We start from the raw sequence: 57,671 nt of genomic DNA, 5'->3' as shown, positions 1-57,671 counted from the left end.
AGGTCACTTACCACTTATAAAGATTGATTATAAATATATAATCAATTTTACCTTTAAACCAGCCCGCCGTACCCTTTTCTCCATTGAAAGGAGAAGGTTATGACAGAAATCACATTACACACTGCTCGCCATCCTGCATGGCGTTTCGCCCCCGGGCTGCTACTCAGTATGCTTATCACCGGTGCGGCTCTCTGGCTCGGTAATTTTCCGTCTATTGCCGGCATCGGTTTCAGTGCACTGACGCTGGCAATCCTGATCGGTATGGTCGTGGGCAATACGGTTTACCCGCACCTGCATCGTTCATGCGATAGCGGAGTGTTGTTCGCCAAACAGCATCTACTGCGGCTGGGTATTATTCTTTATGGCTTCCGTTTGACCTTTTCGCAAATCGCAGAGGTCGGCGTCAGCGGGATCGTCATCGATGTGCTGACGCTGTCCGGCACCTTCTTGCTGGCCTGCGTACTGGGGCAACGTCTCTTCGGGCTGGATAAAAAAACCAGTTGGCTTATTGGCGCGGGCAGCAGTATCTGTGGCGCAGCAGCTGTGCTTGCCACAGAGCCGGTGGTGAAGGCTGAGTCCAGCAAAGTGACGGTTGCCGTCGCCACGGTGGTGATATTCGGGACGCTGGCGATCTTTATCTATCCTGCGCTTTATCCCCTGCTGACGCACTGGTTCAGCCCGGAAACCTACGGGATCTGGATGGGCTCCACGGTGCACGAAGTCGCGCAGGTCGTTGCCGCCGGGCATGCTATCAGCCCGGAAACGGAAAATGCGGCGGTGATTGCAAAAATGCTGCGGGTAATGATGCTGGCCCCCTTTTTATTGCTGCTGGCAGCCCGCGTTAAACAACTCAGCCCGGATACTGACGACGCGAAAAGTAAACTCACGATCCCGTGGTTTGCGCTGGGCTTTATTGCTGTGGCCTGCTTCAACTCATTTCACCTGCTACCTTCAGCGTTGCTCCAGGCGCTGAATACACTGGATACCTTACTGTTGGCGATGGCGATGGCGGCACTGGGTCTGACTACCCATATCAGTGCACTGAAAAACGCCGGAGCGAAACCACTGGCATTGGGACTGGTGCTGTTTATCTGGTTGATCGTTGGCGGCGGTGCGATAAACCTGGTGGTTCACCATCTGATGGCATAAACCACTACATCCCTTTCCTGCAGACCCGCTATGATGGTTTCTTTCCCCTGGCGGGTTTTAAGGAGTTGTTATGAAATACATTGGTGCGCATGTGAGCGCCTCAGGTGGAGTGGCGAACGCCGCCATCCGCGCCGCCGAAATCGACGCGACCGCGTTTGCGCTCTTTACCAAGAATCAGCGTCAGTGGCGCGCTGCGCCGCTGAGTACAGAAACCATAGATGAGTTCAAAGCCGCCTGCGAAAAATACCATTTCCAACCCGGGCAGATCCTGCCGCACGACAGCTACCTGATAAACCTTGGGCACCCGGTCGCCGATGCGCTGGAAAAATCCCGCGACGCGTTTATTGACGAGCTGACGCGCTGCCAGCAACTGGGGCTGACGTTGCTGAACTTCCACCCCGGCAGCCACCTGATGCAGATTCCGGAAGAGGCCTGTCTGGCGCGGATTGCCGAGTCGATCAATATCGCGCTGGCGCAAACCGAAGGTGTCACCGCTGTGATCGAAAACACCGCAGGCCAGGGCAGCAATCTGGGCTTCCGCTTTGAACATCTGGCGGCCATTATTGATGGTGTGGAAGACAAGTCCCGCGTTGGCGTCTGCATTGATACCTGCCATGCTTTTGCCGCCGGGTATGATTTACGCACCGCGAAAGCCACCGCCGAGACGTTTGCTGAATTCGACCGCGTGGTGGGTTTCAACTATCTGCGTGGAATGCATCTGAATGATGCGAAAAGCACCTTCGGCAGCCGTGTCGACCGCCACCACTCGCTCGGCGAGGGCAACATCGGCCACGATGCGTTTCGCTGGATTATGCAAGACAGCCGTTTTGATGGCATTCCCCTGATTCTGGAGACCATTAATCCTGATATCTGGGCAGAAGAGATCGCCTGGCTGAAAGCGCAACAAACCGCCGACGCCGCAGCATAAAAAAGGGCCGCAAACGCGGCCCTTCTGATATCCCTGGTACTGACACTGTATTACGCAGCTTTTGCAACCACTGCTTCTGTTTCCGGACGTTTCAGGAAGGCATACACCAGACCGGCCAGCAACGTACCTGCAACGATAGAGAGCAGGTAGCCCACCACCGGGGTAATTGCTCCCGGGATCAGCAGGACAAACAGACCACCGTGCGGTGCCATCAGTTTCGCGCCAATCGCCATGGAGATAGCGCCAGTCAGCGCGCCACCGGCGATACAGCACGGGATAACACGCATCGGGTCACGGGCAGCAAACGGAATCGCACCTTCAGAGATAAAGCACAGACCGAGAACCAGGGCGGCTTTACCACCTTCACGCTGGCCTTTATCGAACTTGTTGCGTGCAACCAGTGTCGCCAGACCCATTGCCAGCGGCGGCACCATACCGGCAGCCATAATCGCCGCCATCGGTGCGTAAGTCTGGGTACTCAGCAGGCCCACACCAAATGCGTACGCCGCTTTGTTCACCGGGCCACCCATATCGGTACACATCATGCCACCGAGGATTGCGCCCAGCAGAACCGCGTTAGCCGTGCCCATGGTTTGCAGCCAGGAGGTCAAACCCGCAAGGATTTTCGCAACCGGCGTACCAATCAGGTAGATCATCGCCAGGCCGACAATCAGGCTGGAGAACAACGGAATGATCAGAATCGGTTTCAGCGCTTCCATACTTGGCGGCAGCTTGACGTTTTTGCTGATCGCTTTCGCAAGGTAACCTGCAAGGAAGCCGGCAATAATACCGCCGATAAAGCCGGAACCAGTGCTGACGGCCAGCATACCGCCGATAAGACCCGGCGTCAGACCCGGACGGTCAGCAATGGAGAAGGCGATGTAACCTGCCAGCACCGGCACCATCAGTGCGAATGCAGAACCCCCACCGATCTTCATCAGCGCGGCCGCCAGCGTACCTTCTTCTTTAAACGCCGTGATACCAAAGGCAAACGAGAGAGCAATCAACAAACCACCCGCGACGACCATCGGCAGCATGTAGGAGACGCCCGTCAGCAGATGGCGATATGCGCCAGCGCTCTCTTGCTTAGTTTCTGTTGCTTCCGACTGTGCTTTGCCGGACGGTTGGTACGTTTTGGCTTCCGCTACGGCTTTATCCAGTTCCTGGGCTGTTTTCTTCAGCGCCAGGCCGGTAGTGGTGCGGTACATCGGTTTGCCAGCGAATTTCGCCAGGTCCACTTCGATATCCGCCGCCACCATCACCAGATCGGCTTGCGCCACTTCTTCCGGCGTGATGGCATTGCCCGCGCCTACGGAACCACGGGTTTCCACTTTCACCCACCAGCCGCGTTTTTTCGCTTCGGTTTCGATCGCTTCCGCCGCCATAAAGGTGTGCGCTACCCCTGTCGGACAGGCAGTAACAGCAACAATGCGTTTTGGACCACTGGTCGCCGCCACAGTAGCGGCCACCGGTGCTGTGTAGGGCTTCGCGTGATTTTTCGCTTCGCTCAGGAACAGCTCAGGGTGCGCCACTGCGCGATTAATATCGCCCAGCCAGACTTTTTTCCCACTCAGTGCACTGTCATTCGGCACCTGGCTGCCCAAAACGATAGCCAGTTCCGCTTCGCCAGGGTTATCGATGAATTGCAGATTTGCACTCTGTGCAGCCGCGCCCAGCAAGGTCTTCGCCATATAAGCGCGGGCCTGCCCGAGTTCGGAATCTATTATCAGCAGCGTTTTCATTATGCCTCTCCTGCTGTTAGTTGAAGGGTTTTAAGTCAACTCGCGCCATCATCGCGGCTAACTGGGTACGATCGGTAATACCTACGTTACTCTGACTGACCGCCAGTGCAGCAACAGCAGTGGCCAGGCGTAACGTATGTTCACTGGATTCACGCATCAGCAGACCATAAATCAGACCACCGACCATTGAATCCCCTGCGCCAACGGTGCTTACCACTTCCATTGACGGCGGTTTGGCGATCCATTCGCCCGAAGCGTTAACCCACAACGCCCCTTCTGCTCCCAGAGAGATCACCACATGGGCGATACCCTGTTCGCGAAGCCCATGAGCGGCTTCAATGACATCCTTCAATTCCGGCAACTTACGACCCGCCCAGATTTCCAGTTCACGGCGGTTCGGTTTCACCAGCCACGGCGCGGCTTTCAAACCGGCCACCAGCGCTTCGCGGCTGCTGTCAAAAATAATGCATGGACACTGGCTACGCAGGCGCGTCATCCAGTCGGTAAAGGCTTCCGGGCTAACGCCTGAGGGCAGACTGCCGCTCACGCAGACCATATCGAACTGACCCAGCCAGGTCAGCGAGTCGGCAACAAAACGCTCCCAGTCGGTCGGTGTCACTTCAAAACCTGAGAAATTCAGATCGGTGACTTCACCATCTTTTTCCGTCAGCTTGACGTTGATGCGGGTACGCCCTTGCACCACCTGGAAACGGTTAGCAATGCCCAGCTCGCTGAACAACTGCTGGAATCCGTCCTGGTTATCTTTGCCAAGGAAACCGCCAACGGTCACGTCGATGCCAAGGTCTTTCAACACTTTCGCAACGTTGATGCCTTTACCCGCGGCGTGCAGGCCCGTCGTACGAACCAGGTTCACTTCACCGCGTTCAATTTCAGGGGTATACCCCACCAGATCATAGGCCGGATTAAGCGTAATGGTGGCAACACGTCTGCTCATTTATGCGCCCTCTCCCAAACCTGCGGCAATCGCTTCGCCGATTGCTTTCAGCGCTTGTTCAGCATCATCCCCTTGCGCTGTGAAACGCAGGCGGTGACCTTTCTTCACGCCCAGCGCAACCACTTTCATCAGGCTGCGGCCATTGGCCGGTTTTCCGGTACCGTCCAGGTTTGCAACGGTGATTTCACTGTTAAATTGTTTGATGGTGTTCACCAGCATCGTGCCCGGGCGGGCATGCAGACCGTGCTCATTGCGGACAACAAACTCTGCACTCAGCAGATCGTCGGCCATCGCATCGTCGCTGGTCAGCAGCGCCAGCAGCGTTGCGGTATCGGCATTCAACAGATGTTCAGCTTTGTTGCTCAGCAGCAGATCGCTCAGGCGCTTCAGCACCGTGACCGGCTGTTCGTCCACCATCGCAACGCTGACCAGCAGCGCAGCCTGCTCGCCATTCACGTCAAACGGCGTGGCAGCGCGGCTTACGGCAACAGCGCTCAGCAGGTTGCCTTCAGCACTGTCATTCAGCCAGATGCCCTGACCAAGGTTCAGCGGTTGTTCATTGATAGCGCGGGTAACATAAGTTGCATCAACCGCACCGACTTCTTTCAGACGTGCAGCGTTCAGCGCTTGCAGGGTCACCAGATCGCTGGCAACTACATCGAGGGTCAGTGTTTCACTATCCAGCTTCAGTGACGCGCCCTGTTTTTCACCCATCAGCAGCGCACGCAGCTCTTCCGCTGTGGTTGCGGATTGCAGCTCTGCAGCCACGGAGTCATCACTCAGCACATGAGTCAGCTGACGCAGCAGGCCAAGGTGTTCATCAGAACTGGCGGCAATACCAATAGCAACATACGCGACCTGTCCTTCGCTCCACAGGATGCCCTGCGGGAACTGGAACACTTTTACACCGGTTTTCAGCACCTGATCACGGGTATCCGTGGTGCCGTGTGGGATCGCGATGCCGTTGCCTAAATAGGTGGAGGTTTGCTGCTCGCGCGCCAGCATGCCGTTGACGTAGCCGTCAGCAACGTTGCCTGCTTCTACCAGCGCAGCCGCGATCTGGCGGATGGCCTCTTCTTTATTGCCGGCCTGCTGACCGGGATGGATGTCCTGAACGGATAACTGGAACATGTGACCCTCTCCTGCTGAAATTGAATCGTTTCAGCTAACTTGAGAAATGATGCGTCACCGCCCTGGTTCAGACATTACACGATGACGCTGAAACGTTTCAATGAGTCTTCACCTTTTTACTTCAGCAATCAAGAAATCTCTGAATTTTCGTTGCGAAATTTAGAGGTACAGCACATTTCATCATTAGCTGATGCAAATTTGCTGAACTTATTTTTACCTTCAGCAAGCAAACGTCAGCAGCGGTCAGCTTTAATAACGCGGGGTAAAATAGCCGTCTGCATTTTCACGGCGATCGCACCGCAGGATCTGTGTTTTTCTCCCGCCGCGGCGTACACTCCGCGTCTGCCAATTGGATCTCAGAGTAAAATGCAAAACTCCCCCGCCACCACCCGACCCGGCGCGTTTGATTTCACGTCGACAGCGTTTTTGATTGTCGCCTTCCTGACCGGTATTGCCGGTGCTTTGCAAACGCCAACACTCAGCCTGTTTTTAACCAATGAAGTGCATGTCCGTCCGGCTATGGTGGGGTTCTTTTTCACCGGCAGCGCGGTGATTGGCATTCTGGTCAGTCAGTTTCTTGCCGGGCGCTCCGACCGCAAAGGCGATCGCAAGACACTGATCGTTTTCTGCTGCCTGCTCGGCGTGCTGGCCTGCGGATTGTTCGCCTGGAATCGCAATTACTTTATCCTGCTGTTTGTGGGCGTCTTTCTGAGCAGCTTTGGTTCCACGGCTAACCCGCAGATGTTCGCCCTGGCGCGGGAACATGCGGATAACACCGGGCGGGAAGCGGTAATGTTCAGCTCCATTTTGCGCGCGCAGGTATCGCTGGCGTGGGTGATTGGCCCACCGCTGGCTTACGCACTGGCCATGGGATTTGGTTTTACGGTGATGTACTTATGCGCCGCCGTCGCATTCATGGCCTGTGCGGCGATGGTGAGGCTGTTCCTGCCCAGTATGCGCAAAGTTCCTCAGCCAACGTCAACGGTGCTGGAAGCGCCGCGGACGCATCGTCGCGACGCGCTACTGCTGTTTGTGATTTGTACCCTGATGTGGGGCACCAATAGCCTTTACATCATCAATATGCCGTTGTTTATCATTGATGAATTGCATCTCCCGGAGAAGCTGGCTGGGGTAATGATGGGCACTGCAGCCGGGCTGGAAATCCCCACCATGCTGATTGCCGGTTATTACGCTAAACGCTATGGCAAGCGCTTTTTGATGCGCGTCAGTGCAGTAGCGGGCACCTGTTTCTATCTCGGGATGTTGACGGTGCATACCCCGGCTATCCTGCTAGCCTTACAGTTGCTGAACGCCATCTATATTGGCATTCTCGCCGGGATTGGCATGCTCTATTTCCAGGATTTAATGCCCGGTCAGGCCGGTTCTGCGACGACCCTTTACACCAATACCACGCGCGTGGGCTGGATCATCGCCGGTTCACTGGCGGGCGTGGTGGCCGAAATCTGGAGTTATCATGCTGTGTTCTGGATTGCGCTGGCGATGGCCCTGTTGACACAGGCAGGTCTGACGCGAATCAAAGACGTTTAAGGCGCGGTCTGGCGTTCCAGATCGAGTAGATAAATCATGGCATCAGCACGGCTCTGCCCGCACATCTCACGGCCAGGTTGCAGGCCAGCGCACACTTTCGGGCGCAGCGACGAGCCAAAGATTTTACAGCGCTGTTGCGCGTCGAGTTGCACGCATGGGGTGTTGGCCGGTTTGCCGTTAGGCATGCCGGGGATCGGGCTACTGATGGACGGGGCAGTACAGCAAGCTCCGCAGTCCGGACGGCATTCCATATGGCTCTCTTTCATTTATTACGCGTCGGAGTGGCGCGAACAGGCGCACGCTACCATCTTTTACTGATGGAATGCAAAACTCGCCAATTCCACTTGCCTGAAAAGGCCCTCGCGAGTACTTTGTCGCGATATTTTCGTGATTTTCATTTTTACAGGACCCTTGCAATGCCAAGAGCGAACGAAATTAAAAAAGGTATGGTGCTGAATTACAATGGCAAGCTGCTGATTGTAAAAGATATTGATATTCAGTCACCCAGCGCCCGCGGCGCAGCAACGCTGTACAAAATGCGCTTCTCTGATGTCCGTACCGGGCTGAAAGTCGAAGAGCGTTTTAAAGGCGACGATATCCTTGATACCGTGACCCTGAACCGTCGTTTCGTCGACTTCTCCTATGTTGACGGCAACGAATACGTGTTTATGGATAAAGAAGACTATACCCCGTATACCTTCAACAAAGATCAGATTGAAGAAGAGCTGCAGTTTATTCCGGAAGGCGGCATGCCGGATATGCAGGTTCTGCTGTGGGATGGTCAGTTGCTGGCGCTGGAACTGCCGCAAACTGTCGATCTGGAAATCGTTGAAACGGCTCCGGGTATCAAAGGCGCATCCGCCAGCTCCCGTACCAAACCCGCCACGCTGAATACAGGCCTGGTGGTGCAGGTTCCGGAATACCTGACCACCGGTGAGAAAATCCGTATCCATATCGAAGAGCGCCGCTACATGGGGCGCGCCGACTGATAAGCGATGCAGTAAAAAAGCCACTTCAATGAAGTGGCTTTTTCTTTTGTCTGCTGGCGGTACTTACCCGCCCGTGACGCTTACAGCAAATCGCGGAACAGGGTTTTCTTCAGTGCCAGTTCAACACCGCGCACTTCCGCCATTCCTTTCAGACGACCAATTGCCGAGTAACCCGGATTCGTTTTCTTACGCAGGTCGTCCAGCATTTGGTGACCGTGGTCCGGACGGAACGGAATAGGACGCAGATCGCCCGCTTTCTTGCGACGCTGTTCTTCGCTCAGGATCGCCGCAACGACCGACACCATATCCACATCGCCCTGCAAATGTGCCGCTTCATGGAAGGTTTTCGGGTTCTCTTCACGGCAGGTCGAACGCAGATGCGTAAAGTGAATGCGATCGCCAAATGTCTCGATCATCTGCACCAGGTCGTTATCCGCACGCACGCCGTAAGAGCCTGTGCACATGGTAAAGCCGTTATTGATGCTGTTAACCGCGTCTTTCAGCCACTGCATATCTTCAATCGTGGAAACAATGCGTGGCAGGCCGAGGATCGGACGCGGCGGATCGTCCGGGTGCACCGCCATGCGGACACCCACTTCCTGGGCGACCGGTACGATAGCGCGCAGGAAATAAGCCATATTTTCGCGCAGTTGCGCTTTATCTATACCGTCGTATTCCGCCAGACGTGCGTGGAACTGCTCCAGCGTGTAGCCCTCTTCCGCCCCCGGCAAACCCGCGATAATGTTACGCGTCAGTTTTTCCACTTCCGCTTCGCTCATCGCGTTAAAGTAGGCCAGCGCCTGGCGCTGCTCTTCGTCGCTGTAATCCGCTTCTGCACCTTTACGCTTCAGGATATGCATTTCAAACGCGGCAAACGCAATCTGGTCAAAACGTAACGCTTTAGAGCCATCCGGCAGTTGATATTCCAGATCGGTCCGCGTCCAGTCGAGGATCGGCATAAAGTTGTAGCACACGGTATCAATACCGCAGGCCGCCAGGTTACGAATGCTCTGCTGATAGTTAGCAATCCAGGTGTCGTACTGCCCGGTATGGGTTTTAATATCTTCATGCACCGGGATACTTTCCACGACCGACCAGACCAGCCCTTTCTCCGCCAGCAGCGCCTGACGCGCTTTAATCTCCTCCACCGGCCAGACCTGGCCGTTAGGGATATGGTGCAGCGCAGTGACTACGCCTGTCGCGCCCGCCTGACGCACGTCATCAAGAGATACCGGATCGTTCGGTCCATACCAACGCCAGGTTTGTTCCATCGCCTTACCCTCTAAAGTTGTTATACCAATGCACGTAACTTGATGACGACTACCATACATGTTTACGCAAAAGGATCAAACCCTCCCGCAGCAATGATTGATCCAGCTCACATTCCCCGGATAATTACGGCATACCAATTCTTTTTGCTGTCATATAACTTTACACTACCTGTTGTTAATTATTGGTTAATCAGGTGTGTATAGATGAAAACAATTGCCTCGATAACGCTTCCCGCCGCTGTTCAGCAACCTCAGTATGATCGCACGAAGCTGCGTTCGCGTATTGTTCACTTCGGTTTTGGCGCGTTTCACCGCGCGCATCAGGCGCTGTTAACCAACCGGGTGCTGAATGCGCGAGGCGGAGATTGGGGCATCTGTGAAATCAGCTTGTTTAGCGGTGATGCGTTGATGACGCAGCTGCGCGCGCAGGATCACCTGTATACGGTGCTGGAAAAAGGCGCTGACGGTAACCAGCCGATCATTGTTGGCGCGGTGAGCGAATGCCTGAATGCAAAACTCGATTCGCTGGCGGCAATTATTGAGAAGTTTTGTGAACCGCAGGTCGCCATTGTGTCACTGACGATCACCGAAAAAGGCTATTGCATCGACCCTGCCAGCGGCAAGCTGGATTTACACCAGCCGCGCATTGAACATGATCTGCAATACCCCGACGAACCACACTCTGCACCGGGCATTCTGGTTGAGGCCCTGTACCGTCGCCGCCTGCGTGGGCTCGGGCCGTTTACCGTCCTCTCTTGCGACAATATTCCGGACAATGGTCACGTGGTGAAAAATGCCGTGCTGGGGATGGCGCAGGCCCGTTCGCCAGAACTGGCGCAGTGGATTGCCGAACACGTGAGTTTCCCCGCAACTATGGTTGACCGAATTGTACCGGCGGCAACCGAGGAATCGCTGGCGGAAATCAGTGCAATACTGGGCGTTGAGGATCCCTGCGCGATCGGTTGTGAACCCTTTATTCAGTGGGTTATTGAAGATAACTTCGTGGCCGGGCGACCGGAGTGGGAAGCGGCGGGTGCGCAGTTAGTCCAGGATGTACGCCCCTGGGAACAGATGAAATTACGCATGCTTAATGGCACTCATTCATTCCTGGCGTATCTTGGCTATCTTGCCGGTTTCGCCCATATTAACGAGTGCATGCAGGACAGCGCATTTCGCAGCGCTGCGCGTCAGTTGATGCTTGAGGAGCAGGCGCCGACGCTGCAAATATCCGGGGTTGATCTTACCGCTTACGCCGATAGCCTGATTGCGCGTTTCGCCAACCCGGCATTGCAACACCGCACCTGGCAAATCGCCATGGATGGAAGCCAGAAGTTACCGCAACGAATGCTGGACGGCATTCGCGTACATTTACAACGGGAACATCACTGGCCGCTGTTGGCACTGGGCGTTGCAGGCTGGATGCGTTATGTCAGCGGCGTTGATGATGCCGGTAAAGCAATTGATGTTCGCGACCCACTGGTGGATAAAATTCGCGCTATCGTCGACACCAGCAGTGAAGCGGAACGCGTCACCGCCTTGCTCACGCTGCAAGAAATCTTTGGCGCTGACCTGCCGCAAAACCCGGTATTTGTGGATGCCATTACCGACGCATGGCGCAACATTGCCGCCCACGGTGCGCATGGCGCGGTGAAATTCTTGCTCAATACTTAACATTTACTGCTATTACTGCGGGCGATGCGTGCTTTACATCGCCCGTGCCCTTCTCTTTTTCTTTTTTTTTCGCCAGGATCCCTGCCATACGCAATTTTGTTGATCCAGGGAGTTTCCGTGACAAAAACCAACCTCATTACCGGCTTCCTTGGAAGTGGCAAGACCACTTCGATATTGCATTTACTGGCCAACAAAGACCCGCAGGAAAAATGGGCAGTGCTGGTGAATGAATTTGGCGAAGTCGGTATTGATGGCGCTTTGATGGCAGACAGCGGAGCGCTGCTTAAAGAGATCCCCGGCGGCTGCATGTGCTGCGTCAATGGTCTGCCGATGCAGGTCGGGCTGAATACTCTCCTGCGCCAGGGCAAACCCGATCGTTTGCTGATTGAACCTACCGGACTCGGTCACCCGAAACAAATACTCGACATGCTTAATGCTCCGGTTTACGAGCCGTGGATCGACCTTCGTGCGACGTTGTGTCTGCTCGATCCGCGCCAGTTACTGGATGATAAAGCGGTCAACAATGAAAACTTCCGCGATCAGCTGGCTGCAGCTGACATTATTGTCGCGAATAAGCAGGATCGCGCCACGCCACAAAGCCAACGCGCGCTGGAAAGCTGGTGGCAAACGTTCGGCGGCGACCGTTTACAGGTCACCGCTACGCAGGGCGCCATCGACGGTGCATTGCTCGATCTGCCACGCCGTAACTTGCGTGAACTGCCAGCCAGTGCAGCGCATGACCATTCTCATGCGGCAAATAAGGGATTGGCTGCCTTGAGCTTACCGGCACATCAGCGCTGGCGTCGCAACCTGAATAGCGGCCAGGGCCACCATGCCTGCGGCTGGATTTTCGATAGTGATACCGTGTTCGATACCGTTGGTTTGCTGGAATGGGCGCGGCTTGCACCTGTCGAACGCGTTAAAGGCGTGCTGCGCATTCCCGAAGGGCTGTTGCGGGTAAACCGCCAGGGCCAGGATTTGCATATCGAAACCCAACAGGCTGCGCCGCCGGATAGTCGAATCGAGCTGATTACCGCCACTGAAGCTGACTGGAACACGCTTCAGTCTACTCTGTTGAAGCTTCGTTTAAGTTAACAACACTAACGTTGCGCCTGTGTTAATTAAAAATGCTGTGAAGATGAAAACTCGTTACTCCTTGATTGTACTGCTCAACGTCGCCGGTCTGGCGCTCTTTTTTTCCTGGTATTTGCCCGCGAATCATGGTTTCTGGCTCCCGCTGGACTCAACCATTTTCCATTTTTTCAACCGCGGCCTGGCTGAAAATCGCGCCTATTTATGGTTCGTTGCGCTGACCAATAACCGCGCCTTTGATGCCTGCTCACTGCTCGCAATGGGAAGCCTGATGCTGACCTTCTGGCTGCGGGAAGATCGTAACGGCCGTCGTCGGGTCGTGATGATTGGCCTGACCATGTTGCTGATTGCAGTGGTATTAAACCAGCTGGCGCAGTTGCTGATGCCCGTGCAACGGGAAAGCCCGTCGCTCTTCTTTACGGATATTACCCGAGTCAGCGATCTGCTGGACTTCCCAACCAAAGATGCCTCTAAAGACAGTTTTCCGGGCGATCACGGCATGATGTTGCTTATTTTTTCCGCCATTATGTTGCGTTATTTCGGCCAGAAAGCCTTTGGCGTTGCCCTGATTATTGTTGTGGTTTTTGCTTTTCCGCGCGTAATGATCGGCGCTCACTGGTTTACGGATATTGTGGTGGGTTCGCTGTCAGCGGTGCTGATTGGGTTGCCATGGTGTCTGATGACACCCCTTAGCGATAAAATTATTCAATGCTTTGATCGTTATTTGCCCGGAAATAACAAAATTTAAACAAGTAACAAACATTGTTTTGCGTCATTCATTAGGGATCGTTTTCGATCTCTAATGCAAATTCCCGGCTCTTTCCTAATTTTGTCATTTTTACGTCATCGCAATCTGCCTATAAAAGAGCAATTTGTACGCTATTTAAACCAAATTGACGGTTTTGTGACCAATCCTGAATATTCACTTTCTGTATCATAATTTCTTATAAAAAAACGCGGAAAAGCGCTCGCAATGCCGGGAGGGTTAGGGTAATCTCGGGTTCGTCTTGTCGCAAAGAGTGCTTTTATTCTCATTGTGCGTAAATTTGTGCGTTCTTCCACAGATCTGACTATGAGTAATTGTCTCGTTGCTTACAGATAATTAATCTCGCTGCGTTGGCATTTTTTATAACGATATTTATCGTTAAGGACTTCAAGGGAAAATAATCAATATGGTCAAATCTCAGCCGATTGTGAGATATATCTTGCGGGCGATCCCCGCGATAGCGGTAGCGGTACTGCTGTCAGCTTGCTCAACCAATACCGCAAAGAACGTGCATTCTGAGACGCTTGCTGTGGGTGAAGATGCTTCTTCACTGCAAACCTCTCAGGATGAATTTGAAAATATGGTTCGTAATCTGGATGTCAAATCCCGAATTATGGATCAATATGCTGACTGGAAAGGCGTACGCTACCGTCTGGGCGGCGACACCAAAAAAGGTATTGATTGTTCTGGTTTCGTGCAGCGCACGTTCCGTGAACAGTTTGGTTTAGAACTGCCGCGTTCCACCTGGGAACAGCAGGAAACTGGTAAGTCCATTTCGCGCACCAGTTTGCGTACGGGCGATCTGGTTCTGTTCAGAGCAGGTTCTACCGGTCGACATGTCGGCATTTATATTGGTAATAACCAATTTGTTCATGCTTCCACCAGCAACGGTGTGATGATTTCCAGCATGGACGAGCCTTACTGGAAGAAGCGCTACAATGAAGCGCGACGGATCCTGACCCGCAGCTAATCACTTAACGCCGGTTTTCCCTTGGCTGGCGTTAAGCATAAAAAAGCACTGCCCCGGCAGTGTTTTTTTATGTCTGCTATCCTCGTAACGTTTTTCGGGCTATAGTCCAGAAAAGTAAACCGCCAACCGCCCCCCTACTGAATGCGTATAAATGGGTCCAACAGTATGTTCACCCGCTATTTTTTCCACCTGAACCGAAAAATTGTGCTGATCAGTATTCTTACCGGTCTGCTTACAGCGTTTGCGGTCGGCGGGTTCCAGTTCTGGCTTGAGCAAGAGAAGCGTATCACCCGCTACGATGCCTTACTGGACGGCGTTTCGAGTTGGTTTTCAGCGTATCTCGGTGAAATCCGCGCCACGGCGGAGGCATTACAACCCCTCACGCTGAGCGACTGCCACGATGTTGTTAGTGAGCTCACTTCCCGCGCCGCATTTTCGATGAACGTGCGCGCCTTTCTGTTGGTTAAAGGGCAAAACGCCATCTGCTCCTCGGCAACCGGTGTCATGAATGTCCCCATGAAAGATCTGGTGCCCGACATTGACCTGAATAAAGCGACTGATATGGTGATTTTGCCCGGAACCCCGATGATGCCGGACAAACCGGCAATGGCCTTGTGGTTCCGCAGCCCGCTACTCGATGACCGCGGCGTATTTGCCTCGCTGAACATCAACCTGACGCCCTACATGATGTACAGTTCAGAACAGCCAGATCTGACCGGGATCGCGATAGGTATCAATGATCGTGCCATCTCAACCTTCACCACCGGACTGATTGATTTAGCCAATTTTAACCAACGTCCTTTTCGCACAGTGCAGGTGAATGGTTCTCCACTGACGCTATATCTCTACGCGGAAAGATGGCGTCAGGAAGATCTTCAGTTTGCTGCCCTGCTCGGTGCAACGGTGGGTATGTTGATTGCTTTGCTAAGCGCTTACATGCTGTATACGCGCCTGCGACCGGGTAAGGAGATCCTGACCGCCATCAAGCGGGAGCAGTTTTATGTGGTCTACCAGCCCGTGGTGAATGCAAAGAGCCTGAAAGTCAGCGGCGTCGAAGTACTGATGCGCTGGAAACACCCCACCGCTGGCGAGATCCCGCCGGACGCCTTTATTCATTTTGCCGAAGCGCAGCAACTGATTATTCCGCTGACATTGCATTTGTTCCGCCTGATAGCCCGCGATGCGCCGGTGCTGAAAACGTTGCTGCCAGAAGGCTCAAAGCTGGGAATTAATATCGCGCCGGGACATCTGCACGCAGAGAGCTTTGCCGATGATATACATGCGTTCTCGCGTTCACTCCCGCAGCACCATTTCAGCATCGTGCTGGAGATCACCGAGCGGGATATGCTGCGCTATACCGAAGTGACAAAACTGTTTGAGTGGTTACGCACCGAAGGGTATGAAATCGCGATTGATGATTTCGGCACCGGCCATAGCGCACTGATCTACCTGGAGCGCTTTACCCTGGATTATCTGAAAATCGATCGCGGTTTTGTGAATGCAATTGGCACCGAAACCGTGACCTCGCCGGTACTGGATGCTGTGTTAATGCTGGCGAAACGCCTGAATATGCTCACCGTTGCCGAAGGCGTTGAAACGCCCGAGCAGGCGCGATGGCTGCGCGAACATGGTGTGCACTTTATGCAGGGGTACTATTTCAGCCGCCCGATGACGCTGGAGCAATTTGTTAACTGGCAGGTTCCTTCTTTTGATGCCCTGGTGTAGGCGCGAATTATTTCACATCAGGCCAGGGCTCCCTTATTATTCAACAATAAGAGCTTAGCGCGCCTGCCGCGCAGGCGGGGTCAAAGGAACACACAATGAAGTTTGTCCGCATTTCAGCGTTATTGTTGGCGTTTGTCGGTCTGGCCTGTCAGGCGCAAACCATCAAGGAACGTGATTCTTTCGCCGTGATTGGCGAACCGAAATATGCCATCAACTTTTCCCATTTTGACTATGTCAATCCTGCCGCGCCGAAAGGCGGCAATGTCACGCTGTCGGTACTGGGTACGTTTGACAACTTTAACCGCTTTGCCTTACGCGGCAATGCCGCAGTGCGTACCGAATCCCTCTATGATGCGCTGTTTACCACCTCTGACGACGAGCCGGGAAGTTACTATCCGCTTATCGCGGAGATGGCGCGCTATGCCGATGATTACGCCTGGATGGAGATAAGCATTAACCCGCGTGCGATCTTTCACGACGGTTCTCCCATTCGTGCGAGCGATGTCGCCTTCACCTTCAATAAATTCATGACCGAAGGGGTGCCGCAATTCCGCCTGATCTATAAGGGCACTACCGTCAAAGCCATTTCACCGTTAACGGTACGTATTGAACTGGCGAAACCCGGCAAAGAAGATATGCTCAGCCTGCTGACGCTGCCGGTTATGCCAGAAAAATTCTGGAAAGACCATAAACTAAGCGAGCCACTGAGCCGGCCGCCGCTGGGTAGTGGGCCATATCGCATCAGTAGCTGGCGCATGGGGCAATATATTGCCTATACCCGTGTGCGGAATTACTGGGCGGCGGATCTGCCCGTTAATCGGGGACGCTGGAATTTCGACAATATCCGCTATGACTACTATCTGGACGACAATGTCGCCTTCGAAGCCTTCAAAGCGGGAGCATTTGACCTGCGCAGCGAAGGGGATGCCAAAAACTGGGCCACGCGCTATATCGGCACTAACTTCAGCCGTGGCTACATTGTCAAAGATGAGCAGCCTAATACCTCCGCGCAAGACACACTCTGGCTGGCGTTTAACATTACCCGCCCGGTATTCAACGATCGCCGCGTGCGGGAAGCCATCTCGCTGGCGTTTGATTTTGAATGGATGAACAAGGCGCTGTTTTATGGGGCATACAGCCGGGCGGACAGCTATTTCCAGAACACAGAATACGCTGCGCGCAACTATCCGGATGCTGATGAACTCACGCTGCTGGCCCCGCTCAAAGCACAGGTGCCGCCGGAGGTCTTCACCTCTATCTACACACCGGCAAAGTCGAACGGCGATGGCTATGACCGGGAAAATCTCCTGAAAGCAGATGCGCTGTTAAAACAGGCGGGCTGGGTGCTGAAAAATCAGCAACGCGTGGATGAAAAAACCGGCAAACCTTTTACCTTCGAATTACTGCTACCCTCGGGCGGGAATACCCAATGGGTACTGCCGTTCCAGCATAACCTGTCCCGACTGGGCATCACGATGGAGATCCGCCAGGTCGATAACTCGCAGGCCACCAACCGCATGCGCAGCCGTGACTATGACATGATGCCGCGCCTGTGGCGTGCACAACCCTGGCCAAGCGGCGATCTGCAAATTGCATGGAGCTCAGAGTATATCGACTCTTCTTATAACGCGCCCGGCGTGAAGAACCCGGCGATAGACAACCTGATCGCGCAGATTAACCGCTGGCAGGGTAATAAAGAGAAGCTGCTACCGCTCGGTCGCGCATTGGACAGGGTGCTGACCTGGAATTATTACATGCTGCCCATGTGGTACATGGCGGCAGATCGCGTCGCCTATTGGGATAAGTTTTCTATGCCCGGCATTCGCCCGGTCTATTCACTGGGGTTTGACACCTGGTGGTATGACGTAAACAAGGCGGCGAAATTGCCCGCCGCCAGACGTTAAGGAGAAGGGATGGGCGCGTATTTCATTCGGCGTTTATTACTGATAATCCCCACCCTTTGGGCGATCATCACCATTAACTTTTTTATTGTGCAAATCGCGCCGGGTGGCCCGGTCGACCAGGCCATTGCCGCTATTGAGTTTGGCGATAAGGGCACGATGCCGGGCAGTAGCGGCGGCGGAATGGGCGCCACGCATGCCCGCACCGGTGTGGGCGACGCGTTAAGCAATGACAGCCACTATCGTGGCGGGCGCGGCCTGGATCCGCAGGTTATTGAAGAGATAAAACAGCGCTACGGTTTCGATAAACCGTTGCATGAGCGCTATTTCAAAATGTTGTGGGATTATCTGCGCTTCGACTTTGGCAATAGCCTGTTCCGCAGCGCATCGGTACTGCAACTGATCAAAGACAGCATGCCGGTGTCAATCACACTGGGGCTGTGGGGAACACTGATTATCTATCTGGTGTCGATTCCCCTTGGTATTCGCAAAGCGGTGTACAACGGTAGCCGCTTTGATATCTGGAGCAGCGCGCTGATCATTGTAGGTTACGCTATCCCGGCGTTTCTGTTCGCCATCCTGCTGATTGTTTTTTTTGCTGGCGGCAGCTACTACGATCTTTTCCCCTTGCGCGGGCTTACCTCAAGCAATTTCGACGCCCTGCCGTGGTACAAACAGGCGCTGGATTATCTCTGGCATATCACCCTGCCCGTGCTGGCAACGGTGATTGGCGGGTTCGCCGCATTGACCATGCTGACCAAAAACTCGTTTCTTGATGAGATCCGTAAACAGTATGTGGTCACCGCCCGCGCCAAAGGCGTGAGCGAACGCAATATCATGCGTAAGCATGTTTTTCGCAACGCGATGTTGTTGGTGATTGCGGGGTTCCCGGCGACCTTTATCAGCATGTTTTTTACCGGTTCGCTATTGATCGAGGTGATTTTCTCCCTTAACGGTCTTGGCCTGCTGGGCTACGAAGCGACAGTCTCCCGGGATTACCCGGTGATGTTCGGTACGCTCTATATTTTCACTCTGATTGGCCTGCTGCTGAATATTCTCAGTGATATCAGTTATACGCTGGTGGATCCGCGTATCGATTTTGAGGGGCGCTGATGATTCAATTAAGCTACGTCAACCAGGCCCGCTGGCTGCGTTTTCGTCACAATCGCCGTGGTTACTGGTCATTGTGGATCTTTCTGGTGATTTTTATCCTCAGCCTCGGCGCAGAGCTGGTGGCCAATGACAAGCCACTGCTGGTGCGTTACGAAGGTAAATGGTTTGCGCCAGCGCTCATCAATTACAGCGAGAGCGATTTTGGCGGCCCCTTTGCTACTCCGGCGGATTATCAGGATCCGTGGCTACGTAAACAGCTTGATGAGCACGGCTGGACGTTGTGGGCGCCCGTACGTTTTGGCGCGCGCAGTATTAACTATGCCACCACGGAACCCTTTCCCTCTCCTCCTTCAGCAAAAAACTGGCTCGGGACCGACGCTAACGGCGGCGACGTACTGGCGCGTATTCTCTATGGCACCCGGATCTCCTTGCTGTTCGGCTTAATGCTGACCTTCTGTTCCAGCGTGATTGGCGTACTGGCCGGTGCAATACAGGGTTATTACGGTGGCAAAATTGATCTCTGGGGACAGCGTTTTATTGAAGTGTGGTCCGGTATGCCGACGCTGTTTCTGATTATTCTGCTCTCCAGCGTGATCCAACCCGGTTTCTGGTGGTTGTTAGGCATTACTGTATTGTTTGGCTGGATGGCGCTGGTCAGCGTGGTGCGCGCCGAGTTCCTGCGTACACGTAATTTTGATTATATCCGTGCCGCACAGGCGCTGGGTGTAAGCGATCGCGGTATTATACTGCGCCATATGCTCCCCAACGCCATGGTCGCCACCTTAACCCTGTTGCCGTTTATTTTGTGTAGCTCGGTCGCCACCCTGACCTCACTCGATTTTCTGGGCTTCGGTTTGCCGTTGGGCTCTCCGTCGCTAGGGGAACTTCTGCTTCAGGGGAAAAATAACTTACAGGCGCCCTGGCTCGGTATCGCCGCTTTTATTTCCACCGCCCTGCTGCTTTCACTGCTGATTTTTATTGGTGAAGCAGTGCGCGACGCATTCGATCCTAATAAGGCGGTGTAAGATGACGTCTCCCCTGCTGACTGTTGATTCCCTGACCGTTGCTTTTCGCCAGCAGAATACACTGCGGACAGTAGTGAACGATTTATCGCTGCGCATCGACGCGGGCGAAACGCTGGCGCTGGTCGGCGAATCCGGCTCCGGTAAAAGCGTCAGTGCATTATCGATCCTGCGTTTGTTGCCTTCTCCTCCCGTGGAATACCCTGCCGGCGATATTCTGTTCCATGGCGAATCGTTGCTGCATGCCAGTGAAAGCACACTGCGTGGCGTGCGCGGCAATAAAATCGCCATGATTTTCCAGGAGCCGATGGTTTCCCTCAATCCGCTGCATACGCTGGAAAAACAGCTTTATGAAGTGCTGTCGCTACATCGCGGTATGCGGCGGGAAGCCGCGCGCGCTGAAATTCTTGATTGCCTTGAGCGCGTCGGGATCCGCAATGCGCGTGCACGGCTGGGCGATTTTCCCCACCAGCTTTCCGGTGGTGAACGCCAGCGCGTAATGATCGCCATGGCCGTGTTAACACGCCCGGAACTGTTGATTGCCGATGAACCCACCACAGCACTGGATGTGAGTGTACAGGCACAGATCCTGGTGCTGCTGCGTGAACTGCGCGATGAGCTGAATATGGGTTTGCTGTTTATTACTCACGACCTCAGTATCGTGCGCAAGCTGGCGGATAACGTTGCGGTGATGCAAAACGGGAAATGTGTCGAACACAATAGTGCCCGGGCGTTGTTTAACGCACCGGCGCACCCGTATACGCAAAAGCTGATTAATAGCGAACCCGGTGGGGAGCCTGTTACCCTGCCTCAGGATGTGCAGCCGTTGCTGCAGGTGGAAAACCTTGCCGTGAGCTTCCCGGTGCGTAAAGGGATCCTGCGTCGCGTGGTCAACCACAATCCGGTGGTGAAGAATATCAGCTTTACCTTGCGTCCCGGCGAAACGTTGGGACTGGTTGGCGAGTCAGGTTCGGGCAAAAGCACCACTGGCCTTGCCTTGCTGCGCCTGGTCGCCTCACAGGGTGCAATCCTGTTTGACGGTAAACCGCTACACCAGTGGAACCGCAAGCAGATGCTACCGGTACGGCACCGGATACAAGTGGTGTTTCAGGATCCCAACTCCGCACTCAACCCGCGGTTGAATGTACAGCAAATTATCGAAGAGGGTTTGCGCGTTCATCAGCCCGAGCTGACGCGTAGCGCCCGTGAGCAACGGGTGATTGAGGTAATGCAGGAAGTGGGGCTGGATCCGGAAACCCGGCGTCGTTTTCCCGGCGAGTTCTCGGGAGGTCAGCGCCAGCGCATTGCCATTGCCCGCGCACTGATCCTCAAACCAGAACTGATCATTCTGGATGAACCCACATCATCGCTGGATCGTACCGTGCAGGCGCAAATCCTCACACTGCTGAAATCACTACAGGAGACGCACCGGCTGGCGTATATCTTTATCAGTCACGATCTGCACGTGGTGCGCGCATTATGTCACCAGGTCATTGTGCTAAAACAAGGGGAAGTGATTGAACAGGGAGAGTGTCGGCGTGTCTTTAGCGAGCCTCAGCAGGCCTATACACGCCAGCTTCTCGCATTAAGCTAACGTTCAGAAAGGGTTCTGCCCGGAGAAAGGTTCCGCGATGGCAACGCCGAAATTTTTCAGGCGACAGGTCGCGGCAAACTCATCCTGGCGGTTAACGAACAGGCACGGTTCCCCTTCGCATTCCAGTACCGAGCAATCCACTTCGATATCGCTCAATGCCTGGCTGAGTTTGTGCATTACCGGCCAGGCATTGTCGCCATCCGGACTCAGCAGTTTCAATGCGACAAGACTGTCATCCGCAGACTGACCGTTTTGCGGAATCGGTTCAACTTTTGCGCCTGCAAAACCCTCCAGCCAGCGATAGCACTGGGGGAGGCGGTGGATGATGGAGAGCTGGAATGTATTCACTTTCTTTCCCCGAAGCACTTTTACTTCACAAATATTTCACATTTATATTAACACACTATTGACAAATCGTCCTGTCAACCTCGCAGAAAAGGTTCAATCCTGCGCAGTGTGAGGGCTGACCGCTCATTTATCAGGGTTTTAATGGCTAAGCGGCGGGCCGGGTTTCGGGCTATATGTACCCGTTTCTGCGATCTAACTCAACCTTTTTCACTACAATAGTGTGACTTTTTACATAAATGGATTTTACATAAAATAAACAAACATGTCTGAAGGTATGTCAATCTGAGTTGATATGCATCAAACAAGGGAGCATTTTTGCTCCCTGTGGGGAGGGGTTATGCCGGTTTTTTACCGCGACTGGCGTAGAGATAGAAGAGAATGGAACTGGTCGCGCAAAACGTGATGGACCAGATCATCGGCCAGGCAGAGTTAAAGGTCGCCATCGACAGCAGTGCGCCCACAACCGCGCCAATGCCAAAACGAAAGGTCCCGGCCAGGGAAGACGCCGTACCCGCCATATGTGGAAACTCATCAAGAATGACAGCCATGGCGTTAGAGGCGACCAACGCTACGCACCCCACAAATACCGCCACACCCAGCACCAGCGACCAGAACCCGATATCCAGTAGCGCCGTCACGACCATCCACAGCGCCATAGCAAACTGCACCCACAGCCCACTGCGAAACATGTTTAGTGCCCCAACGCGGCGGACAATACGGCCATTAATAATGGTCGTCATAAACAGAAAGACAATATTCAGCGCGAAGTAGTAACCGAAATTCTGCGGCGAAACGTGGTTGAGCTGTATATAGACGAACGGCCCGGCGCTCAGAAACGAGAACATTCCGGCAAAGCTGAAACCGCTTGCCAGCATATAGCTCAGCACACGTTTATGGCGAAACAGCGAAGCGAAATTACCGATCGTCGTGCGCAAATGGAACTTTTGCCGCTTTTCTACCGGTAGCGTTTCGCGAATAAAAAAGGCAATCATCGCCGAAGCCAGCAAAGCGGCAATGGCGAGGATCCAGAAAATCACATGCCAGCCGAACCAAATCAACACCGCGCCCCCCACCATAGGTGCCAGTAACGGAGCGATGGTGGTGACCAGCATGACAAATGACATCATGCGGGAGAACTCCTCCCGCGGATAGATATCGCGCATCAGAGCATTAATCACCACGCTTGCCGCAGCGGCGGCAAGACCGTGGAAAAAACGCATGGTGATTAACTGGTCAATACTTTGCGCCAACGCACAGGCCACTGCCGCTGCCGCAAAAATCAGTGTTCCGCCGAGAATAACCGGCTTACGGCCGATGCTGTCAGCCATCGGCCCATAGAGCAACTGACCTACCGCAAACCCCAGGATATAGGTGCTCAACGTCATTTGCGCACTGCCGGCCGGTACGCCGAACTGCTCAGCAATCACAGGCAGCGCAGGCAGGTACATATCGATGGACAGTGGCATTAACATCGCCAGCAGGCCGAGAATAAACACAATGCGTAACGAAGAGTGTGGCCTTGAGGTCACGTCAGTCTCCTGATATTAGCGTGAGGGCATGCCTACACTGGCAATTTCGTCTTCCGTCAGTGGACGGTACTCGCCTGGCTCCAGATCCGCATCCAACGCAATCGCGCCAATACGCTCACGATGCAGCCCCACGACATGATTGCCCACGGCGGCAAACATGCGTTTAACCTGATGGTAGCGGCCTTCGCTGATGGTCAGACGAACCTGGGTCGGCGTCACCACTTCCAGTACCGCAGGTTTGGTGAGTTCTTTTTCATTATGCAACTGTACGCCGCGGGCAAATTGTTCCGCCGTGTCGTCGCTCACCGGTGATTCAAGGGTAACCAGGTAGGTTTTTTCACAATGGTGACGTGGCGAAGTGATGCGGTGCGACCATTGACCGTCATCGGTCATCAGCACCAGACCGGTGGTGTCAATATCCAGACGTCCTGCGGCATGAAGCTTATGAGCGACCGGCTCATCAAGAAAATAGAGGATCGTCGGATGATCCGGGTCATCCGTTGAGCAGACGTAGCCTTCCGGTTTGTGGAGCATAAAGTAACGCGGGCCAGTTTGCTGAACGAGGGTGTTGCCGTCGTACTCAACATCGTGCTCGGGTTGCAGTTTAAACGCGGTATCTCTCACAATCTCGCCATCGACGGTAACACGATGAGCACGGATTTCACGCCCGGCAATGGCGCGGCTGACGCCAAGTTGCTGAGCGATAAACTTATCAAGTCGCATGAAGTTTTTTAGCCTGTATGGTGCTGGATGCGGGCATGACGCCCAAAAAAGACGTTATAAACGTGAGTAGTATAGCGGCCATCATACACCGCTCAAGGGAAAGATTCGTGGCATACTATGCGCCGTCTATCTGCAACCTTATCGAGACAATGACTTTTACGCTGCGCCCTTACCAACGCGAAGCGGTGGACGCCACCCTCGCCCATTTTCGTCAACATGCAGAACCTGCGGTTATTGTACTGCCGACCGGTGCCGGGAAAAGCCTGGTGATAGCCGAACTGGCACGTCTGGCGCGCGGTCGCGTGCTGGTGCTGGCGCATGTCAAAGAGCTGGTAGCACAAAACCACGCCAAGTATGTTGCGCTTGGGCTGGAAGCGGATATCTTCGCTGCCGGGTTAAAGCGTAAACAGAGCAACGGCAAAGTGGTGTTTGGCAGCGTGCAATCCGTGGCACGTAACCTGTCGCAGTTTCAGGGCGAGTTTTCACTGTTGGTGGTAGATGAGTGCCACCGTATCAGTGATGATGACGACAGCCAGTATCAGCAAATCCTGGCGCATCTGCGTGAGGTCAACCCCCACTTACGTCTGCTCGGTTTGACGGCAACCCCCTTCCGTCTCGGCAAAGGCTGGATTTACCGTTTTCATTATCATGGGATGGTGCGCGGTGACGAAAAGGCGTTGTTCCGCGACTGCATTTATGAGCTTCCGCTGCGCTATATGATTAAACATGGCTATCTTACCCCGCCGGAGCGGCTGGATATGCCTGTGGTGCAGTATGATTTCAGCCGCCTGCAGGCACAGAGCAACGGTCTGTTCAGTGAAGCTGATCTGAACCGCGAGCTGAAAAAACAGCAACGCATTACACCGCATATTGTCAGCCAAATCGTTGAGTTTGCGCAGACGCGCAAAGGGGTGATGATCTTTGCCGCCACCGTTGAACATGCCAAAGAGATTACCGGCCTGCTGCCCGCCGATGACGCCGCGCTTATCACCGGTGATACAGCTGGCCCGGAACGCGATGCGTTGATCGCGGCATTTAAACAACAACAGTTTCGTTATCTGGTGAACGTGTCCGTGTTGACCACCGGCTTTGATGCGCCGCATGTCGACCTGATTGCTATTTTACGTCCGACGGAGTCTGTCAGCCTGTATCAGCAAATCGTCGGGCGTGGTCTGCGGCTGGCACCCGGAAAAACCGACTGCCTGATCCTGGATTACGCGGGCAACCCTCACGATCTCTACGCACCGGAAATTGGTGCACCAAAAGGCAAAAGTGACAATGTTCCGGTGCAGGTGTTCTGCCCCGGTTGCGGTTTTGCCAACACCTTCTGGGGGAAAACCACTGCCGATGGCACGCTGATCGAACATTTTGGCCGCCGTTGCCAGGGCTGGCTGGAAGATGATGAAGGCCATCGGGAGCAGTGTGATTATCGCTTTCGCTTTAAAAACTGCCCGCAATGCAATGCGGAAAATGACATTGCCGCCCGCCGCTGCCGAAGTTGCGACTGCGTGCTGGTTGACCCCGACGATATGCTGAAAGCGGCGCTGAAGCTCAAAGATGCGCTGGTACTGCGCTGTAGTGGTATGACATTACAACAAGGGGCGGATGCGAAAGGCGAATGGTTGAAAATCACCTACTACGACGAAGACGGCGCGGATGTCAGTGAGCGCTTCCGTCTGCAAACCGCCGCTCAGCGCACCGCTTTCGAACAACTGTTCATTCGCCCGCATACCCGCACGCCTGGCGTGCCCCTGCGCTGGATTGTCGCCACGGATATCATCGCGCAACAGGCACGGCTACGACACCCTGATTTTGTGGTAGCGCGCCTCAAGGGGCAGTTCTGGCAAGTGCGGGAAAAAGTCTTCGATTATGAAGGTCGCTTTCGTCGGGCGCATGAATTACGCGGATAAACGCGCTTTTGATTGATGTATCGGGTATTCGGGGATAGAATACCGCCCGCTTTTGCATCCGCGAAAGCCGATCATCTGCCTGTTGCTGGGTCGCCTGTAACAGGATCTATTTAAGAGAGATTTAAATGTTTACTATTAACGCAGACGTACGTAAAGAGCAGGGTAAGGGTGCGAGCCGCCGCCTGCGCGCAGCTAACAAGTTCCCGGCTATCGTTTACGGTGGAACTGAAGCTCCGATCGCTATCGAACTGGATCATGACAAACTGTGGAACCTGCAAGCGAAAGCTGAGTTCTATAGCGAAGTTGTGACCATCGTTGTTGATGGCAAAGAAGTAAAAGCGAAAGTTCAGGCTGTACAGCGTCACGCTTACAAACCGAAACTGACTCACATCGACTTCGTTCGCGCTTAATCGCCGACAAAGTTGAAGAAACCCCGCCACGGCGGGGTTTTTTTATATCTGTGCCTCACAGAAACCCGCCCTTCCGGGCAGGATTCACGGGCTATTTTCCGCCGTTAAAACGCCGCTGCAACTGGTCGCGCAGATTTGGCGGCGTTCCTTTGATGGTCAGCGTATCGGTCGCTGGATCCCAGAAAATACGCTCGCCGAGCAGCAATGCATCGAAATTGATGGTGAGACCACCGCCGCTACCCGCGTACTTGGTAAGCTGACGCAACGTGCTGCGATCCGCCGGGAAACTCTCTTCCAGCTCATAGCCCTGACCGGCGGTAAACTCTTCGAAACTCACTTCGCTCACGCCAGCCAGCTCTTTTGAAAGCGAGGCCAGTTCAATCTCCTCACCCGCCTGCAACTGTTCGTTGCAATAGGTATAGACCTGCTGGCGCACGGTCTGACGCTCTGATTTATCCAATTCCGCCTGCGCAGTAAAGTCATCCACCGCCTGCAACAAGCCGCGGTTTTGCGCTTTGGCATTCAACCCTTCGCTGGCGCCAAGAAAATCCATAAAGAAATCGGCAACTTTGCGCCCTACCCGCCCTTTCAGGAAGGTTAAGTAACGGGTTGACTCCGGGTTCGTTTCCCACTCGGTTAAATCGATACGGGCCACAATATCCGCATGATTAATATCCAGATAGTGCGTAGAGCTAATATCCAGATTCTCGTTAACACGCATACTGCTTAAGTTGTTCAGCACCGCCACCAGCAGGTATTCCACCGCCAGGTAACGGTAGTGGCAAAACAGGACAATACCGCCATCAGCAAACGGATATTTCGCCAGTTCATCACGTAAGCGCCCGGTCGCCGCACGGCTGAAGGCGAGAAATTCTTCTTCGCCCTGGCGTTGCAAACGGAGTGCCTGCGCCAGCTCACTCTCTTCGTTAAACAGGCCGTAAGCTTTATTTTTTGCGCTATACACCCGGTGCAGTTCTTCGACCATCTCTTCAACAGGCGCGGTAGGTTCCAGCAAAGAATCGCGCAGCACCAGCTCGAGGGTTTGCTCATCGCGTTTGATAAGCTGATGCAGGGCAATCTGGTTGATGTCCAGACTCATGATAAACTCTCCTTTTAGACCGCGGTATTCAACCACCACCAACGCGACTGTGCAACAGCAGATAAAAAAGCAGAAAAAAAGCTGTTGCTACGGTAATATGTTGCCCTTTCATGAACACACAAATTGATGTCGATTTATGCCACAAATCTCCCGTTACAGCGATGAACACGTTGAACAACTGCTCAGTGAGCTTGCCAGCGTGCTGGAAAAACACAAAACGCCGACCGATCTGTCACTGATGGTCCTGGGCAATATGGTGACAAACCTGATCAATACCAGCGTCGCCCCTGCGCAGCGCCAGGCTATCGCAAAGTCGTTCGCTCAGGCGTTACAATCGTCAATTGGCGACGACAAAGCGCATTAAGGGAAATATCGACAGTTTATGGTGACGAATCGTCAGCGCTACTTTGAAAAAGTCTCCCAGATGGTTAGCTGGGGACACTGGTTTGCTTTGTTCAACATTCTGTTGTCCATTGTACTGGGTAGCCGCTATCTGTTCGTCGCCGACTGGCCCACCACGCTCTCCGGTCGCCTCTATTCATACCTGAGCATTGCCGGTCATTTCAGCTTTCTGGTGTTCGCCGCCTACTTGCTGATCCTCTTTCCGCTGACATTTATTGTGATGTCGCAGCGGCTTATGCGGGTGCTGTCTGCGATCCTCGCGACAGCGGGTATGACGCTATTGCTTATCGATAGCGAAGTTTTTACCCGTTTCCACCTGCACCTTAACCCCGTCGTCTGGGAACTGGTGATTAACCCGGATCAAAATGAGATGGCGCGGGACTGGCAGCTGATGTTTATTAGCGTGCCAGTGATCCTGCTCATTGAGATGCTATTTGCGACCTGGAGCTGGCAAAAACTGCGCAGCCTTACCCGGCGTCGCCATTATGCCAAACCCGTCGCTGCTTTCTTCTTCGTCGCCTTTATCGCCACCCATGTGATGTACATCTGGGCAGACGCTAATTTTTATCGCCCTATCACCATGCAGCGTGCCAACCTGCCACTCTCTTATCCTATGACCGCGCGTCGTTTTCTGGAAAAACACGGGCTGCTGGATGCGCAGGATTATCAACGTCGCCTGGTGGAACAGGGGAATCCGGAAGCGGTTTCTGTTCAATATCCATTGAGCGATCTGCGCTATCAGGATATGGGCGCAGGACACAACGTCTTGCTGATTACCGTCGATGGCCTCAACTATTCGCGGTATGAGAAACAGATGCCGCAACTGGCCAGTTTCGCGCAGCAGAATGTGGCATTTACGCAGCATATGAGTTCAGGCAATACCGCAGACAGTGGCTATTTCGGCCTGTTCTACGGCATCTCGGCAAGTTATATGGATGGTGTGCTGTCGGCGCGTATTCCGGCCGCGCTGATTACCGCTTTCAACCAGCAAGGTTATCAGTTGGGTCTGTTCTCGTCTGATGGCTTTAGCAGCCCGCTCTATCGTCAGGCGCTGTTGTCTGATTTCTCCCTGCCGGCGGCAAAACCGCAAAGTGATGAGCAAACCGCCGATCAGTGGATTAACTGGCTGGGGCACTACGCGCAGGATGATAACCGCTGGTTCTCCTGGGTATCGCTGAATGGCACCGCCGCGCTGGACAGCAATCAGCAGGGCTTTGCCCGTAAATACAGCCGCGCCGCATCAGACGTCGATACGCAAATTGCCCGCGTGCTCGATGCGCTGCGTGAATCCGGCAAGCTGGATGACACCGTGGTGATTATCACTGCCGGTCACGGTATACCAGAAAGCAAAGATGACGCTAATTTCGACTGGTCGCGCAGCAGACTGCATGTTCCGCTGGTTGTGCACTGGCCGGGAACGCCTGCTCAACGCATCAGCAAGCTGACGGATCATAAAGATATTATGACCACGCTGATGCAGCGCCTGCTACATGTCAGCACGCCTGCAAACGAGTACTCACAGGGACAGGATCTGTTTAACGCCACGAGACGTCATAATTGGGTCACGGCGGCGAATGGCGATACGTTGGCGATTACCACGCCAGAGATAACGCTGGTGCTCGGTCAGAACGGGAATTACCGCACCTGGAATGCACAAGGCGAGAAAATCCGCGAACAGAAACCACAACTCAGTTTACTGCTGCAGGTTCTGACGGATGAAAAACGTTTTATCGCTAACTGATTGATTAATTATGAATCACTCAGCCTGCCCTTCACTTGCATTCAGCGATGAAAAGGGTACTATTAGCGCCACATGTCGGCACGTAGCGCAGCCTGGTAGCGCACTGTCATGGGGTGTCAGGGGTCGGAGGTTCAAATCCTCTCGTGCCGACCAAAATTCCCCAGAAAAACCAGCCCCTTGGGGCTGGTTTTTTTATGCGTGCGATTTGGAAAAGGTAAAACAAAGGTAAAATGAAGGAACGCTGTCAGATGGCGGCCTGCTTTGCGAAACACCTGCCCGCGGTGCTCCTGTATCGCACTCACCCACGGACGTCATGCGAAAAACACGCCTGCCCGTGGAAAAAACCGTCATCACACCGATTAATTGGCACGCTTTCCGGGAAGCATTCTGAGCAGCGTGTTATCGCGTAATACATAGTGGTGCAGTAATGCCGCAGCAGCATGCAACCCAATAATAAAGTATCCCGCATTAGCCAGCGCCTCATGTACTTCCTTCAGGCTATGCTGTAATAAACTATTTTTAACAGCAGATACCGGCATGGTTATAAAAAAGAAGGCCCATTCTTTCTGGCCAAAAAAGAGTGATGCCACACCGAGTAACGGCAGAGCAATAAAAATTACATATAATAGTATGTGGACAAAAGAGGCGCTCCGCTTCTGCCATAACGGCAGTGGCGGAACCACTGGTGGCTCAGTATTTATTACTCTCAATACCAGTCTGATTAGCATCAGGATAAATACTGTAACTCCACATGTGTAATGTGTTATTCCCATCCAATAGCGGCCGACAGAATCTTTGGGGAAAATCCCCTTAAATTCCATAGCCGCGTACGTTACGATAATAAGCAATAAAACCAGCCAGTGCATGAACATCTGACTTCCTGCGTATTTTTTCATTTTTAATCATTCCTGTGAAATAAATAGAACGCTATGCCAGCGCATGGCCGACAAGCGAACCAGCTCCCATCGAAAGCGCCATCGCCAGTGCGCTCCAGAATGTCGTTCTGATGATTGCCATTGCCGCAGGTGCCTTCCCTGCAATGGACGAGATGTATCCCAGCACCGCCAGAGAAAACAACGTGGAGAGAATCACAAACGGCAGAACAAACCCTGCGGGTGTTAACCAGGCCACCATGACAGGTAATACAGCCCCGGCAGAAAAACTGACAGCGGAAAAAAGCGCCGCCTGAAGCGGGCGTGCACTATTCGTGCCCGTTAGCCCCAGCTCTTCTCTGGCATGGGCATCCAGCGCATCGTGCGCCATTAACTGCTCTGCAACCTGATGAGCAAGTGACGGCTCCAGACCCCGTTTCACGTACAGCGACATAAGCTCCTGTACTTCGCCTTCATAATTCACAGCGAGCTCTTCTTTTTCCTGTGCCAACGCGGCGTTTTCCGTATCCGCCTGCGAGGAGACAGAAACATATTCGCCGGTTGCCATCGACATGGCCCCTGCGACTAATCCGGCGACGCCAGCCAGTAGCACGCCAGAGGAGGATGTCTGCGCCGAAGCAACACCCAACACAAGGCTGGCGGTTGAGACAATGCCGTCGTTTGCTCCGAGCACAGCGGCTCTGAGCCATCCTACCCTTCCAATACTGTGGAGTTCCCGGTGCATAGTAGTGTTTTCCTGTTTATCAATATACCCATTTCATTCAGTATTATTGATATATGAAAAATTATCTGGCCCGACAGAGTAAGCAATTTATTTTTTTATGCTTAACGCTACATTAAGATTATACAAATATAATCCGCGCATTGAGCTTTTCCTCATAAATGGAATATTAATATGCGAAATGATAATGGGTATCATAACCGATCAATAATGGCGCAAAGGAGTACCGTCGTCAGTGTCGTGGTTAATTTAATACTTTCATGTATTCAGATTATTACCGGCTTATTTTCAGCTTCTCAGGGGCTTGTTGCTGAGGGTATTCATTCGTTTTCTGATTTGATTGCCGATGTTGTTGTGTTGTTTGCCAATAAAAAAAGCCGTAAGCCTTCAGACAATGACCATCATTACGGGCACTGGCGGTATGAAAATGGCGCGTCGATGATACTTGGGATCATGTTGATAGCCGTTGGAGTGGGAATGCTATGGTCTGCTATCGGAAAATTACAGCATCCGGAAACGCTTAGCGACATTCATATCGTGGCCCTTTGGGTGGCTCTTGCTACGCTGGTCGCGAAGGAAATCCTCTTCCGTTACATGCTCAGCGTGGCAACACGCATCCAGTCCACCCTGCTTATTGCCAATGCCTGGCATGCCCGCTCAGATGCAGCATCATCCGTTGTGGTCGCGATCGGCATTACCGGAACACTGGCCGGATATGCCTGGTTTGATCCCGTTGCGGCCTTCGTGGTTGGCGTGCTGATAGCCCGGATGGGATATGCATTCGCCAAAGACGCCTTGCAAGACCTGATGGATCGTTCTGTTGACGCAGAAAAAGAGCATGAAATAAAAACGATCCTTCTCTCCACACCCGGTGTTGCGGGTCTCCATGATATGAAAACCCGCAAAGCGGGCGATCTCATCCTGGTCGATGTGCATCTGGAGGTTCCGGAACATCTCTCTGTCAGAGATGGGCATGACATTGCTGTTGCGGCACGCGAAAGGGTCATGACAAAAAAGGAGGTTCTTAATGTCATGGTGCATATCGATCCGTTTGCGATAAGAACGGATGAAGCCTTTACGGGATGATTGGCGCGAGAATGGCCGCGGGGCATCACAGAGGTAATAAAAAAGCCGTAACAGGGTCGTTACGGCTTAGTGCGTCCGGAATGGTAATTACAGCGCGATATCCGCCACGGTTTCGCTGTCGCTCTGCGGATGCAGAGCCGGTTTTTGCACCGGCGGGGTAACATCGGCAATCAGCGATTCGTCACATTTCAGCCCCAGAATCTCGCTGGTGTAACGCAGCTCAGCGTCAGCAGCGTCAATATTACCGTTCAGTTCAGTGCCGAATGAAGGGATGATCTCTTTCAGTTTTGCCTGCCAGCTTGCGGAAGCAAACCGTTCCGTGAACACTTTCTCCATCAGCTCCAGCATAATCGGCGCAGCGGTCGATGCCCCCGGCGATGCCCCTAACAGCGCGGCGATAGTACCTTCTTTATCACTGACCACTTCAGTGCCCAGTCGCAACACCCCGCCCTTACCGGGTTCACGCTTGATGATCTGCACACGCTGACCAGCCTGCCATAAACGCCAGTCTTCTTTCATCGCCAACGGGTAGTATTCGCGCAGCGCATCAAAACGATCGTCTTCATTTTGCAGCACCTGACCGACCAGATATTTAACCAGACTAAAGTTGGTCATGCCGACAGTCAGCATTGGCAGTACGTTGGAGGTATTGGTGGAGCGAAGCAGATCCCATAATGATCCGTTTTTCAGGAAACGCGTCGAGAAGGTGGCAAACGGCCCAAACAGCAGCACACGCTTACCGTCAATAATACGCGTATCAATATGTGGCACTGACATCGGCGGCGCGCCCACGGTAGCCTGACCGTAGACTTTTGCCAGATGGTGATTCACCACGTCCGGGTTTTCGGAAACAAGAAACTGGCCGCCCACCGGGAAACCGGCATAATCCGCCGCTTCCGGAATGCCAGATTCTTGCAGCAGCTTAAGCGCCGCACCACCCGCGCCAATAAAGATAAACTTCGCCCGGATTACCTGCTCACCGCCGCCTTTCAGCGAATGGAGTGTCACGCTCCAGCTATTATCCGCATTGCGCTTGAGACCACGCACTTCCGTACCCAGTTGCAGTGAGAAGTTCTCTTTTTTCTGCAATGCGCCAATCATCTGGCGGGTCAGCTCACCAAAGTTCACATCGGTGCCAATTTCCGTCCGGGTGGCCGCAATTTTCTGCTTCGCGTCGCGCCCTTCCATCACCAGCGGTGCCCACTGTCTGATCTGCTCAGCATCTTCGGAATAGCGCATGCCGCGGAACAGGGAACTCTGCTGCAGCGCTTTATAGCGTGCGCGCAGGAAGTTGACATTGTCATCGCCCCACACAAGGCTCATGTGCGGCACGGTATTAATAAAGGAGCGGGGGTTGTTGAGCACACCGGTTTTCACCTGATGCGCCCAAAACTGGCGAGAAATACGAAAGGCTTCGTTGATTTCAATCGCTTTTTTGATACTGATGGTGCCATCCGCACTTTGCGGCGTGTAGTTCAGTTCCATTAATGCGGCATGCCCGGTTCCGGCGTTGTTCCAGCCATTCGAACTCTCTTCCGCCAGGGCATCCAGCCGCTCTACCATGGTGATCGACCAGTCGGGCTCCAGCTCTTGCAGCCAGGTTCCCAGCGTGGCGCTCATGATCCCACCACCAATTAAAAGCACATCTGTTTCCTGCTCTTTCGATGCGGAACCTTTTGCTGCTTTCGAGACAGCATTTAGCCCGACAGCCATCGAAAACAGCCTGGCAGTCATTTTTTTCATGTTGTCATTGCCTTACTTTTAGTGCTGTTTTATTCGCATTTATTGAGGGTAAAGTCGTTAGCGCTTCTAACGTAGCACTTACACAATGAGATTTAAATAATGTTTAATCATTAAATTTCCATTGTATAAATGTTACTAATAAGTTGATTTTTTGCATTAGATTTAACGCATTTCGCTGGTCATAAACGGCCAGAGTCTGCTATAGTTTTGCGTTTTTCCACCTGCCCGAACGCCTTTTCCTGCGCGAAGAAGCCTCTCACCTACACAATCTTATGACCCAAAAAGCAAGCCATTTTGCACTGCTGAGAAACGATGATCTTCGCTCGCGGCAGTTGTTCACCCGCGCAGTAGAGAGCACTGAGTCCTGAAGCGATCTCGTTTTCGGTGAGAGCCTGGGGTTGCCCCGAAAGTGAGTCTGATTGCCTCTGTTGTACGGTGCCTTTCCATGTCGTTATTCGGTGGACGGCTGGCAATGATAATGGCAGCGGCAGGACCAGTCGCATTAGTTATCGGACCGAGGTTTCATCAAAATGGTGTGGAATACATTTTGCCTGCACTATTGCTGGCGGGAGTCATTCAAATCATTTTGGGGCTGACCGGCATGACGTGCCTGATGCGTTTTATTCCGCACGCGGTGATGACCGGTTTTGTTAACGCGCCGGGCAGCCTGATTTTTGTTTTTCTGGCGCAGAGCTGCGCTGATTGTGGCGCTGTTTGTCCTGATCTTACTGATCGTGTTGTGGTTGCCGCGCTGGCGGTCACGCCCGCGAGGTGGCGGAAGAAACCGCAAGCTACAGCAGAAACAGTGTTGCCAGCCCGAGAAAAATAAAGAAACCACCGGTATCGGTAATCGCGGTGATCATCACGCTGGAGCCGACCGCCGGGTCGCGCCCCAGCCGGGTCATGATCATCGGGATTAATACTCCCATTAGCGCGGCCATCAGCAGGTTCAGCACCATCGCCAGCGTCATGACACCACCGAGTGCGGCATCGTCATACAACCACCAGGTCACCCCTCCCATGATCCCGCCCCACACCAGGCCGTTAATCAGCGCTACCCCCATCTCGCGCAGAATCAAAAAGGTAATGTTACCCGGCTGAATGTTCTGTAGCGCCAGCGCCCGGACAATCATGGTAATGGTCTGATTACCGGTGTTACCGCCGATCCCGGCAACGATAGGCATCAGCGACGCCAGTGCCACCAGTTGCGAAATCGTATGTTCAAAACCGTCAATAACCCTGGAGGCGATAAACGCCGTGCACAAATTGGTCGCCAGCCACACCCAGCGCGTTCTTACGGCTTTGGTCACTGGCGCAAACACATCTTCTTCCGTGCTCAGGCCGCCCATCTGACGCATATCATTGTCGGTTTCTTCGTATACCACATTGACGATCTCATCAATCGTCAGACGCCCCATCAGCATGCCATTACTGTCTACCACCGCCGCACTGACCAGATTGTCACGTTCAAAGGTACGAGCAACCTTCTCCGCGTCATCCTCTGGCGAAAACATCACCGGATCGGCATCCATCACGTCGCTTACCCGCTTGCCTGCGGCATTAAGCAAAATGGTTTGCAGCCCGAGTTCTCCCACCAGGCGGTTATCACGCCCGATAACAAACAACTTATCGGTGTTTTCCGGCATCCTGCCAAGCCTGCGCAAATAGCGCTGTACCGCCGCCAGCGTCACCTCTGAACGAACGGTGATAACTTCGAACTCCATGAGCGCGCCAACACAATTTTTAGCGTAACGCATCACCTGGCGGACACGGGCGCGTTCTGCCGGCGGCAGCGTGGCCATTAACCGCCCGATGAGATTCCGCGGTAAGTGCTGCACCAGCCAGATCCTATCGTCGATATCCACGGTTTCCAGGATAGCGAGCAGTGCGCGATCGCTCATTTCATCAATCAGGTCATCCCAGACATTTTCCGAGGCTTCAAGCAACACTTTCCCGCGTTTGCCATCCTCCACCAGCCGCCACAATGCATGGCGTTCATCCACGGGTAACGCTTCAAGCGTGTCAGCCAAATCTGGCGGTGGCAAATGGGACACCAGCGCACGGACTTCCGCCAGGTCCTGATCGAGCCTTTCCCCATCCAACTGCTCGACGAGAGTGATCTCGCCCAGTAGCGTCGCGGTAAGCGTTTTATGGGTCGTCAGTAGCCAAATCAGGCGCGCACGCTCCTCTTCGCGCAGTTTGACAATGTTTTTCTTCATCACCGACATTGGACTGTCCCTGAATGGTAAAAAGCTCCGACAAACCGAAGCAGAACAGCGTTAAGCATAGCGGGTGAGTTTGTAAAAAATAATAAACGGCGGGAGTGTCCGGGCAAAAAAACAGCACGCCCCTGCAATGCAGGGGCGCGGATAATCAGGCGGTACGGGCAACCGCGTCTCGGGAGGCCTTTTCGCGTTCTTCACCGACCAGTTCGCTCAACTGGCCGTCGCGCATCTCCAGCAGGCGGTCGGCGTGAATAAAGTAGTGATCATCATGGCTGATCGCAAAAATGGTTTTCCCCCTTTGCTGCATCAACGGCAGTAGCACCTGGTAGAAGTCGCGACGGAAATGGGGATCCTGATCCGCAGCCCACTCATCAAGCAGCAAAATGTCGCGCTCTTCCGCCAGTGCCAGCAGCAGCGCGACGCGCTTTTTCTGCCCTTTCGACAGTTTTAAATTCAGGATCTTACCGTTGTTCAGCTCTAGCTTATGCGCCATTTTTAACTGTTCCAGCCATGTGTCCACCAGTGCCGGATCCGCCTGTTTCCCCTCCGGCCCCAGCAAATCGTCAAACAGCCAGACGTCGGTAAACACCGCGGAGAAGAGCTTGCGATAATCTTCCGGTTTGTCGTGCGCCATGGGTTTGCCATCCAGCAGGATCTCACCGGATGCCGGCTGATATAGCCCGGTCAGCAGCATTGCCAGCGTCGATTTGCCGCTCCCGTTACCGCCGATCAAAAACACCAGCTCGCCGCGATTAAGGATCATATTGACCGGACCAATCGCAAAGTCATTATCCTGATATTTAAAGGTGACATTGCGCAGCTCCAGCGTTTGCCAGCCAGCAAACGACTGCGGACGGGGGAACGCGGGTTGGTACGGTGCCAGCGCAAACTTTTTCAGTTTATTAAAGGCGACCTGAGCGCTTAACAGCGTCGGCAATGCGCCCACGGCGGAGAGCAACGGCGTGCGCAGAAACAGCAGAGTAAGCGAATAGGTCGCCGCTACGTTAGTGTCGGCCCAGCCAAGACTGTTTGCCATCCAGAAGACAAGCCCAATGGCACCGAGCATCATGATATTCGACCAGTTCACCGCGCTCAGGTGAAAGGTGTCGGCGCGAACAATATGATGGCGGTATTGGCGCGCATCCGGCAGATATATCTGTTCAAAAATATGTTCCGCACGCTCGCGGTTCAGATTCAGCTCTTTACGTCCTTCCAGTACGGTCTGGAAATCGTTATAGAGCTTATCTTCCGTCTCACGCAGCATCGCCATATGTTTGTAAACGCGGGAGACCAGAACAAAACCGCCCCAGATGGTCAGCGCCATCCACAGCGCGGTAACCACCAGCATCTTACCGGAGAGCATGGCGAGATAGATGCATGAGCCAAGGGTCAGGATGATCCCCTGCACCAGTTCTGGCAGGCGCACGAATGCAATGGTGATATTACGGACATCACTGGTTAGCCCTGCCAGCAATGCTGCGCTGCCCAACTGCTCGATCCGCTCTACCGGCGTGTCGAGAATGCGTTTGATAAATTCGCTGCGCAGGCGGTAAACGAAGTGATGACCGAGGGTGGTCAGCGCAAGTTGCGAACCTAGCGTGACCGCCATCAGCAACAGCAGCAAACCGAGAAATTCCGGAAGCACCGTCAATGAAATATCCACGGTTTCTATTAATCGCTGGTTAATAAAGGCAATCAGTCCGATGCCTAAGGCGGCGCTTACCAGGGTGAGCGCCAGTACGGCCACAAACGGCCAGCGATACTGCCGCCAGACAAGAAGAAGGAGTTGCATAAAACGACCCGGTCAACAAAAACAGCCAGCAGTGTAAACGGCTGGCAATTTACATCAAGAATAATTCTTATTTTTATTTGCTGTTACTGGCATGACGAAAAGTGAGATTGTAACGGCATTCACCGGTGATCGGGTGGTAACCCGCTTTCAGCGGCGCAATACCATGATAATAGAGCCGCGACTCGCCCCCCCAGACCACAATATCCCCATGTTCCAGCATCAGTCGCTGTAGCGGATCGTTGCGTTTGAGCCCACCGAATTGGAATATTGCCGGTAATCCCAGAGACACCGAAACGATAGGCGCGCGCAGATCCGGTTCATCCTTATCCTGATGCAGTGAGAGCTTCGCGCCAGGTGCATAACGGTTGATCAAACAGGCATCCGGTCTGAAGTCAGGGTATCCTGCAGCAGTGCTGGCCTTCTGACACAGCGCCAGGAACGCCTCTGGGATGGCCGGCCACGGACGTTGGGTTTGCGGATCGACGGGAGCATAGAGGTAACCGTGCTGGTCGGTCGTCCAGCCAAGCGTGCCGCAATTGGTCATTGCCACGGACATGGTATACCCGCCGGGCGTCACCATATGGCGCAGCGGCGACTGGCTAATAACCTGTCCAATCCCGCGCATCAACGCCTCAGTGTCTGGCAGGGCAAAACGTCTCAGCACAACGGCGCCGGGCGCAAGCGACTCCTGCCAGGGTTCTTCATCCGCAAACAAATCAAGCATCAGGTCTCCTCTTTATTCTCTTCCCGCTGCAGCAATTGCGCTTTGCGCGCCGCCCCCCAGCGATAACCGGAGAGTGCACCATCGCCCCGCACCACGCGGTGACAGGGAATAATAATCGCCAGTTTGTTTGCCGCACAGGCACTGGCAACGGCCCTCACAGCACGAGGTTTGCCTATCTTTTGCGCCAGTGTCTGGTAACTCACGGTCTCCCCCACCGGGATCTCACGCAACGCCTGCCATACCTGCAGTTGAAAAGCCGTTCCGCGTAAATCCAGCGGTAAGCTGAAAGGAGAATCCGTATTGTCGATGCGCTGGATCACCTGCGTCACGCGTCGGGTAAAGGATTCATCCCCCTGCGCCCGATGCGCATGCGGAAAGATAGCACTCAGTTCAGCAATCAATTGCTCATCGCTGTCTGCCAGCAAAATGGCACAAATACCCCGCGCGCTCTCTGCCACCAGGCAGCGTCCCAGCGAACAGTCGCTCAACGTAAACCAGACCGCTGTATCGTCCCCTCCCGCGCGGAACTGACGCGCCGTCATGCCCAGCGAGGCGTCCGCGTGGCGGTAATAAGTACTGCTGTCCGGGAAACCTGCTGCCAGCACTGCGTCGGTCACCGTGTCACTCTGTGCAAGCGTCGCGCGTAAGCGACGGGCGCGAAATGCCTGTTGCCAGGCTTTTGGCGTCATCCCGGTGGCGGATTTAAATAGACGATGAAAATGGTAGGGACTCATCGCCGCCTGCTCGGCAAGCCGCGCCAGTGTGACAGGCGCATCCTGTTCTAACAGACGGCAGGCAGCGGCGATTTTATCCAGCCGCTGTTGCTGCGGATGGAGGGTATCCGGCCGGCAGCGTTTGCACGGGCGAAAACCGGCAGCCACGGCACTTTGCGCGTCCGGGTAAAAACGCACATTCTGGCGCAGCGCATGGCGCGCCGTGCAGGAGGGGCGGCAAAAAATACCGGTGGTCAGTACGGCAAAAACGAACTGACCATCAGCCTGTGGGCTGCGCGCCAGCACCGCCTGCCAGCGCTGTTCATCAGTTAAAATGGCGTTATTCATGTCAGGCTCCTTCTATAAGCTTAGCCTCACTGTGCCCGTTAGCGCGCCTTCTGACACCCGCAATCTTGCGGTTTAATTTTTTTCGCTGATTAGAAAAGCGGAGAACTGTGGCGACATCCAGGTGGTGAAGCCCTCTCCCTGTTTGATTATCATAAATACCGCCAATCCTTCGCGTTTCACCACCTCTTTTGCCTGCTCCGTACCGAGCACCATCAAACCGGTGTCCCAGGCATCCGCTTCCAGCGCCGTTGGTGCGATCACCGTAACGGAGACCAGCGCATGCTGAATCGGCCGCCCGCTGCGCGGGTCAATAATGTGCGAGATGCGTTTGCCATCAAGTTCGTAGTAATTACGATAGCTGCCGGAGGTGCTGATACCATGCCCGTTGATGTCCACGATCGCCTTGGCGGCATTTTCGCGATCGGTAGGTTTCTGAATCGCCACTCGCCAGGGTTGCCCCTGGGCATTCATGCCACGACTGGCGAGCGCACCGCCAACGGACACCAGATAGCGGGCGATCCCTTCCTGCTCCATCAGTTGCGCCAGATGATCCGCCGCATAGCCCTCGCCCACTGTTGATAAATCGACAAACAGATCCGGCAGATCTTTTTGCAGGAACTGTTCACCTGCACGGTTAATGACCGTTAAATGGGCCAGCCCTGTGCGCGCTTTTGCCGCGTCAATCTGCGCGTGTTCCGGCGTTTTGACCGGCTGTTTGTCTGGCCCGAACCCCCACAAATTCACCAGAGGCCCCACCGTAATATCCATCGCGCCGTCGGTTTTTTCGCCAACGCGTAACGCCGTAGTGACGATATCCGCCATAGCGGCGCTGACGGGCCAGGGCGCGGTGCTGGCGGAATGGTTAAAACGCATCAACGCAGAGTCGCTCTTCCAGGTGGACAGTAAGTGGTCATCACCGTCCAGTTGAGCCTGAATTTTTTGCTGCAACGCCTGCGCCTGTTGTGCATTGATATCCACCACACTGACGCGCCACGAGGTACCCATCGTTTTACCTTCGAGCACCGTCGGCGTTGCCAGTTCGCCTCTGTCGCACCCCGCCAGTAATAAAAGCGCCGCTATCAAGCCGGCACGAAGAAAAGTTATCGCCATGTTTTGTGATCTCCTTGCTGGCGGCAAGCGTACACCAAATCGTTCCATGTAAGAGATATCGACAATAAAAAAGGGGCCTTTCGGCCCCTGAGCAGTATTGGTTGCTGACTTAGAACTGGTATACCAGACCCACGCCAACGATGTTGTCGGTACCGATACCGGCAGCACGAGTGAACTCATTTTCATCCAGCAGGTTGATTTTGTAATCAACATAGGTGGACATGTTTTTGTTGAAGTAGTAGGTCGCGCCAACGTCGATGTATTTCAGGATATCCTGATCACCGAAGTTAACCGTACCGGTGTTGTTGGTGATGTCTTTACCTTTGGACTGCAGGTAAGCGATGGACGGACGCAGACCGAAGTCGAACTGGTACTGTGCAACCACTTCGAAGTTCTGCGCTTTGTTAGCAAAACCGTAAGCAGTAGACGGGCTGGAGCCGTTAGAGGTACCAAAACGGGTTGCGTTGTAGGTCTGAGTGTACTGCGCCGCCAGGTAGATATTGTTGGCGTCGTATTTCAGACCACCGCTGTACACTTCAGCACGATCGCCTTCACCGTACAGTGCAGCGTTGAGTGCGTTCTGGTCAGCAGTACGACGTGAAGAAGACATCGCACCACCCACGCTGAAGCCTGCACCCAGATCGTAGGTCAGGGATGCGCCGTAGCCGTCGCCATTCTGTTGCAATGTGCTACGACCGCTGTTGTTTTCACCGCTTACACTGCCGTTTTTGCCCTGATACTGCAGTGCAAAGTTCAGGCCGTTAACCAGACCGAAGAAGTCGGTGTTACGGTAAGTTGCAACGCCGTTAGCACGAGATTGCAGGAAGTTATCAGCACCGTAGGTGTCACCGCCGAATTCCGGCAGTACGTCGGTCCAGGAAGTTACGTCGTAGATCACGCCATAGTTACGACCATAGTCGATAGAACCGGCATCAGCCACGCGGATACCGGCGAATGCCAGACGGGTCCACGCCTGATTGCTGGAGGATTCAGTATCGTTCGCCTGAACGTTGTATTCCCATTGACCGTAGCCAGTAACCTGGTCGTTTACCTGAGTTTCGCCTTTAAAGCCGAAACGCACGTATGTCTTGTCACCATCATTGCCTTTGTCGTCGGAGAAATAGTGCAGGCCGTCGACTTTACCGTACAGATCTAATTTGTTGCCATCTTTGTTATAAACTTCAGCCGCATTTGCTGCGCCTGCTACCAGCAGAGCCGGTACCAGGAGGGATAGTACTTTAACTTTCATTTTATTAACCCTCTGTTATATGCATTTTTATTGCCACTGCTTACTGATTAACCCTCTAATCAGTTGGCAAATTCATTCTCTCTAAAAAAGAAGAATAATCCAACAAGAATATGATACGAAAACTTTGAAGATGTTTCATTTTCAGCAATAGGTGTTTCAAAATGTAAATATGAGGGAACTTTTTTTAGCACAAATAGCTAAAAAATAGCGCACAAATAATCAAAAAATATTAAAAATATAAACAAATACAATCAGTTATACAAAAACAATGTTATAGCACTGAATGCAAAACCCTCATCTTCGATCGCAACTAATATAATCAACGCTATCATCATTAACTTTATTTATTACCGTCATTCGAATCTGAATGTCTGTTTACCCCTCTTATGACCGGATGCTTCGCATTCGGTTTTTTTTTACCTTTCTTTACTCATCTTGAATATCAATATACATATAATCACTATTTGTAATGACTATTAATTAATCAATAACCATGCCAGATTTTTCCTATTGCGCTGGCAGGATGATTAATTTCTTGTTATTTCGTGCGATCTTTCTGAGACGTAACGGTAAATAGTTGTACGGTTTTTACGCCTTTGTACATTTTTACCGCTGCGCTTACGGAAGAGCCTGCTTCAATAACGATCCAGGCATTCACTGAAAAGAGAGTCTGGAAATTCATTGATTAACCGATATACTGCCTGCTGTGCACTGCTCTGCAACACGACATCTATTAGTACGCCGCGCAGACAACAGGCGGTTCTTACGGCATGGCAGCAACATTGTCTCAGCGAACAACCGCTGAATGTCCCGGCAGTGTTGTCATAACGGGTTACACACACGAATGAGTCAATCTGACACAATGATCCCTGGCAAATTTTCCCTGATACCGGGCAACATTACCCGTTTCTTTCTTTTGCTGATAATTGTCCTGCTGGTGACGTTAGGCGTGATGATCCAAAGTGCGGTCAACGCCTGGTTAAAGGATAAAAGCTATCAAATCGTCGATGTGACGCATGCGATTCATAAGCGTATAGATACCTGGCGCTACGCAACCTGGCAAATCTACGACAATATCGCCGCGGCCCCCGCTTCCAGTCCCAGCGATGGTCTGCAAGAAACCCGGTTAAAGCAAGATGTCTACTACCTGGAAAAACCCCGGCGCAAAACCGAAGCACTGATCTTCGGCTCGCATGACAGCTCCACCCTGGAAATGACCCAGCGTATCTCCACCTATCTGGATACGCTTTGGGGCGCTGAAACGGTGCCCTGGTCGATGTATTACCTCAATGGCCAGGATAACAGCATGATTCTGGTCTCCACGCTACCGCTGAAAGACCTCTCCTCCGGCTTTAAAGACAATACTATCAGCAATATTGTCGACTCTCGTCGGGCGGAAATGTTGCAGCAGGCCAATGCACTGGATGAGCGCGAGAGCTTCTCTCCTTTGCGCCGTCTGGCCTGGCAAAATGGGCACTACTTTACGCTGCGCACCACGTTTAACCAGCCAGGGCATCTGGCGACCGTTGTCGCATTTGATCTGCCGATTAACGATCTGATCCCGCCGGGGATGACGCTGGACAGCTTTCGCCTTGATCCCGATACCGCGCAAACAAACACGCGTACACAGGATAAAGATGCCACCGACAGTGCCTCGGTCAATTTTAACAGCGCTAAAATTGAGATCTCCTCTTCGCTTAACGGTACTGGGTTGCGGCTGATTTGGCAGGTGCCGTTTGGCACACTGCTGCTTGATACCCTGCAAAATATCTTGTTGCCATTACTGCTGAATATCGGTCTGCTTGCACTTGCGCTGTTTGGCTTCACCACCTTCCGCCATCAATCGGGGCGCAAAAATGACACGCTGGCACCTGCCGGTACGAGTAATGAGCTGCGCGTGATGCGTGCCTTTAATGAAGAGATCGTTTCATTGCTGCCGCTTGGTCTGCTGGTCCATGATCTGGAAGCGAACCGCACGGTGTTGAGTAATAAGATTGCGGACCATCTATTACCGCACCTGAATCTACAAAACATCACCGCCATGGCGGACCAGCATCAAGGCGTGATTCAGGCGACGATAAATAATGAGTTGTACGAGATCCGTCAGTTCCGCAGCCAGGTTGCCTCGCGCACTCAGATCTTTATTATTCGCGACCAGGACAGAGAAGTACTGGTCAATAAAAAGCTGAAACAAGCACAGCGTCTGTATGAAAAAAACCAGCAGGGCCGCGCCATCTTTATGAACAACCTCGCCGATGCGCTGAAACTGCCGGTGAAAACGTTGGCCAGCGAAGCCGCCACATTACAAACCCAGGAAGGCAATACGTTGGCGGATCACGCCGACAGGCTGGTGCAACTGGTTGATGAGATCCAACTGGCAAACATGCTGGAAAGCGATAGTTGGAAAGGCTCGTCCACCCAGTTTTCCATCCAGGATCTGATCGATGAAGTGGTGCCGGAGGTGCTGCCGGCTATCAAGCGCAAAGGCCTGCAGTTGCTGATTAACAACCATCTTCCGGCGAACGAAGAACGCCACGGTGACCGTGATGCGCTACGTCGGATATTGCTGCTGCTGATCCAATATGCAGTAACAACCACACAGATGGGCAAAATCACCCTTGAAGTGAGTATGGACGAGTCAGCGGGCGATCGTCTGACGTTCCGTATTCTCGACACCGGCGTTGGAGTGAGCAACAGTGAGATCGATAATCTGCACTTCCCGTTCCTGAATCCCACCCAGGGCGACCAGTACGGGAAAGCCAACGCCCTCACCTTCTGGCTATGCGATCAACTGGCAAGAAAGCTGGGTGGGCATTTGAATATCAAGGCACGGGAAGATCTGGGTACCCGCTATTCACTGCATGTGAAAATGGCTGCCCGTCCGCAGCAGGAAGAAAGCGAAGAAAAATTGCTCGATGACGTCGTGGCGATGATTGATATTACCTCGATTGAAATTCGCAATATTGTCGTTCGTCAGTTAGAAAACTGGGGGGCAAGCTGTATTTCCCCGGATGAACGACTTTCAAGTCAAGAATATGATCTCTTTTTGACAGATAATCCGTCTAATCTTACTGCCTCGGGCTTGCTTTTAAGCGATGATGAGGTCGGCGTGCGGAAAATTGGCCCTGGCCAGCTGCGCGTCAACTTTAATATGAGCAATGCAATGCAGGGAGCAATATTGCAGCTTATTGAGGAGCAACTGGCGCAGGAAGATGTACCGGAGTCGCCTTTGGGGGGTGACGAAAACGCCGAACTCCACGCCAGCGGCTATTACGCCCTGTTTGTTGACACAGTACCCGATGATGTTAAGAGGTTGTATACTGAGTCGGCGTTGAGCGATTTCGCTGCGCTGGCGCAGACGGCACACCGCTTGAAAGGCGTGTTTGCCATGCTTAATCTGGTACCTGGTAAGCAGTTGTGCGAAACGCTGGAGCAATTAATTCGTGAATCCGATGCTCCAGGTATAGAAAATTACATCAGCGACATTGACGCTTACGTCAAGAGCTTGCTGTAGCAAGGTAGCCTAATACATGAACAATATGAACGTAATTATTGCCGATGACCATCCGATTGTACTGTTCGGTATTCGTAAGTCACTCGAACAAATCGAATGGGTCAATGTAGTCGGTGAATTTGAAGACTCTACAGCACTCATCAACAACCTGCCGAAACTTGAGGCAAACGTATTGATCACCGATCTGTCAATGCCGGGTGACAAGTACGGTGATGGCATCACGCTGATCAAATACATTAAGCGTCATTTCCCGACGTTGTCGATTATTGTGCTGACCATGAATAACAACCCGGCGATCCTTAGTGCGGTACTGGATCTGGACATTGAAGGCATCGTGCTGAAACAGGGCGCGCCAACCGATCTGCCGAAAGCGCTCGCAGCGCTGCAAAAAGGGAAAAAATTCACCCCGGAGAGCGTTTCCCGCCTGCTGGAAAAAATCAGCGCCGGGGGTTATGGCGACAAACGTCTGTCACCAAAAGAGAGCGAAGTACTGCGTCTGTTTGCAGAAGGTTTCCTGGTAACGGAAATCGCCAAAAAACTGAACCGCAGTATCAAGACCATCAGTAGCCAGAAAAAATCCGCAATGATGAAACTGGGCGTGGACAACGATATTGCGCTGCTGAACTACCTCTCCTCCGTCACGCTGACGCAAACGGAAAAAGAGTAATTCCCGAAACCCCGGCCTCTGCCGGGGTTCTTTTTATCCGCTTTACCGACGGTTATTTCTGACTCGCGCGGCATACACAGCCAGTGTTTGTCTGATCACATCCAGCGTGACCGGTTTCGACAGACAGCTATCCATCCCCGACTCCAGACAACGCTGCTTCTCTTCCGCCAGCGCATTGGCCGTTACACCAATCACTGGCAGCGTCAGGCCAAGCTGCCGGATACGTTGCGTCAGACGGTAACCATCCATATTCGGCATGTTGACATCGCTCAGAACGATGTCGATATGGTTTTTACTCAGAACATTCAGCGCATCGATGCCATCGTTCGCGGTTTTACACTGATACCCCAGCGAACCCAGTTGATCGGCCAGCAAACGCCGGTTGATAGGATGATCGTCCACCACCAGAATCATCATATCGTCATTGCGCGCGGCTTCAATAACCGCTTCCGGCAAGGCGTCATTGGCCTGAGGTTCAACAACCTGCACGCGGTAAATACGTCCCAACAGCGCCAGCAGATCGTGCGGCGATGCCACGCTGTGCAACCATTCGCCCGGGGCACGCTCCAGCGGAATGCCAATGTGACGACGGCAGAAAATGACCACTGCGCGACCGGTCCATGGCGAGGAAAGCTCATCGTCAGTGATCAGCGTATCCATGTTGCCCAGCGTCCGCCCGTCATACTGTTTCACCTTGATCCCTTGCCACTTAAGCAAGGTTTCCAGATACCCGGACAGTGACGCATTACGCACTGCCAGCCAGCAGCAGGTATCAGCCAGTCCATCCACTTCCACTGGCGCAGGAGCCACGCTGCCATACAGCGGAATACGAATAGTAAACTGGCTACCCATGCCAGGTTCGGTATCCACCGAAATATCGCCATCCATCATGCTGATCAGCTTTTCGCAAATCGCCAGCCCCAGCCCGGTCCCCTGAAAGTTACGCTGCACACCCGTCCCGACCTGGAAGAAGGGATCGAATAACCGCACCACTTCTTTGCCAGGAATGCCGACGCCGGTATCACGTACACGAATGCTGAGGTAATCCTCATCGCGCTGGACATGCAAAATAATGCAGCCAATATCGGTGAATTTGATGGCATTGCTCAACAGGTTAGAGATCACCTGTTGCAAACGCATCGGATCGCCATTGAGCGTTGCGGGAACATCAGGTTCGATAAAGCAGTACAGCCCGAGCTGTTTACGTACGACCAGCGGCAAATAGTTCGCGGTGATATGACTCATCACTTCACGAGGAGAAAACTCGCGCGGTTCAATCTTCAGTTGCTCGGATTCAATTTTTGAGAAATCGAGAATATCGCTGATGATTTTCAACAGCAGACTGGAGGAGTTATTCATTGCCGTCACCAGCCTGTCGACCCCTTTCGGCAACTCTTTCGTTTGCAGCAGGTCAAGGTTGCCAATAATGCCGTACAGCGGTGTGCGCAGTTCATGGCTGACCGTCGCAAGGAACATCGATTTCGACTGGCTTGCCTGTTCTGCCGCCTGCGCCATCTCCTGCAGCGATTCTTCCATTTTTACGCGCGCAGAGACGTCCACCAGCACGCAAATTGCCACGTTTTCATTGCGATAACGCGAGTGGACGAAGCTAATTTGCAGGTTGGTGTTATTACTGGTCAGCACATCAACGAAGTTGACCTGCTGACCGCAAATGATCTGTGTCAGCCGCTGCCGATCTTCATGCGTCAGCATATTCAGATAGTTATGCGCCAGCTCGTTACTCAGGATATTGGTCCCATCCTGAGTACGCAGAATACAGATGCCGACCGGTGCCGAGGCAACAATCTTACGGTTGAACTGCTCATGCTCTTCCAGTCGTTGCGCATCATTTTCCGCCGGAATAAAAATACGCCGTTCATACATTCGCGCCAGGGTAAACAGCGCCACGCCTACCAGCACGTTGAGCAATACGGCGTTGAGGATCAGCATACGAATCCGCTCCAGCACCATATCAACCGGCACGGAGTAGACCACGCTTAACGACGAGGGCGGCAAGCTCTTTTTCAGGATCAGTTCGCGAAAACCGGAGGTATAACCAAACCAGGAGCGCTCCTGCATCCAGCGCGGCTCAGCCGAAATCCCGTTATCCTGCCCGGTGAGCGAAATCAGCGAGTGCCCGCTTTCATCCAGAATCGTGACCCCCATTGGCAAACTGCCTGGGGTAAAGAAGTTTTCCATGCGGATGGATTGCTCAGTGCCCAACAGCGCCTGCAGACGATTCCCCAGATAGACGGGCGTCAGCGCATAAAAGTAGCCAATACCCGGACGCGGCCCCTGGCTCATCCAGTAGACATTGTTGCTGCGTTCGTCCTGCGGCGCATTACGGTATTTCACAATGCGCTCATGCAGGCTTTTCAGCGTATCATCCCGCTCGACGGGCAGATCCCGCAGGCCAAAGTCAGCCATACAGAGATTATCGCTACCGATCAAAAATACGCGGTTGAGATCGTAAGCCGCAGAGAAATTGTCTCGCCAGTAGCGCATAAACCAGGCCAGCGACTCCAGCGAGCCGCGCCAGGAATTGCCCATCGACGAACAGTCGGAATCCGGGAACAGCGGCGAGAATGTCGGCACATCAGTTTTATCGTCGCGGTTACGCGAGGTGAGAATACCGTTTTCCGCCGTCAGACGATTCTCAGCAATATATTTCAGCTCTTTCATCACATCCGAGGTACGCTGGATATAGCGCTGCGCCTGATCGGAGCTTAAGTTAAACTCCTGGCGGATTTCGGACTCTTTATCATGCAGAGCATTAACGATGTAGAAGACGGAGAAAAAGGCAATCAACAGCCAAAGCAATAGCGCCAGCGCCCTGAACAGATAGCGGGAGACTTTCAGGGTACTGCGAAAAGAGACAAGGTATTTCAACCTGGAAAAACTCCGCCACAAGGAAGATAAAAAAGGGTGTGGTTAAGGTAGCGGTAAAACGCGAAGCCCGCAACGGCCATGAAAAAGGGCCGGAAACCGGCCCTTTGAAACGCATTATTCGGCGTCGTCGTCTGCGACATCATCATCAGTGTCAGCTTCCGGCGCGATATCATCGTCCCCTTCCGCTATGCTACCGTCGATGGAGTCCAGCTCTTCGTCGTCCACTGGCTCAGCCACACGTTGCAGCCCCACAACGTTTTCATCTTCCGCGGTGCGGATCAGAATAACGCCCTGGGTATTACGGCCCACCACGCTGATTTCAGACACGCGCGTACGCACCAGCGTACCGGCATCAGTAATCATCATGATCTGGTCACTGTCATCAACCTGCACCGCGCCCACCACAGCGCCATTGCGCTCGGTGACCTTGATGGAAATCACGCCCTGCGTACCACGAGACTTAGTCGGGTATTCGGTTTCTGCCGTACGTTTACCGTAACCGTTCTGCGTCACCGTCAGAATTGCGCCTTCGCCGCGCGGAACAATCAGCGAAACGACGCTGTCGTTCTCTGCCAGCTTAATGCCGCGTACGCCGGTCGCCGTACGACCCATTGCACGAACGGCACTATCTTTAAAGCGCACCACTTTACCGGCTGCAGAGAACAGCATCACTTCGTCATTGCCCGAAGTCAGATCCACACCAATCAGCTCGTCGCCTTCGTTCAGGTTCACGGCGATGATGCCAGCAGAACGCGGACGGCTGAATTCAGTCAGTGCCGTTTTCTTCACGGTACCGCTGGCGGTTGCCATAAAGACGTTAACGCCCTCTTCGTACTCGCGTACCGGCAGAATCGCCGTAATACGTTCATTCGGTTCCAGCGGCAGCAGGTTAACGATCGGACGACCACGTGCCCCACGGCTCGCTTCCGGCAGTTGGTAAACCTTCATCCAGTACAGACGACCACGGCTGGAGAAGCAGAGGATCGTATCGTGGGTGTTGGCCACCAGCAGGCGGTCAATAAAGTCTTCTTCTTTAATACGCGCAGCGGATTTCCCTTTACCACCACGACGCTGAGCTTCGTAATCGGTCAGCGGCTGATATTTCACATAGCCCTGATGCGACAGCGTGACAACAACGTCTTCCTGGTTGATCAGGTCTTCGATATTAATATCGGCGGTATTAGCGGTAATTTCCGTGCGACGCGCATCGCCAAACTGTTCACGAACCAGCTCAAGCTCTTCGCGGATCACTTCCATCAGGCGCTCTGCGCTACCGAGAATGTGCAGCAGTTCAGCGATCTGCTCCAGCAGCTCTTTGTACTCTTCGAGCAGTTTTTCATGCTCAAGGCCGGTGAGTTTCTGCAAGCGCAGATCCAGAATTGCCTGGGCCTGTTGTTCGGTCAGATAGTATTTCCCGTCGCGGATCCCGAACTCCGGTTCCAGCCACTCCGGACGCGCAGCGTCATCACCCGCGCGCTCCAACATAGCGGCAACATTGCCCAGATCCCACGGCTGTGCGATCAGGCCTGCTTTCGCTTCTGCCGGCGTCGGCGCACGACGGATCAGTTCAATGATCGGGTCGATATTCGCCAGTGCAACCGCCAGCGCTTCAAGGATATGCGCACGATCGCGCGCTTTACGCAGTTCAAAAATCGTACGGCGCGTCACCACTTCACGGCGGTGACGAACAAACGCCGCCAGGATCTCTTTCAACGTCATGATCTTCGGTTGACCGTGGTGCAGTGCAACCATGTTGATACCGAAAGAGACCTGCAGTTGCGTCTGGGAGTAGAGGTTATTCAGCACCACTTCACCCACCGCATCGCGCTTCACTTCAATCACGATGCGCATGCCGTCTTTATCAGACTCGTCACGCAGCGCGCTAATGCCTTCCACGCGTTTGTCTTTTACCAGCTCGGCGATCTTCTCGATCAGACGCGCTTTGTTCACCTGATACGGAATTTCGTGAACGATGATCGTTTCACGACCGCTTTTCGCATCGGTTTCCACTTCTGCGCGGGCGCGAATATAGATTTTGCCGCGACCGGTGCGGTAAGCCTCTTCAATGCCGCGACGGCCATTAATAATGGCGGCGGTTGGGAAGTCCGGCCCCGGAATATGCTCCATCAGCCCTTCAACGCTGATATCTTCGTTGTCGATATAGGCCAGACAGCCGTTGATCACTTCCGTCAGGTTGTGCGGCGGAATGTTGGTCGCCATACCGACTGCAATACCCGAAGAACCGTTAACCAGCAGGTTCGGGATCTTGGTAGGCATTACATCAGGAATTTTTTCGGTACCGTCGTAGTTATCGACGTAATCTACCGTCTCTTTTTCCAGATCGGCCATCAATTCATGGGCGATCTTCGCCAGGCGGATTTCCGTATAACGCATCGCCGCCGCAGAGTCACCATCGATAGAACCGAAGTTACCCTGACCATCAACCAGCATGTAACGCAGCGAGAATGGCTGCGCCATACGGACAATGGTGTCATACACCGCGGAATCACCATGAGGATGGTATTTACCGATTACGTCACCAACGACACGGGCAGATTTTTTGTAGGCTTTATTCCAGTCATTGCCCAATACGTTCATGGCGTAAAGTACGCGACGGTGAACCGGTTTTAAGCCATCTCGGACGTCAGGAAGCGCACGGCCAACAATGACCGACATCGCATAATCCAGATAGGAGCTTTTCAGCTCTTCCTCGATGTTAACCGGTGTAATTTCTCTCGCAAGGTCGCTCATCTAACCGCTATCCCTCTACTGTATCCCGGATTCAAAGGTCGCAAATTATAACACAACCGCTTTGAGACAGGTAAATCTATAACACCCGCGCAAAGGTTTATTCATCCCGTTGGCCTGATATACTCGGCAGTCTACTTTTGAGAGGAGTAATTGCCCCCATGAATGCCGAAAAATCGTCGGTCGCTCAGAACGTTGATCATGCTGAAATCGCCAAATTTGAAGCGGTAGCCTCGCGCTGGTGGGATAAAGAGGGTGAGTTTAAACCCCTGCACCGCATTAACCCGCTACGCCTGAACTATATCGCCGGGCATGCGGATGGCCTGTTTGGAAAAAACGTGCTGGATGTAGGCTGCGGCGGCGGTATTCTGGCGGAGAGCATGGCGCGCGAAGGCGCCAACGTCACCGGCCTGGATATGGGGTTTGAACCGTTGCAGGTCGCGCGCTTACATGCGCTGGAATCAGGTATTCAGGTGAACTACGTGCAGGAAACCGTCGAAGAACATGCGGCAAAACACGCCGGGCATTACGACGTCGTTACCTGTATGGAGATGCTGGAGCACGTGCCGGACCCGCAATCCGTCGTGAAAGCTTGTGCGCAGTTAGTAAAACCCGGCGGCCATGTGTTCTTTTCTACCATTAACCGCAACGGTAAAGCCTGGCTGATGGCGGTGGTCGGTGCGGAATATGTTCTGCGAATGGTGCCGAAAGGCACACACGATGTGAAAAAATTCATCAAACCTGCCGAGCTACTCACCTGGGTTGATGCCACCGTGTTAAAAGAGCGTCACATCACCGGGTTACACTATAATCCGCTGCTGGATAAATTTACCTTAGGGTCAGGTGTTGATGTTAATTACATGTTACATACAACAGCAAAAAACGACTAAGGTCATCAGTTAAAGTTATAAAGATTGCGCAGTGTCAAACTGCGCAGTTGCCATTCCCGATGAAGAAATCAGCACTTGATCAAAAATTCATTTTTTTTTGAGAAATATTGACATCCCCGCCAGGCCTTACGGCATGAGGACTTAGCGATTATTACGCTTTCGCAACCTCAATTTAACCTCAAAATCAACTCTTGTACTGAAAAGAATCCTTACTAGAATACTCACCATATAGCGTTTTTCTTATCGCAAACCCCCTATATCTAGTATTTATCCACAGAGTTAGTCACAGCGTCTGATTGTGGATAAAGGGGGGATACTTTTATTTCACGGACAGGTAATCACATGAATCAGAGTCTGCTGGTGACAAAGCGTGACGGTGGCACAGAGCGCATCAATCTCGACAAAATTCATCGGGTGCTGGATTGGGCGGCTGAAGGGCTGCATAACGTCTCCATCTCGCAGGTCGAGCTGCGTTCGCACATTCAGTTCTATGATGGGATTAAAACGTCTGACATTCACGAAACCATTATTAAAGCTGCCGCGGACCTGATCTCCCGCGACGCGCCGGATTACCAATATCTGGCAGCGCGCCTGGCGATTTTCCACCTGCGTAAAAAAGCCTACGGTCAGTTCGAACCGCCGGCTCTGTTTGATCACGTCACAAAAATGGTCGAACTGGGCAAATACGATCATCATCTGCTGGAAGACTACACGGAAGAAGAGTTCAAGCAGATGGATGGGTTTATCGATCACTGGCGTGATATGAACTTCTCCTATGCTGCGGTAAAACAGCTTGAAGGCAAGTATCTGGTGCAGAACCGCGTGACCGGCGAGATCTACGAGAGCGCGCAGTTCCTCTATATTCTGGTTGCGGCGTGCCTGTTCTCGAACTACCCGCGTGAAACCCGTCTGGACTATGTGAAACGCTTCTATGACGCGGTGTCCACGTTTAAAATTTCGCTGCCGACGCCGATCATGTCCGGCGTGCGTACCCCGACCCGCCAGTTCAGCTCTTGCGTACTGATCGAGTGCGGCGACAGCCTGGATTCCATTAACGCCACTTCCAGCGCGATTGTGAAATACGTTTCCCAGCGTGCCGGCATCGGTATCAACGCCGGTCGCATCCGTGCGCTGGGTAGCCCGATCCGTGGCGGCGAAGCTTTCCACACCGGTTGTATTCCGTTCTACAAGCACTTCCAGACTGCGGTGAAATCCTGCTCTCAGGGCGGCGTGCGTGGCGGTGCAGCTACACTGTTCTACCCCATGTGGCACCTGGAAGTCGAAAGCCTGCTGGTGCTGAAAAACAACCGCGGCGTCGAAGGCAACCGCGTGCGTCATATGGACTATGGCGTGCAGATCAACAAACTGATGTACACCCGCCTGCTGAAAGGGGAAGAGATTACCCTGTTCAGCCCGTCCGACGTCCCGGGCTTGTACGATGCATTCTTTGCCGATCAGGACGAATTTGAACGTCTGTACACGAAATACGAAAAAGACGACAGCATCCGCAAACAACGCGTGAAAGCCGTTGATCTCTTCTCGCTGATGATGCAGGAACGCGCCTCTACCGGCCGTATCTACATTCAGAACGTGGACCACTGCAATACGCATAGCCCGTTCGATCCGATGGTGGCACCGGTCCGTCAGTCGAACCTGTGTCTGGAAATCGCGCTGCCGACCAAGCCGCTGGACGACGTCAACGACGAGAGCGGTGAAATCGCGCTCTGTACGCTTTCCGCGTTTAACCTCGGGGTGATTAAAAACCTCGATGAGCTGGAAGAGCTGGCGACACTGGCTGTCCGTGCACTGGATGCCCTGCTCGATTATCAGGATTACCCGATCCCCGCAGCAAAACGCGGTGCGATGGGCCGTCGTACGCTGGGCATTGGCGTCATTAACTTTGCTTACTGGCTGGCGAAAAACGGTAAACGTTACTCCGACGGCAGCGCCAACAACCTGACGCACCAGACCTTTGAAGCCATTCAGTACTGGTTGCTGAAAGCGTCGAACGAGCTGGCGAAAGAGCAAGGCGCATGCCCGTGGTTTAACGAAACGACTTACTCGCAGGGTATTCTGCCGATCGATACCTACAAGAAAGATCTCGACGGTATTACCAACGAGCCGCTGCATTACGACTGGGAAGCGCTTCGTGAATCAATCAAAACGCACGGCCTGCGTAACTCCACGCTCTCCGCGCTGATGCCGTCAGAAACGTCGTCGCAGATCTCCAACGCCACCAACGGCATTGAGCCGCCGCGTGGTCATGTGAGCATCAAAGCGTCGAAAGACGGGATCCTGCGTCAGGTTGTGCCGGACTACGAAAAACTGAGCACGGCCTATGAGCTGCTGTGGGAAATGCCGAACAATGACGGCTACCTGCAACTGGTTGGCATCATGCAGAAATTTATCGACCAGTCGATTTCAGCAAACACCAACTACGATCCGTCTCGTTTCCCGTCGGGTAAAGTGCCGATGCAGCAATTGCTGAAAGACCTGCTCACCGCCTACAAATTTGGTGTGAAGACGCTGTATTATCAGAACACCCGCGATGGTGCAGAAGATGCCCAGGATGACCTGGCGCCTTCCATCCAGGATGATGGCTGCGAAAGCGGCGCATGTAAGATCTAACGAAGGGGCGGGGAAACCCGCCCTTTTCTTTCGCAAGACAGGACTCACATTCAATGGCATACACCACTTTTTCACAGACGAAAAACGATCAGCTGCAGGAGCCGATGTTCTTTGGCCAGCCGGTTAACGTGGCGCGCTACGATCAGCAAAAATATGACATCTTCGAAAAGCTGATTGAAAAGCAACTTTCCTTCTTCTGGCGTCCGGAAGAAGTGGACGTTTCCCGCGATCGCATCGACTTCCAGGCGCTGCCGGAACATGAAAAACATATCTTCCTCAGTAACCTGAAATACCAGACATTGCTGGACTCCATTCAGGGCCGCAGTCCGAACGTCGCACTGCTGCCGCTGATTTCCATTCCGGAACTGGAAACCTGGGTAGAAACCTGGGCGTTCTCAGAAACGATACACTCGCGCTCTTACACCCACATCATCCGCAATATCGTTAACGATCCGGCGGTGGTGTTTGACGATATCGTCACTAACGAGCAGATCCTCAAGCGCGCGGAAGGCATTTCGCACTTTTATGATGATCTGATTGAGATGACCAGCTACTGGCACCTGCTGGGCGAAGGCACGCACACCGTAAACGGTAAAACCGTCACCGTGAACCTGCGCGAGTTGAAAAAGAAACTTTATCTGTGCCTGATGAGCGTCAACGCGCTGGAGGCGATTCGCTTCTACGTCAGCTTCGCCTGCTCCTTCGCCTTTGCCGAACGCGAACTGATGGAAGGCAATGCAAAAATCATCCGGCTGATCGCCCGTGATGAAGCTCTGCACCTGACCGGTACCCAGCATATGCTGAACTTGCTGCGTTCCGGCGCAGACGATCCGGAGATGGCGGAGATTGCGCAAGAGTGCAAACAAGAGTGCTATGACCTGTTCGTGCAGGCGGCATTACAGGAAAAAGAGTGGGCGGAATATCTGTTCCAGGGCGGCTCGATGATCGGCCTGAACAAAGACATTCTCTGCCAGTACGTCGAGTACATCACCAACATCCGTATGCAGGCGGTGGGCCTCGATTTACCGTTCCAGACCCGCTCCAACCCGATTCCGTGGATCAACACCTGGCTGGTGTCCGATAACGTGCAGGTTGCGCCGCAGGAAGTGGAAGTCAGCTCCTACCTCGTTGGTCAGATCGACGCTGAAGTCGATACTGACGATTTGAGCAACTTCCAGCTCTGATGATGAGCCGCATAACGCTGCGCCTTTCCGGCACACAAGTGCTGTGCCGGGATGAACACCCCTCTTTGCTGGTGGCGCTGGAATCACAGCAGGTTGAAGTGGAGTACCAGTGCCGCGAAGGCTACTGCGGATCCTGCCGCTGTCGGTTGGTGGCAGGCCAGGTGGACTGGATTGCTGAACCGCTGGCCTTTATCAACGACGGGGAAATTTTGCCCTGCTGCTGCCGGGCAAAAGGCGATATCGAAATCGAGATGTAAACCAGATCAGCGCAAAATCCGCGTTATAAAAAAAGGCCTTTTCAGGCCTTTTTTTGTTTAGGGTTGTCGATGAAGAAACTGCACGGCTTTATCGGGGAAATCGGTAAATACGCCGTCAACGCCCGCCTGGCGATACAACACCTCATACAGCTGGTCCACATTGCTGGCATAATCCGGCAGTTTATCTGCACGAACAGTGAACGGATGCACCTGCAAATGGCTGGCATGCGCCTCTTTCACCATCGCCGTCAGCGTAACGTGCCCTGGCGTTGAGCCCTTTGCCACCAGCATATGATAGTCAGGACCAATCCCGTCGGCGTACTGCGCAATCTGTTTCATCGCACCGGGTGTAAACATCCAGTCGTAGCTGTAGTTCACCCATTTACCGTCTGACTGCTTCTCCTGCGTCTCTTTCCAGTCGGTATACGCAATCAACTGCACCAGATTGAGATCCATCCCCCTCTTCGGCTCCAGTTCATGCTTAATACGCTTCAGTTCATTGGCATCAAAGCATTGCAGATACACCTTGTCCTGCTTGCTGGTGTAACCGTACTTTTTCAG

The 57,671-nt window shown here is 53.3% G+C and carries 45 protein-coding genes, 1 tRNA gene and 1 pseudogene (1 of these 47 only partly in view); 26 read left to right on the top strand and 21 right to left on the bottom strand.

Annotated elements, in window-relative coordinates:
- Positions 1-99: 99 nt before the first annotated feature.
- Together ABGA49_RS05110 and nfo are read left to right on the top strand one after the other, a co-directional pair.
- Positions 100-1,149, top strand: a complete 1,050-nt coding sequence (locus ABGA49_RS05110; protein WP_347665222.1) for a YeiH family putative sulfate export transporter — start codon at positions 100-102, stop codon at positions 1,147-1,149.
- Between the two features lie 70 nt (positions 1,150-1,219).
- Positions 1,220-2,077: a deoxyribonuclease IV gene (gene nfo, locus ABGA49_RS05105; protein ID WP_134317883.1), complete on the top strand. Its 858-nt coding sequence runs from the start codon at positions 1,220-1,222 to the stop codon at positions 2,075-2,077.
- 50 nt (positions 2,078-2,127) lie between these two features.
- Here nfo and fruA read toward each other — a convergent pair whose 3' ends face one another.
- The 3 genes from fruA to fruB are packed head-to-tail and all read right to left on the bottom strand — an operon-like array spanning position 2,128 to position 5,905.
- Positions 2,128-3,819, bottom strand: a complete 1,692-nt coding sequence (gene fruA, locus ABGA49_RS05100; RefSeq protein WP_061493986.1) for a PTS fructose transporter subunit IIBC — start codon at positions 3,817-3,819, stop codon at positions 2,128-2,130.
- A gap of 16 nt (positions 3,820-3,835) precedes the next feature.
- A complete protein-coding gene (fruK, locus tag ABGA49_RS05095) occupies positions 3,836-4,774 on the bottom strand; it encodes a 1-phosphofructokinase (protein ID WP_061493985.1) in 939 nt (312 codons plus the stop codon).
- The gene (fruB, locus tag ABGA49_RS05090; protein ID WP_061493984.1) at positions 4,775-5,905 is read right to left on the bottom strand and encodes a fused PTS fructose transporter subunit IIA/HPr protein; all 1,131 of its coding nucleotides are present in this window, start codon (positions 5,903-5,905) and stop codon (positions 4,775-4,777) included.
- A 366-nt stretch (positions 5,906-6,271) separates the two neighbouring features.
- On the opposite strand from fruB, the gene setB reads away from it, so the two are divergent.
- The gene (gene setB / locus ABGA49_RS05085; RefSeq protein ID WP_061499849.1) at positions 6,272-7,453 is read left to right on the top strand and encodes a sugar efflux transporter SetB; all 1,182 of its coding nucleotides are present in this window, start codon (positions 6,272-6,274) and stop codon (positions 7,451-7,453) included.
- Here the strand turns inward: setB and ABGA49_RS05080 are convergent.
- The gene (locus tag ABGA49_RS05080; RefSeq protein WP_347665221.1) at positions 7,450-7,704 is read right to left on the bottom strand and encodes a YkgJ family cysteine cluster protein; all 255 of its coding nucleotides are present in this window, start codon (positions 7,702-7,704) and stop codon (positions 7,450-7,452) included. The genes setB and ABGA49_RS05080 overlap by 4 nt on opposite strands.
- Before the next feature lie 165 nt (positions 7,705-7,869).
- Between ABGA49_RS05080 and yeiP the strand changes: the two genes are divergently transcribed.
- Complete coding sequence (yeiP, locus tag ABGA49_RS05075; RefSeq protein ID WP_061493982.1) at positions 7,870-8,442, top strand: elongation factor P-like protein YeiP; 573 nt, start codon at positions 7,870-7,872, stop codon at positions 8,440-8,442.
- 80 nt (positions 8,443-8,522) lie between these two features.
- Here yeiP and uxuA read toward each other — a convergent pair whose 3' ends face one another.
- On the bottom strand, positions 8,523-9,713 hold the full coding sequence (gene uxuA, locus ABGA49_RS05070) for a mannonate dehydratase (protein ID WP_061493981.1): 1,191 nt from the start codon (positions 9,711-9,713) through the stop codon (positions 8,523-8,525).
- Positions 9,714-9,917: 204 nt separating this feature from the next.
- Between uxuA and ABGA49_RS05065 the strand changes: the two genes are divergently transcribed.
- From ABGA49_RS05065 to yejF, 9 genes are all read left to right on the top strand, one after another.
- Positions 9,918-11,384, top strand: coding sequence for a fructuronate reductase (locus ABGA49_RS05065; protein ID WP_347665220.1), 1,467 nt, complete (start codon positions 9,918-9,920; stop codon positions 11,382-11,384).
- A 117-nt stretch (positions 11,385-11,501) separates the two neighbouring features.
- The gene (locus ABGA49_RS05060; RefSeq protein WP_347665219.1) at positions 11,502-12,479 is read left to right on the top strand and encodes a GTP-binding protein; all 978 of its coding nucleotides are present in this window, start codon (positions 11,502-11,504) and stop codon (positions 12,477-12,479) included.
- 43 nt (positions 12,480-12,522) lie between these two features.
- On the top strand, positions 12,523-13,224 hold the full coding sequence (locus tag ABGA49_RS05055) for a phosphatase PAP2 family protein (protein ID WP_347665218.1): 702 nt from the start codon (positions 12,523-12,525) through the stop codon (positions 13,222-13,224).
- 424 nt (positions 13,225-13,648) lie between these two features.
- Positions 13,649-14,212: a bifunctional murein DD-endopeptidase/murein LD-carboxypeptidase gene (mepS, locus tag ABGA49_RS05050; protein ID WP_061493977.1), complete on the top strand. Its 564-nt coding sequence runs from the start codon at positions 13,649-13,651 to the stop codon at positions 14,210-14,212.
- Positions 14,213-14,377: 165 nt separating this feature from the next.
- Entirely contained in the window at positions 14,378-15,937 is a 1,560-nt protein-coding gene (locus tag ABGA49_RS05045; protein WP_061493976.1) for a cyclic di-GMP phosphodiesterase, read from the top strand.
- A 95-nt stretch (positions 15,938-16,032) separates the two neighbouring features.
- Entirely contained in the window at positions 16,033-17,841 is a 1,809-nt protein-coding gene (locus ABGA49_RS05040; protein ID WP_347665217.1) for an extracellular solute-binding protein, read from the top strand.
- Between the two features lie 9 nt (positions 17,842-17,850).
- Complete coding sequence (locus ABGA49_RS05035; RefSeq protein ID WP_061493974.1) at positions 17,851-18,951, top strand: microcin C ABC transporter permease YejB; 1,101 nt, start codon at positions 17,851-17,853, stop codon at positions 18,949-18,951.
- Positions 18,951-19,976, top strand: coding sequence for an ABC transporter permease (locus tag ABGA49_RS05030; protein WP_061493973.1), 1,026 nt, complete (start codon positions 18,951-18,953; stop codon positions 19,974-19,976). The genes ABGA49_RS05035 and ABGA49_RS05030 overlap by 1 nt, the downstream gene beginning before the upstream one ends.
- Position 19,977: 1 nt before the next feature.
- Positions 19,978-21,567 (top strand): microcin C ABC transporter ATP-binding protein YejF, encoded by a 1,590-nt coding sequence (gene yejF / locus ABGA49_RS05025; RefSeq protein WP_347665216.1) that lies wholly within the window; start codon positions 19,978-19,980, stop codon positions 21,565-21,567.
- Positions 21,568-21,570: 3 nt separating this feature from the next.
- Here yejF and ABGA49_RS05020 read toward each other — a convergent pair whose 3' ends face one another.
- The 3 genes from ABGA49_RS05020 to rsuA form a co-directional block, all read right to left on the bottom strand.
- Positions 21,571-21,915, bottom strand: a complete 345-nt coding sequence (locus ABGA49_RS05020; protein ID WP_061493971.1) for a YejG family protein — start codon at positions 21,913-21,915, stop codon at positions 21,571-21,573.
- A 335-nt stretch (positions 21,916-22,250) separates the two neighbouring features.
- On the bottom strand, positions 22,251-23,444 hold the full coding sequence (locus tag ABGA49_RS05015) for a Bcr/CflA family multidrug efflux MFS transporter (protein ID WP_061493970.1): 1,194 nt from the start codon (positions 23,442-23,444) through the stop codon (positions 22,251-22,253).
- A 15-nt stretch (positions 23,445-23,459) separates the two neighbouring features.
- Positions 23,460-24,167, bottom strand: a complete 708-nt coding sequence (rsuA, locus tag ABGA49_RS05010) for a 16S rRNA pseudouridine(516) synthase RsuA (protein WP_134317879.1) — start codon at positions 24,165-24,167, stop codon at positions 23,460-23,462.
- Positions 24,168-24,316: 149 nt separating this feature from the next.
- Here rsuA and ABGA49_RS05005 point away from each other — a divergent pair, with 149 nt between their 5' ends.
- Both ABGA49_RS05005 and rplY read left to right on the top strand, forming a co-directional pair.
- On the top strand, positions 24,317-26,077 hold the full coding sequence (locus ABGA49_RS05005) for a DEAD/DEAH box helicase (protein ID WP_061499846.1): 1,761 nt from the start codon (positions 24,317-24,319) through the stop codon (positions 26,075-26,077).
- Positions 26,078-26,202: 125 nt separating this feature from the next.
- On the top strand, positions 26,203-26,487 hold the full coding sequence (gene rplY, locus ABGA49_RS05000) for a 50S ribosomal protein L25 (protein WP_347665215.1): 285 nt from the start codon (positions 26,203-26,205) through the stop codon (positions 26,485-26,487).
- A gap of 91 nt (positions 26,488-26,578) precedes the next feature.
- Here rplY and yejK read toward each other — a convergent pair whose 3' ends face one another.
- Entirely contained in the window at positions 26,579-27,586 is a 1,008-nt protein-coding gene (yejK, locus tag ABGA49_RS04995) for a nucleoid-associated protein YejK (RefSeq protein WP_061493967.1), read from the bottom strand.
- A 136-nt stretch (positions 27,587-27,722) separates the two neighbouring features.
- Here yejK and ABGA49_RS04990 point away from each other — a divergent pair, with 136 nt between their 5' ends.
- From ABGA49_RS04990 to ABGA49_RS04980, 3 genes are all read left to right on the top strand, one after another.
- Entirely contained in the window at positions 27,723-27,950 is a 228-nt protein-coding gene (locus ABGA49_RS04990) for a YejL family protein (RefSeq protein WP_061493966.1), read from the top strand.
- Positions 27,951-27,968: 18 nt separating this feature from the next.
- Positions 27,969-29,729, top strand: coding sequence for an LPS biosynthesis-modulating metalloenzyme YejM (gene yejM, locus ABGA49_RS04985; RefSeq protein ID WP_061493965.1), 1,761 nt, complete (start codon positions 27,969-27,971; stop codon positions 29,727-29,729).
- 76 nt (positions 29,730-29,805) lie between these two features.
- Positions 29,806-29,882: transfer RNA gene (locus ABGA49_RS04980), tRNA-Pro, on the top strand.
- A gap of 206 nt (positions 29,883-30,088) precedes the next feature.
- Here the strand turns inward: ABGA49_RS04980 and cybB are convergent.
- Positions 30,089-30,625 carry a cytochrome b561 gene (gene cybB, locus ABGA49_RS04975; RefSeq protein ID WP_061493964.1) on the bottom strand — a complete coding sequence of 179 codons (537 nt, stop codon included), beginning with the start codon at positions 30,623-30,625 and terminating at the stop codon, positions 30,089-30,091.
- A 31-nt stretch (positions 30,626-30,656) separates the two neighbouring features.
- Positions 30,657-31,346, bottom strand: a complete 690-nt coding sequence (locus tag ABGA49_RS04970) for a VIT family protein (RefSeq protein ID WP_061493963.1) — start codon at positions 31,344-31,346, stop codon at positions 30,657-30,659.
- Positions 31,347-31,517: 171 nt separating this feature from the next.
- Here ABGA49_RS04970 and ABGA49_RS04965 point away from each other — a divergent pair, with 171 nt between their 5' ends.
- Positions 31,518-32,429 (top strand): cation diffusion facilitator family transporter, encoded by a 912-nt coding sequence (locus ABGA49_RS04965; RefSeq protein ID WP_347665214.1) that lies wholly within the window; start codon positions 31,518-31,520, stop codon positions 32,427-32,429.
- Positions 32,430-32,516: 87 nt separating this feature from the next.
- Here ABGA49_RS04965 and mqo read toward each other — a convergent pair whose 3' ends face one another.
- On the bottom strand, positions 32,517-34,172 hold the full coding sequence (mqo, locus tag ABGA49_RS04960; protein ID WP_061493961.1) for a malate dehydrogenase (quinone): 1,656 nt from the start codon (positions 34,170-34,172) through the stop codon (positions 32,517-32,519).
- Between the two features lie 272 nt (positions 34,173-34,444).
- Here mqo and ABGA49_RS04955 point away from each other — a divergent pair.
- Positions 34,445-34,924, top strand: a pseudogene (locus ABGA49_RS04955) (SulP family inorganic anion transporter); the annotation flags it as partial.
- A 39-nt stretch (positions 34,925-34,963) separates the two neighbouring features.
- Here ABGA49_RS04955 and mgtE read toward each other — a convergent pair.
- From mgtE to ABGA49_RS04925, 6 genes are all read right to left on the bottom strand, one after another.
- A complete protein-coding gene (mgtE, locus tag ABGA49_RS04950; protein ID WP_347665213.1) occupies positions 34,964-36,400 on the bottom strand; it encodes a magnesium transporter in 1,437 nt (478 codons plus the stop codon).
- Between the two features lie 145 nt (positions 36,401-36,545).
- Positions 36,546-38,189 (bottom strand): multidrug ABC transporter permease/ATP-binding protein, encoded by a 1,644-nt coding sequence (locus tag ABGA49_RS04945; protein WP_347665212.1) that lies wholly within the window; start codon positions 38,187-38,189, stop codon positions 36,546-36,548.
- Between the two features lie 73 nt (positions 38,190-38,262).
- Positions 38,263-38,913 (bottom strand): DNA oxidative demethylase AlkB, encoded by a 651-nt coding sequence (gene alkB, locus ABGA49_RS04940; RefSeq protein WP_061493957.1) that lies wholly within the window; start codon positions 38,911-38,913, stop codon positions 38,263-38,265.
- Positions 38,913-39,974 carry a bifunctional DNA-binding transcriptional regulator/O6-methylguanine-DNA methyltransferase Ada gene (gene ada / locus ABGA49_RS04935; RefSeq protein WP_347665211.1) on the bottom strand — a complete coding sequence of 354 codons (1,062 nt, stop codon included), beginning with the start codon at positions 39,972-39,974 and terminating at the stop codon, positions 38,913-38,915. Before ada ends, alkB begins: the two co-directional genes overlap by 1 nt.
- Positions 39,975-40,046: 72 nt before the next feature.
- The gene (gene apbE / locus ABGA49_RS04930) at positions 40,047-41,084 is read right to left on the bottom strand and encodes an FAD:protein FMN transferase ApbE (RefSeq protein WP_347665325.1); all 1,038 of its coding nucleotides are present in this window, start codon (positions 41,082-41,084) and stop codon (positions 40,047-40,049) included.
- A 109-nt stretch (positions 41,085-41,193) separates the two neighbouring features.
- A complete protein-coding gene (locus ABGA49_RS04925) occupies positions 41,194-42,333 on the bottom strand; it encodes a porin OmpC (RefSeq protein ID WP_061493954.1) in 1,140 nt (379 codons plus the stop codon).
- Between the two features lie 844 nt (positions 42,334-43,177).
- Here ABGA49_RS04925 and rcsD point away from each other — a divergent pair.
- Both rcsD and rcsB read left to right on the top strand, forming a co-directional pair.
- On the top strand, positions 43,178-45,847 hold the full coding sequence (gene rcsD, locus ABGA49_RS04920) for a phosphotransferase RcsD (protein ID WP_134317873.1): 2,670 nt from the start codon (positions 43,178-43,180) through the stop codon (positions 45,845-45,847).
- Positions 45,848-45,863: 16 nt separating this feature from the next.
- On the top strand, positions 45,864-46,514 hold the full coding sequence (gene rcsB, locus ABGA49_RS04915; RefSeq protein ID WP_017458563.1) for a response regulator transcription factor RcsB: 651 nt from the start codon (positions 45,864-45,866) through the stop codon (positions 46,512-46,514).
- A 42-nt stretch (positions 46,515-46,556) separates the two neighbouring features.
- Here rcsB and rcsC read toward each other — a convergent pair whose 3' ends face one another.
- Both rcsC and gyrA read right to left on the bottom strand, forming a co-directional pair.
- On the bottom strand, positions 46,557-49,403 hold the full coding sequence (gene rcsC / locus ABGA49_RS04910) for a two-component system sensor histidine kinase RcsC (RefSeq protein WP_061493952.1): 2,847 nt from the start codon (positions 49,401-49,403) through the stop codon (positions 46,557-46,559).
- A gap of 114 nt (positions 49,404-49,517) precedes the next feature.
- Positions 49,518-52,154: a DNA topoisomerase (ATP-hydrolyzing) subunit A gene (gyrA, locus tag ABGA49_RS04905; protein WP_061493951.1), complete on the bottom strand. Its 2,637-nt coding sequence runs from the start codon at positions 52,152-52,154 to the stop codon at positions 49,518-49,520.
- Between the two features lie 158 nt (positions 52,155-52,312).
- Here gyrA and ubiG point away from each other — a divergent pair, with 158 nt between their 5' ends.
- The 4 genes from ubiG to yfaE all read left to right on the top strand — a co-directional run bounded on the left by ubiG (position 52,313) and on the right by yfaE (position 57,110).
- Positions 52,313-53,041 (top strand): bifunctional 2-polyprenyl-6-hydroxyphenol methylase/3-demethylubiquinol 3-O-methyltransferase UbiG, encoded by a 729-nt coding sequence (gene ubiG, locus ABGA49_RS04900; RefSeq protein ID WP_347665210.1) that lies wholly within the window; start codon positions 52,313-52,315, stop codon positions 53,039-53,041.
- Between the two features lie 342 nt (positions 53,042-53,383).
- Positions 53,384-55,669 carry a class 1a ribonucleoside-diphosphate reductase subunit alpha gene (nrdA, locus tag ABGA49_RS04895; protein ID WP_347665209.1) on the top strand — a complete coding sequence of 762 codons (2,286 nt, stop codon included), beginning with the start codon at positions 53,384-53,386 and terminating at the stop codon, positions 55,667-55,669.
- Between the two features lie 53 nt (positions 55,670-55,722).
- A complete protein-coding gene (gene nrdB, locus ABGA49_RS04890; RefSeq protein WP_088238106.1) occupies positions 55,723-56,853 on the top strand; it encodes a class Ia ribonucleoside-diphosphate reductase subunit beta in 1,131 nt (376 codons plus the stop codon).
- 2 nt (positions 56,854-56,855) lie between these two features.
- The gene (gene yfaE / locus ABGA49_RS04885) at positions 56,856-57,110 is read left to right on the top strand and encodes a class I ribonucleotide reductase maintenance protein YfaE (protein WP_061499845.1); all 255 of its coding nucleotides are present in this window, start codon (positions 56,856-56,858) and stop codon (positions 57,108-57,110) included.
- Positions 57,111-57,167: 57 nt separating this feature from the next.
- Here the strand turns inward: yfaE and glpQ are convergent, their stop codons facing one another.
- Positions 57,168-57,671: the 3' end of a glycerophosphodiester phosphodiesterase gene (gene glpQ / locus ABGA49_RS04880; protein WP_134318596.1), read on the bottom strand. Its footprint extends 564 nt past the window's final position; 504 of the gene's 1,068 nt are visible here — the last part of the coding sequence; its start codon lies beyond the right edge, outside the window; it ends in the stop codon at positions 57,168-57,170.

The sequence above is a fragment of the Kosakonia sp. WA-90 genome (assembly GCF_039871955.1).
GTDB classification, from domain to species: Bacteria; Pseudomonadota; Gammaproteobacteria; order Enterobacterales; family Enterobacteriaceae; genus Kosakonia; species Kosakonia oryzendophytica.
Note: the sequence above shows the minus strand (reverse complement) of the source record. Positions and strands in the feature narration are given on the sequence as shown.

Bases quoted from the DNA above. Each gene is read 5' to 3' on its own strand.
- ABGA49_RS04965 (WP_347665214.1), top strand. From the start codon at position 31,518: ATGCGAAATGATAATGGGTATCATAACCGATCAATAATGGCGCAAAGG.
- fruK (WP_061493985.1), bottom strand. From the start codon at position 4,774: ATGAGCAGACGTGTTGCCACCATTACGCTTAATCCGGCCTATGATCTG.
- ABGA49_RS04990 (WP_061493966.1), top strand. From the start codon at position 27,723: ATGCCACAAATCTCCCGTTACAGCGATGAACACGTTGAACAACTGCTC.
- rsuA (WP_134317879.1), bottom strand. From the start codon at position 24,167: ATGCGACTTGATAAGTTTATCGCTCAGCAACTTGGCGTCAGCCGCGCC.
- gyrA (WP_061493951.1), bottom strand. From the start codon at position 52,154: ATGAGCGACCTTGCGAGAGAAATTACACCGGTTAACATCGAGGAAGAG.
- rcsD (WP_134317873.1), top strand. From the start codon at position 43,178: ATGAGTCAATCTGACACAATGATCCCTGGCAAATTTTCCCTGATACCG.
- ABGA49_RS05035 (WP_061493974.1), top strand. From the start codon at position 17,851: ATGGGCGCGTATTTCATTCGGCGTTTATTACTGATAATCCCCACCCTT.
- apbE (WP_347665325.1), bottom strand. From the start codon at position 41,084: ATGGCGATAACTTTTCTTCGTGCCGGCTTGATAGCGGCGCTTTTATTA.
- ABGA49_RS05065 (WP_347665220.1), top strand. From the start codon at position 9,918: ATGAAAACAATTGCCTCGATAACGCTTCCCGCCGCTGTTCAGCAACCT.
- ABGA49_RS05055 (WP_347665218.1), top strand. From the start codon at position 12,523: ATGAAAACTCGTTACTCCTTGATTGTACTGCTCAACGTCGCCGGTCTG.
- rcsB (WP_017458563.1), top strand. From the start codon at position 45,864: ATGAACAATATGAACGTAATTATTGCCGATGACCATCCGATTGTACTG.
- yeiP (WP_061493982.1), top strand. From the start codon at position 7,870: ATGCCAAGAGCGAACGAAATTAAAAAAGGTATGGTGCTGAATTACAAT.
- fruA (WP_061493986.1), bottom strand. From the start codon at position 3,819: ATGAAAACGCTGCTGATAATAGATTCCGAACTCGGGCAGGCCCGCGCT.
- cybB (WP_061493964.1), bottom strand. From the start codon at position 30,625: ATGAAAAAATACGCAGGAAGTCAGATGTTCATGCACTGGCTGGTTTTA.
- yfaE (WP_061499845.1), top strand. From the start codon at position 56,856: ATGAGCCGCATAACGCTGCGCCTTTCCGGCACACAAGTGCTGTGCCGG.
- fruB (WP_061493984.1), bottom strand. From the start codon at position 5,905: ATGTTCCAGTTATCCGTTCAGGACATCCATCCCGGTCAGCAGGCCGGC.
- ABGA49_RS04970 (WP_061493963.1), bottom strand. From the start codon at position 31,346: ATGCACCGGGAACTCCACAGTATTGGAAGGGTAGGATGGCTCAGAGCC.
- nfo (WP_134317883.1), top strand. From the start codon at position 1,220: ATGAAATACATTGGTGCGCATGTGAGCGCCTCAGGTGGAGTGGCGAAC.
- nrdA (WP_347665209.1), top strand. From the start codon at position 53,384: ATGAATCAGAGTCTGCTGGTGACAAAGCGTGACGGTGGCACAGAGCGC.
- ABGA49_RS05040 (WP_347665217.1), top strand. From the start codon at position 16,033: ATGAAGTTTGTCCGCATTTCAGCGTTATTGTTGGCGTTTGTCGGTCTG.
- mepS (WP_061493977.1), top strand. From the start codon at position 13,649: ATGGTCAAATCTCAGCCGATTGTGAGATATATCTTGCGGGCGATCCCC.
- ABGA49_RS05080 (WP_347665221.1), bottom strand. From the start codon at position 7,704: ATGGAATGCCGTCCGGACTGCGGAGCTTGCTGTACTGCCCCGTCCATC.
- yejK (WP_061493967.1), bottom strand. From the start codon at position 27,586: ATGAGTCTGGACATCAACCAGATTGCCCTGCATCAGCTTATCAAACGC.
- yejF (WP_347665216.1), top strand. From the start codon at position 19,978: ATGACGTCTCCCCTGCTGACTGTTGATTCCCTGACCGTTGCTTTTCGC.
- ada (WP_347665211.1), bottom strand. From the start codon at position 39,974: ATGAATAACGCCATTTTAACTGATGAACAGCGCTGGCAGGCGGTGCTG.
- ABGA49_RS05045 (WP_061493976.1), top strand. From the start codon at position 14,378: ATGTTCACCCGCTATTTTTTCCACCTGAACCGAAAAATTGTGCTGATC.
- ABGA49_RS05110 (WP_347665222.1), top strand. From the start codon at position 100: ATGACAGAAATCACATTACACACTGCTCGCCATCCTGCATGGCGTTTC.
- mgtE (WP_347665213.1), bottom strand. From the start codon at position 36,400: ATGTCGGTGATGAAGAAAAACATTGTCAAACTGCGCGAAGAGGAGCGT.
- ABGA49_RS04945 (WP_347665212.1), bottom strand. From the start codon at position 38,189: ATGCAACTCCTTCTTCTTGTCTGGCGGCAGTATCGCTGGCCGTTTGTG.
- ubiG (WP_347665210.1), top strand. From the start codon at position 52,313: ATGAATGCCGAAAAATCGTCGGTCGCTCAGAACGTTGATCATGCTGAA.
- alkB (WP_061493957.1), bottom strand. From the start codon at position 38,913: ATGCTTGATTTGTTTGCGGATGAAGAACCCTGGCAGGAGTCGCTTGCG.
- rplY (WP_347665215.1), top strand. From the start codon at position 26,203: ATGTTTACTATTAACGCAGACGTACGTAAAGAGCAGGGTAAGGGTGCG.
- mqo (WP_061493961.1), bottom strand. From the start codon at position 34,172: ATGAAAAAAATGACTGCCAGGCTGTTTTCGATGGCTGTCGGGCTAAAT.
- nrdB (WP_088238106.1), top strand. From the start codon at position 55,723: ATGGCATACACCACTTTTTCACAGACGAAAAACGATCAGCTGCAGGAG.
- yejM (WP_061493965.1), top strand. From the start codon at position 27,969: ATGGTGACGAATCGTCAGCGCTACTTTGAAAAAGTCTCCCAGATGGTT.
- ABGA49_RS05030 (WP_061493973.1), top strand. From the start codon at position 18,951: ATGATTCAATTAAGCTACGTCAACCAGGCCCGCTGGCTGCGTTTTCGT.
- uxuA (WP_061493981.1), bottom strand. From the start codon at position 9,713: ATGGAACAAACCTGGCGTTGGTATGGACCGAACGATCCGGTATCTCTT.
- ABGA49_RS04925 (WP_061493954.1), bottom strand. From the start codon at position 42,333: ATGAAAGTTAAAGTACTATCCCTCCTGGTACCGGCTCTGCTGGTAGCA.
- setB (WP_061499849.1), top strand. From the start codon at position 6,272: ATGCAAAACTCCCCCGCCACCACCCGACCCGGCGCGTTTGATTTCACG.
- ABGA49_RS05005 (WP_061499846.1), top strand. From the start codon at position 24,317: ATGACTTTTACGCTGCGCCCTTACCAACGCGAAGCGGTGGACGCCACC.